Source organism: Nocardioides sp. cx-169 (assembly GCF_021083605.1).
Taxonomy (GTDB): domain Bacteria; phylum Actinomycetota; class Actinomycetes; order Propionibacteriales; family Nocardioidaceae; genus Nocardioides.
Genome location: NZ_JAJNRO010000007.1, coordinates 109689 through 165919, shown reverse-complemented (window position 1 = coordinate 165919; position 56231 = coordinate 109689). Strand labels below are relative to the sequence as shown.

At 72.2% G+C, this 56231-nt stretch carries 55 protein-coding genes and 1 tRNA gene (1 of these 56 only partly in view); 5 read left to right on the top strand and 51 right to left on the bottom strand.

Annotated elements, in window-relative coordinates; translation table 11 throughout:
• The 3 genes from LRP67_RS12010 to LRP67_RS12000 all read right to left on the bottom strand — a co-directional run.
• Positions 1 to 341 carry the 5' portion of a branched-chain amino acid ABC transporter substrate-binding protein gene (locus LRP67_RS12010; RefSeq protein WP_231270399.1) on the bottom strand. 781 nt of this gene lie to the left of the window's left edge, so only the first 341 of its 1122 coding nucleotides appear in the window; its start codon is at positions 339 to 341; the stop codon falls past the left edge of the window.
• Positions 342 to 547: 206 nt separating this feature from the next.
• The gene (locus LRP67_RS12005) at positions 548 to 1162 is read right to left on the bottom strand and encodes a response regulator (protein ID WP_308189738.1); all 615 of its coding nucleotides are present in this window, start codon (positions 1160 to 1162) and stop codon (positions 548 to 550) included.
• Positions 1163 to 1205: 43 nt separating this feature from the next.
• Entirely contained in the window at positions 1206 to 1385 is a 180-nt protein-coding gene (locus LRP67_RS12000; RefSeq protein WP_231270398.1) for a hypothetical protein, read from the bottom strand.
• Between the two features lie 106 nt (positions 1386 to 1491).
• Here LRP67_RS12000 and LRP67_RS11995 point away from each other — a divergent pair.
• Positions 1492 to 1564, top strand: a tRNA-Leu gene (locus tag LRP67_RS11995).
• 16 nt (positions 1565 to 1580) lie between these two features.
• Here the strand turns inward: LRP67_RS11995 and pyk are convergent.
• From pyk to trpC, 8 genes are all read right to left on the bottom strand, one after another.
• On the bottom strand, positions 1581 to 3044 hold the full coding sequence (gene pyk, locus LRP67_RS11990; protein ID WP_231270397.1) for a pyruvate kinase: 1464 nt from the start codon (positions 3042 to 3044) through the stop codon (positions 1581 to 1583).
• 138 nt (positions 3045 to 3182) lie between these two features.
• Positions 3183 to 4652 carry a glutamate synthase subunit beta gene (locus LRP67_RS11985; RefSeq protein ID WP_231270396.1) on the bottom strand — a complete coding sequence of 490 codons (1470 nt, stop codon included), beginning with the start codon at positions 4650 to 4652 and terminating at the stop codon, positions 3183 to 3185.
• Entirely contained in the window at positions 4645 to 9195 is a 4551-nt protein-coding gene (gltB, locus tag LRP67_RS11980) for a glutamate synthase large subunit (RefSeq protein WP_231270395.1), read from the bottom strand. The genes LRP67_RS11985 and gltB overlap by 8 nt, the downstream gene beginning before the upstream one ends.
• Before the next feature lie 121 nt (positions 9196 to 9316).
• Entirely contained in the window at positions 9317 to 10297 is a 981-nt protein-coding gene (lgt, locus tag LRP67_RS11975) for a prolipoprotein diacylglyceryl transferase (protein ID WP_231270438.1), read from the bottom strand.
• 10 nt (positions 10298 to 10307) lie between these two features.
• On the bottom strand, positions 10308 to 10907 hold the full coding sequence (locus LRP67_RS11970) for an SCO family protein (protein ID WP_231270394.1): 600 nt from the start codon (positions 10905 to 10907) through the stop codon (positions 10308 to 10310).
• Positions 10900 to 11697, bottom strand: coding sequence for a tryptophan synthase subunit alpha (gene trpA, locus LRP67_RS11965; protein WP_231270437.1), 798 nt, complete (start codon positions 11695 to 11697; stop codon positions 10900 to 10902). Before trpA ends, LRP67_RS11970 begins: the two co-directional genes overlap by 8 nt.
• 8 nt (positions 11698 to 11705) lie before the next feature.
• Positions 11706 to 12929, bottom strand: coding sequence for a tryptophan synthase subunit beta (trpB, locus tag LRP67_RS11960; protein ID WP_231270393.1), 1224 nt, complete (start codon positions 12927 to 12929; stop codon positions 11706 to 11708).
• Positions 12926 to 13708, bottom strand: a complete 783-nt coding sequence (gene trpC, locus LRP67_RS11955; RefSeq protein WP_231270392.1) for an indole-3-glycerol phosphate synthase TrpC — start codon at positions 13706 to 13708, stop codon at positions 12926 to 12928. Before trpC ends, trpB begins: the two co-directional genes overlap by 4 nt.
• A 167-nt stretch (positions 13709 to 13875) precedes the next feature.
• Between trpC and LRP67_RS11950 the strand changes: the two genes are divergently transcribed.
• Entirely contained in the window at positions 13876 to 14226 is a 351-nt protein-coding gene (locus LRP67_RS11950) for a DUF4190 domain-containing protein (RefSeq protein WP_231270391.1), read from the top strand.
• Between the two features lie 15 nt (positions 14227 to 14241).
• Here the strand turns inward: LRP67_RS11950 and LRP67_RS11945 are convergent, their stop codons facing one another.
• The 6 genes from LRP67_RS11945 to LRP67_RS11920 all read right to left on the bottom strand — a co-directional run bounded on the left by LRP67_RS11945 (position 14242) and on the right by LRP67_RS11920 (position 19511).
• Entirely contained in the window at positions 14242 to 14622 is a 381-nt protein-coding gene (locus tag LRP67_RS11945; RefSeq protein ID WP_231270390.1) for a DUF2752 domain-containing protein, read from the bottom strand.
• A gap of 62 nt (positions 14623 to 14684) precedes the next feature.
• On the bottom strand, positions 14685 to 14885 hold the full coding sequence (locus LRP67_RS11940; protein ID WP_231270389.1) for an HGxxPAAW family protein: 201 nt from the start codon (positions 14883 to 14885) through the stop codon (positions 14685 to 14687).
• A gap of 97 nt (positions 14886 to 14982) precedes the next feature.
• Positions 14983 to 15552, bottom strand: coding sequence for a Trp biosynthesis-associated membrane protein (locus LRP67_RS11935; protein WP_231270388.1), 570 nt, complete (start codon positions 15550 to 15552; stop codon positions 14983 to 14985).
• The gene (gene hisI / locus LRP67_RS11930) at positions 15545 to 15904 is read right to left on the bottom strand and encodes a phosphoribosyl-AMP cyclohydrolase (protein ID WP_231270387.1); all 360 of its coding nucleotides are present in this window, start codon (positions 15902 to 15904) and stop codon (positions 15545 to 15547) included. Before hisI ends, LRP67_RS11935 begins: the two co-directional genes overlap by 8 nt.
• 8 nt (positions 15905 to 15912) lie before the next feature.
• On the bottom strand, positions 15913 to 17733 hold the full coding sequence (locus tag LRP67_RS11925; protein ID WP_231270386.1) for an ABC transporter ATP-binding protein: 1821 nt from the start codon (positions 17731 to 17733) through the stop codon (positions 15913 to 15915).
• Entirely contained in the window at positions 17730 to 19511 is a 1782-nt protein-coding gene (locus LRP67_RS11920) for an ABC transporter ATP-binding protein (protein ID WP_231270385.1), read from the bottom strand. The genes LRP67_RS11925 and LRP67_RS11920 overlap by 4 nt, the downstream gene beginning before the upstream one ends.
• Before the next feature lie 120 nt (positions 19512 to 19631).
• Here LRP67_RS11920 and LRP67_RS11915 point away from each other — a divergent pair, with 120 nt between their 5' ends.
• The gene (locus tag LRP67_RS11915) at positions 19632 to 20267 is read left to right on the top strand and encodes a TIGR03085 family metal-binding protein (protein WP_231270384.1); all 636 of its coding nucleotides are present in this window, start codon (positions 19632 to 19634) and stop codon (positions 20265 to 20267) included.
• A 94-nt stretch (positions 20268 to 20361) separates the two neighbouring features.
• Here the strand turns inward: LRP67_RS11915 and hisF are convergent, their stop codons facing one another.
• Genes hisF through hisD form a run of 7 tightly spaced genes read right to left on the bottom strand, consistent with a single transcriptional unit; the run spans position 20362 to position 25849 of the window.
• Positions 20362 to 21123, bottom strand: a complete 762-nt coding sequence (hisF, locus tag LRP67_RS11910; protein WP_231270383.1) for an imidazole glycerol phosphate synthase subunit HisF — start codon at positions 21121 to 21123, stop codon at positions 20362 to 20364.
• On the bottom strand, positions 21120 to 21854 hold the full coding sequence (gene priA, locus LRP67_RS11905) for a bifunctional 1-(5-phosphoribosyl)-5-((5-phosphoribosylamino)methylideneamino)imidazole-4-carboxamide isomerase/phosphoribosylanthranilate isomerase PriA (protein WP_231270382.1): 735 nt from the start codon (positions 21852 to 21854) through the stop codon (positions 21120 to 21122). Before priA ends, hisF begins: the two co-directional genes overlap by 4 nt.
• 11 nt (positions 21855 to 21865) lie before the next feature.
• Positions 21866 to 22195 carry a hypothetical protein gene (locus LRP67_RS11900; RefSeq protein WP_231270381.1) on the bottom strand — a complete coding sequence of 110 codons (330 nt, stop codon included), beginning with the start codon at positions 22193 to 22195 and terminating at the stop codon, positions 21866 to 21868.
• 18 nt (positions 22196 to 22213) lie between these two features.
• Entirely contained in the window at positions 22214 to 22849 is a 636-nt protein-coding gene (gene hisH, locus LRP67_RS11895; RefSeq protein WP_231270436.1) for an imidazole glycerol phosphate synthase subunit HisH, read from the bottom strand.
• Positions 22846 to 23454, bottom strand: coding sequence for an imidazoleglycerol-phosphate dehydratase HisB (hisB, locus tag LRP67_RS11890; protein WP_231270380.1), 609 nt, complete (start codon positions 23452 to 23454; stop codon positions 22846 to 22848). Before hisB ends, hisH begins: the two co-directional genes overlap by 4 nt.
• Positions 23451 to 24542: a histidinol-phosphate transaminase gene (locus tag LRP67_RS11885; RefSeq protein WP_231270379.1), complete on the bottom strand. Its 1092-nt coding sequence runs from the start codon at positions 24540 to 24542 to the stop codon at positions 23451 to 23453. Before LRP67_RS11885 ends, hisB begins: the two co-directional genes overlap by 4 nt.
• Positions 24543 to 24544: 2 nt before the next feature.
• Positions 24545 to 25849 carry a histidinol dehydrogenase gene (gene hisD, locus LRP67_RS11880; RefSeq protein ID WP_231270378.1) on the bottom strand — a complete coding sequence of 435 codons (1305 nt, stop codon included), beginning with the start codon at positions 25847 to 25849 and terminating at the stop codon, positions 24545 to 24547.
• A 119-nt stretch (positions 25850 to 25968) separates the two neighbouring features.
• Between hisD and LRP67_RS11875 the strand changes: the two genes are divergently transcribed.
• Positions 25969 to 26634, top strand: a complete 666-nt coding sequence (locus tag LRP67_RS11875; protein WP_231270377.1) for an LON peptidase substrate-binding domain-containing protein — start codon at positions 25969 to 25971, stop codon at positions 26632 to 26634.
• 166 nt (positions 26635 to 26800) lie between these two features.
• The gene (ybaK, locus tag LRP67_RS11870) at positions 26801 to 27295 is read left to right on the top strand and encodes a Cys-tRNA(Pro) deacylase (RefSeq protein WP_231270376.1); all 495 of its coding nucleotides are present in this window, start codon (positions 26801 to 26803) and stop codon (positions 27293 to 27295) included.
• A gap of 5 nt (positions 27296 to 27300) precedes the next feature.
• Here ybaK and LRP67_RS11865 read toward each other — a convergent pair whose 3' ends face one another.
• The 27 genes from LRP67_RS11865 to mraZ all read right to left on the bottom strand — a co-directional run bounded on the left by LRP67_RS11865 (position 27301) and on the right by mraZ (position 56218).
• The gene (locus tag LRP67_RS11865; RefSeq protein WP_231270375.1) at positions 27301 to 29184 is read right to left on the bottom strand and encodes a DUF3352 domain-containing protein; all 1884 of its coding nucleotides are present in this window, start codon (positions 29182 to 29184) and stop codon (positions 27301 to 27303) included.
• Positions 29185 to 29353: 169 nt separating this feature from the next.
• Positions 29354 to 29887: a hypothetical protein gene (locus LRP67_RS11860; RefSeq protein ID WP_231270374.1), complete on the bottom strand. Its 534-nt coding sequence runs from the start codon at positions 29885 to 29887 to the stop codon at positions 29354 to 29356.
• Positions 29884 to 33432: a DNA polymerase III subunit alpha gene (gene dnaE, locus LRP67_RS11855; protein WP_231270373.1), complete on the bottom strand. Its 3549-nt coding sequence runs from the start codon at positions 33430 to 33432 to the stop codon at positions 29884 to 29886. Before dnaE ends, LRP67_RS11860 begins: the two co-directional genes overlap by 4 nt.
• Positions 33433 to 33596: 164 nt before the next feature.
• Positions 33597 to 34457 (bottom strand): SMR family transporter, encoded by an 861-nt coding sequence (locus LRP67_RS11850; protein ID WP_231270372.1) that lies wholly within the window; start codon positions 34455 to 34457, stop codon positions 33597 to 33599.
• Entirely contained in the window at positions 34454 to 35017 is a 564-nt protein-coding gene (locus LRP67_RS11845) for a GNAT family N-acetyltransferase (protein ID WP_231270371.1), read from the bottom strand. Before LRP67_RS11845 ends, LRP67_RS11850 begins: the two co-directional genes overlap by 4 nt.
• On the bottom strand, positions 35007 to 35942 hold the full coding sequence (locus LRP67_RS11840; protein WP_308189737.1) for an RluA family pseudouridine synthase: 936 nt from the start codon (positions 35940 to 35942) through the stop codon (positions 35007 to 35009). The genes LRP67_RS11845 and LRP67_RS11840 overlap by 11 nt, the downstream gene beginning before the upstream one ends.
• A complete protein-coding gene (locus LRP67_RS11835; protein ID WP_231270370.1) occupies positions 35939 to 36532 on the bottom strand; it encodes a signal peptidase II in 594 nt (197 codons plus the stop codon). The genes LRP67_RS11840 and LRP67_RS11835 overlap by 4 nt, the downstream gene beginning before the upstream one ends.
• The gene (locus LRP67_RS11830) at positions 36505 to 37302 is read right to left on the bottom strand and encodes a TraR/DksA C4-type zinc finger protein (RefSeq protein WP_231270369.1); all 798 of its coding nucleotides are present in this window, start codon (positions 37300 to 37302) and stop codon (positions 36505 to 36507) included. Before LRP67_RS11830 ends, LRP67_RS11835 begins: the two co-directional genes overlap by 28 nt.
• Positions 37303 to 37459: 157 nt before the next feature.
• The gene (locus LRP67_RS11825) at positions 37460 to 38221 is read right to left on the bottom strand and encodes a DivIVA domain-containing protein (protein ID WP_231270368.1); all 762 of its coding nucleotides are present in this window, start codon (positions 38219 to 38221) and stop codon (positions 37460 to 37462) included.
• An 83-nt stretch (positions 38222 to 38304) separates the two neighbouring features.
• A complete protein-coding gene (locus tag LRP67_RS11820) occupies positions 38305 to 38601 on the bottom strand; it encodes a YggT family protein (RefSeq protein ID WP_231270367.1) in 297 nt (98 codons plus the stop codon).
• A gap of 6 nt (positions 38602 to 38607) precedes the next feature.
• Positions 38608 to 39114: a cell division protein SepF gene (locus LRP67_RS11815; protein WP_231270366.1), complete on the bottom strand. Its 507-nt coding sequence runs from the start codon at positions 39112 to 39114 to the stop codon at positions 38608 to 38610.
• 58 nt (positions 39115 to 39172) lie between these two features.
• A complete protein-coding gene (locus LRP67_RS11810) occupies positions 39173 to 39874 on the bottom strand; it encodes a YggS family pyridoxal phosphate-dependent enzyme (protein WP_231270365.1) in 702 nt (233 codons plus the stop codon).
• Positions 39871 to 40593, bottom strand: coding sequence for a peptidoglycan editing factor PgeF (gene pgeF / locus LRP67_RS11805; RefSeq protein WP_231270364.1), 723 nt, complete (start codon positions 40591 to 40593; stop codon positions 39871 to 39873). Before pgeF ends, LRP67_RS11810 begins: the two co-directional genes overlap by 4 nt.
• Positions 40594 to 40597: 4 nt before the next feature.
• Positions 40598 to 41809 (bottom strand): cell division protein FtsZ, encoded by a 1212-nt coding sequence (ftsZ, locus tag LRP67_RS11800; RefSeq protein ID WP_231270363.1) that lies wholly within the window; start codon positions 41807 to 41809, stop codon positions 40598 to 40600.
• A 197-nt stretch (positions 41810 to 42006) separates the two neighbouring features.
• A complete protein-coding gene (locus tag LRP67_RS11795; protein ID WP_231270362.1) occupies positions 42007 to 42765 on the bottom strand; it encodes a cell division protein FtsQ/DivIB in 759 nt (252 codons plus the stop codon).
• Complete coding sequence (gene murC, locus LRP67_RS11790) at positions 42758 to 44173, bottom strand: UDP-N-acetylmuramate--L-alanine ligase (RefSeq protein ID WP_231270361.1); 1416 nt, start codon at positions 44171 to 44173, stop codon at positions 42758 to 42760. The genes LRP67_RS11795 and murC overlap by 8 nt, the downstream gene beginning before the upstream one ends.
• On the bottom strand, positions 44170 to 45252 hold the full coding sequence (gene murG / locus LRP67_RS11785; protein ID WP_231270360.1) for an undecaprenyldiphospho-muramoylpentapeptide beta-N-acetylglucosaminyltransferase: 1083 nt from the start codon (positions 45250 to 45252) through the stop codon (positions 44170 to 44172). Before murG ends, murC begins: the two co-directional genes overlap by 4 nt.
• Positions 45253 to 45265: 13 nt before the next feature.
• A complete protein-coding gene (gene ftsW / locus LRP67_RS11780; protein WP_231270359.1) occupies positions 45266 to 46507 on the bottom strand; it encodes a putative lipid II flippase FtsW in 1242 nt (413 codons plus the stop codon).
• Between the two features lie 13 nt (positions 46508 to 46520).
• A complete protein-coding gene (gene murD / locus LRP67_RS11775) occupies positions 46521 to 47990 on the bottom strand; it encodes a UDP-N-acetylmuramoyl-L-alanine--D-glutamate ligase (RefSeq protein WP_231270358.1) in 1470 nt (489 codons plus the stop codon).
• Positions 47987 to 49072 carry a phospho-N-acetylmuramoyl-pentapeptide-transferase gene (gene mraY, locus LRP67_RS11770; protein WP_231244056.1) on the bottom strand — a complete coding sequence of 362 codons (1086 nt, stop codon included), beginning with the start codon at positions 49070 to 49072 and terminating at the stop codon, positions 47987 to 47989. Before mraY ends, murD begins: the two co-directional genes overlap by 4 nt.
• Entirely contained in the window at positions 49069 to 50466 is a 1398-nt protein-coding gene (murF, locus tag LRP67_RS11765; protein WP_231270357.1) for a UDP-N-acetylmuramoyl-tripeptide--D-alanyl-D-alanine ligase, read from the bottom strand. The genes mraY and murF overlap by 4 nt, the downstream gene beginning before the upstream one ends.
• A complete protein-coding gene (locus LRP67_RS11760; RefSeq protein ID WP_231270434.1) occupies positions 50463 to 51974 on the bottom strand; it encodes a UDP-N-acetylmuramoyl-L-alanyl-D-glutamate--2,6-diaminopimelate ligase in 1512 nt (503 codons plus the stop codon). Before LRP67_RS11760 ends, murF begins: the two co-directional genes overlap by 4 nt.
• A 20-nt stretch (positions 51975 to 51994) precedes the next feature.
• Complete coding sequence (locus LRP67_RS11755) at positions 51995 to 53854, bottom strand: penicillin-binding protein 2 (protein WP_231270356.1); 1860 nt, start codon at positions 53852 to 53854, stop codon at positions 51995 to 51997.
• 32 nt (positions 53855 to 53886) lie between these two features.
• The gene (locus tag LRP67_RS11750; protein WP_231270355.1) at positions 53887 to 54498 is read right to left on the bottom strand and encodes a hypothetical protein; all 612 of its coding nucleotides are present in this window, start codon (positions 54496 to 54498) and stop codon (positions 53887 to 53889) included.
• A gap of 2 nt (positions 54499 to 54500) precedes the next feature.
• Positions 54501 to 55469, bottom strand: a complete 969-nt coding sequence (gene rsmH, locus LRP67_RS11745) for a 16S rRNA (cytosine(1402)-N(4))-methyltransferase RsmH (protein ID WP_231270354.1) — start codon at positions 55467 to 55469, stop codon at positions 54501 to 54503.
• Entirely contained in the window at positions 55469 to 55606 is a 138-nt protein-coding gene (locus LRP67_RS11740; protein WP_231244051.1) for a hypothetical protein, read from the bottom strand. The genes rsmH and LRP67_RS11740 overlap by 1 nt, the downstream gene beginning before the upstream one ends.
• 186 nt (positions 55607 to 55792) lie before the next feature.
• Positions 55793 to 56218, bottom strand: coding sequence for a division/cell wall cluster transcriptional repressor MraZ (mraZ, locus tag LRP67_RS11735; protein ID WP_231270353.1), 426 nt, complete (start codon positions 56216 to 56218; stop codon positions 55793 to 55795).
• Between the last annotated feature and the right edge of the window lie 13 nt (positions 56219 to 56231).

The following is a 56231-nucleotide window of genomic DNA, read 5'->3' as shown; positions in this document are numbered from 1 at the left end:
ATGCCCTTGGTCGCGCGGGTCTCACCCGAGAACGCGCCGCCGATCACACCGAGGAACTCGGGGTCGTCGGCGATCTGGCTGGCCAGCGGCGTCGCCTTGGTGGCATCGCCCTCGCTGTCGAACGGGACCAGCTCGACCTTGCAGTCGTCGTTCTCCTCGAGGAACTGCGTGAGCGCCAGCTTGGCGCCGTTGACCGAAGGGATGACGATGCTGGAGTTGGGACCGGACAGCGCCCCCATCACGCCGATCTTGCCCGCGCACTCGTCGCCGCCGCCCTCTGCCTCGTCGTTGGTGTCCGCGCTCCCGCACGCCGACAGGACCAGCGCCAGGCTCGCAGCCACAGCCCCCAGCCCGACTACCTTGTTTCGCCTCAAGACCTTCTACCTCTCGTCAGGTCCCCGGCCGACTACCGAAGACGCAGAGTGTCGGGGCAGCGGACCCCACGGTCCCGGTCCCCCGGTGCGGAAACGTACACCGATCGCGAGTGTTGCGTAAGACACTTCACCGATGGCTGCCGAATCATCACTAATCCGTTATGGAGCGGTGTTCAGCCCCGATCGGTCCCGTCGAGCCCCGGACCATGCTCGACGACGCCTTCCGCCACCTGGCGCATCGAGAGGCGAAGATCCATCGCGGTCTTCTGGATCCAGCGGAAGGCTTCCGGCTCGGAGATGCTCAGCTGCTCCTGCAGGATGCCCTTCGCGCGGTCGACGGCCTTGCGCGTCTCGAGTCGCTCCGAGAGGTCGGCGACCTCGGTCTCCAGCTGGCTGAGCTCGGCGAAGCGGCTCACCGCCATCTCGATGGCAGGCACCAGGTCGGACTTGTTGAACGGCTTGACCAGGTAGGCCATGGCACCGGCGTCCCGGGCTCGCTCCACCAGGTCCCGCTGGGAGAACGCCGTCAGGATGACCACCGGCGCGATCCGCCTGCCGGCGATCGTCTCCGCCGCCGCGATCCCGTCGAGCACGGGCATCTTCACGTCGAGGATGACCAGGTCCGGTCGGTGCTCCTCGGCGAGCTCGATCGCGCGCGCTCCGTCGCCGGCCTGGCCGACCACGCAGTAGCCCTCCTCGGTCAGCATCTCCGCGAGGTCCATGCGGATCAGCGTCTCGTCCTCGGCGATCACGACGGTGCGGGCGGGGCTCGTGTCAGGCTCGGTCACCCCGCCAGGCTAGTGGCCCGTCGGCCAGGCCCCACCGGGCGGCTCAGCCTCCGGTCGCGCTGCGCGCGGGGACCTGAGCGCCGTACGACGGGGCGCGGGCGGCGAGGTAGAGCTCGACCTCGACCTGCTCCAGCCGCCGACGACTGCACAGGGTGCTCGCGAGGCGCGCGTTCTGCACCGCGCGGGCGTTGCTGCGCGACCCGATCTCCCAGGGCTTCCACATGTCCGACCTCCGACCGACCGACGAGGCACCCAAGCTATAGTTTGTCGATCGACTTTGTCCAGGGGAAAGGGGGTCGGACCGATCGGCTAGGGTTTCCGCCGGTGAGGCCCCGGTAGTCCAACGGCAGAGACAGTGGTCTCAAACACCATCCAGTGTGGGTTCGAATCCCACCCGGGGCACCTCGTCGCCGTCGAGCTAGCCCTGGCTGTAGTAGGCCGGCGCGACCCGGTTGATCGCGTCACCCATGCGGTGGATGCGCAGCGCGTTGGTGGAGCCGGGGATGCCCGGCGGGGCGCCGGCGATGATGACCACCAGGTCGCCCTCCTCGACCCGGCCGATCCGCAGCAGCTGCTCATCGACCTGGCGCACCATCTCATCGGTATGGGACACCGAGGACGTCTTGAAGGTCTCGATGCCCCACGACAGGGAGAGCTGCGAGCGGACCCGCGCCTCGGGGGTGAACGCCAGGACCGGGATCGGACCGCGCAGCCGCGACATCCGGCGCGCGGAGTCGCCCGACTGCGTGAACGCCACGACGTACTTGGCCTCGACGCGCTCGGCGACCTCCTCGGCCGCCTTGGCGATGACCCCGCCGCGGGTGTGCGGGTCCCACTCGATCTTCTCGAACTGTCCGAACTGCCGCGGCTCGAGCGCGTGCTGCTCGGTCGCGGTGATGATCCGAGCCATCGTCTCCACGACGTGGATGGGGTGCTCCCCCACGCTCGTCTCGCCCGACAGCATCACGGCGTCCGCCCCGTCGAGCACCGCGTTGGCGACATCGCTGGTCTCCGCGCGCGTCGGCGAGGGGCTGGTGATCATGGACTCCAGCATCTGGGTCGCCACGATCACCGGCTTGGCGTTGCGGCGGGCCTTCTCGATGATCTGCTTCTGCAGGAACGGCACGTCCTCGAGCGGACACTCCACGCCCAGGTCGCCACGCGCCACCATGAACCCGTCGAAGGCGGCCACGATCTCGTCGAGGTTGTCGATCGCCTGCGGCTTCTCGATCTTGGCGATGACCGGCAGCCGCACGCCGACCTCGTCCATGACGCGCCGCACGTCCTCGACGTCCGCCGCGCTGCGCACGAAGCTGAGCGCGATGAAGTCGACGCTCAGGCCCAGGGCGAAGCGCAGGTCCTCGATGTCCTTCTCGGACAGCGCCGGCACCGAGACCGCCACCCCGGGCAGGTTGATGCCCTTGTTGTTGCTGACCATGCCGCCCACGAGCACGTCGGTGGTGACGTCGGCGTCGTCGACGCCGGTGACCCGGAGCCGGACCTTGCCGTCGTCGATGAGGATCGGGTCGCCGATGCTCACGTCGCCGGGCAGGCCCTTGTACGTCGTCCCGCAGATCGTCGCGTCACCCGACACGTCGCGGGTGGTGATCGTCCACTGCTGGCCGCGGCGCAGCATGACCGGGCCGTCGGCGAACGTCTCCAGGCGGATCTTGGGACCCTGCAGGTCCGCGAAGATGCCGACCCCGTGCCCGCTGGCGTCGGCCGCCTCGCGCACCAGCCGATAGGCCTCGGCGTGGTCGGCGTGGCTGCCGTGGCTCATGTTCAGCCGGGCGACGTCCATGCCGGCGTAGACGAGCTCGCGGATCCGTCGTTCTGAGTTGGTGGCAGGGCCGAGGGTGCACACGATCTTCGCTCTTCGCACTCCCCCACTCTACCGAGGAATTAGAACGATCCAACCCCCCAGGCACCCAGGACCGCCCTCGCCGCGGCCACCGACCGTCACCAGCTGACCGCACCGACCGCTGACCCGTCAGAAGGTCTCTGACGGGTCAGCGGTGGGTCAGACGACGAGGGGGCGGGCAGTGGGCGGGATCGGGGCCGGGAGGGCCGTCGAGCCGGTGAGGAAGGTGTCGACGGCGGCGGCCGCGGCGCGCCCCTCGGCGATGGCCCACACGATCAGCGACTGGCCGCGACCGGCGTCGCCGGCCACGAAGACCCCCGGCACCGAGCTCATGTAGCTGCCGTCGCGCGCGACGTTGCCGCGGGCGTCGAGGTCGACGCCGAGCTGCTCGACCAGGCCGGGCTTCTCGGGGCCGACGAAGCCCATGGCGAACAGCACCAGCTCCGCCGGGATCTCCCGCTCGGTGCCCTCGATCTCGCTCAGCTTGCCGCCTTCGAAGACCACGTCGACGAGACGCAGCGCGCGCACGTTGCCGTCCTCGTCACCGAGGAACTCCTGCGTGGACACGGCGTAGACCCGCTCCCCCGCCTCCTCGTGGGCCGAGGAGACCCGGAAGGTCATCGGGTACGTCGGCCACGGCTGGCCCTCGGGGCGCTGGTGCGGCGGCTCGGGCATGATCTCGAGCTGCGTGATCGAGGCGGCGCCTTGCCGCGTCGAGGTGCCCAGGCAGTCGGCGCCGGTGTCGCCGCCGCCGATGATGACGACGTGCTTGCCGTCGGCGCGGATCTGGCCCTCCACCTGCTCGCCCAGCGCGACCCGGTTGGCCTGCGGGAGGAACTCCATCGCCTGGTGGATGCCGCCCAGCTCGCGGCCGGGGACCGGCAGATCACGGGCCTCGGTCGCGCCCATCGCCAGGACCACGGCGTCGTAGCGCTCGCGCAGCGAGTCGCCCGTCAGGACGTCCCCACCGACGTCGACGCCGGCCCGGAAGACGGTGCCCTCGCGCTTCATCTGCTCGACGCGCCGGTCGAGGTGCTTCTTCTCCATCTTGAACTCGGGGATGCCGTAGCGCAGCAGCCCGCCGACCTTGTCGGCCCGCTCGTAGACGGCCACGGTGTGGCCGGCCCGGGTCAGCTGCTGGGCGGCCGCGAGGCCGGCGGGTCCGGAGCCGATCACCGCGACCGTGCGGCCCGAGAGCCACTCCGGCGGCTGGGGGCGGACGAAGCCGGACTCCCACGCCTTGTCGATGATCGAGACCTCGACGTTCTTGATCGTCACCGGGTCCTGGTTGATGCCCAGGACGCACGCGGTCTCGCACGGCGCCGGGCACAGGCGCCCGGTGAACTCCGGGAAGTTGTTGGTCGCGTGCAGGCGCTCGATCGCGCCCTCCCAGTCGTCGCGCCAGACCAGGTCGTTCCACTCGGGGATGATGTTGCCGAGCGGGCAGCCCTGGTGGCAGAACGGGATGCCGCAGTCCATGCAGCGGCCGGCCTGCTCGGTGATGATCGGCAGCAGCGCGCGGCCCATCCCGCCGGGGTAGACCTCGTTCCAGTCGTGCACGCGCTCCTCGACCGGGCGGCGCTCCGCGACCTCTCGGCCGTGCTTGAGGAACCCTTTGGGGTCAGCCATGGAGTGCCTCCATCATCTTGTGAGCGGTCTCGTTCTCGTCCAGCCCGTCGGCCTCGGCCTTCGCCTTGGCCTCGAGCACGATGCGGTAGTCGCGGGGCATGATCTCGGTGAACCTCGTCAGCGAGGAGGCCCAGTCGGCCAGCAGCTCCTCGGCCACCGGCGAGCCGGTCTCCTCGAAGTGCCGGCGCACCAGCTGCTCGAGCTCGACCGCGGCCTCACCCGTGACCGGGCCCAGCTCGACCAGCTCGCGGTTGACGCGGAACTCCTTGAGGTCCAGCACCCAGGCGATGCCGCCCGACATGCCGGCCCCGAAGTTGCGACCGGTCTTGCCGAGGACGACCACCCGGCCGCCGGTCATGTACTCACAGCCGTGGTCGCCGACCCCCTCGGTGACCAGGCGCGCGCCGGAGTTGCGGACGGCGAACCGCTCGCCGACCCCGCCGCGCAGGAAGATCTCGCCACTGGTCGCGCCGTAGGCGATGGTGTTGCCGGCGATGATCTGCTCGTTGCTGTGGAACGTCGCCGCGCGGTCCGGCCGGACGACGATCCGCCCGCCCGAGAGCCCCTTGCCGACGTAGTCGTTGGCGTCACCCTCGAGCCGGAGCGTGATGCCCGGCGGCACGAAGGCGCCGAAGGACTGGCCGGCCGATCCCACGAAGGTCAGGTCGATGGTGCCGTCGGGAAGCCCCTGGCCGCCGTACTTCTTGGTGACCTCGTGGCCGAGGATCGTGCCGACGGTGCGGTGGACGTTGCGGATCGCCACCTGGGCCCGCACCGGCTCGCCGTGCTGGATCGCCGGCTGCGCCAGCGGCACCAGCTCGGTGACGTCCAGCGACCGGTCCAGGCCGTGGTCCTGGGCCTTGGTGTGGCGCAGGTCCTGGTCGGGGAAGGCGCTGGTGTCAGGCGCGTGCAGGATCGGGCTCAGATCGAGACCCGATGCCTTCCAGTGCTCGACCGCCTGGACCGTGTCGAGAGCCCCGACCTGGCCGATCGCCTCCTCTACGCTGCGGAAGCCGAGCTCGGCGAGGAGCTCGCGGACCTCCTCGGCGATGTAGGTGAAGAAGTTGACGACGTACTCGGCCTTGCCGGAGAAGCGCTCGCGCAGGACGGGGTTCTGCGTGGCCACGCCCACCGGGCAGGTGTCGAGGTGGCAGACCCGCATGAGGATGCAGCCCGACACCACGAGCGGCGCGGTGGCGAAGCCGAACTCCTCGGCGCCCAGGAGCGCGGCCACGACGACGTCGCGACCGGTCTTGAGCTGGCCGTCGGTCTGGACGACGATCCGGTCGCGCAGCCCGTTGAGCAGCAGCGTCTGCTGGGTCTCCGCGAGGCCGAGCTCCCAAGGGCCGCCCGCGTGCTTCAGGGAGGTCAGCGGGGACGCGCCGGTGCCGCCGTCGTGACCGGAGATCAAAACGACGTCCGCGTGCGCCTTGGAGACGCCGGCCGCGACCGTGCCGACGCCGACCTCGGAGACCAGCTTCACGTGGACCCGCGCCGCCGGGTTGGCGTTCTTGAGGTCGTGGATCAGCTGGGCGAGGTCCTCGATCGAGTAGATGTCGTGGTGCGGCGGCGGGCTGATCAGGCCGACGCCGGGCGTGGAGTGCCGGGTCCGGGCCACCCAGGGGTAGACCTTGTTGCCGGGCAGCTGGCCGCCCTCGCCGGGCTTGGCGCCCTGCGCCATCTTGATCTGGATGTCGTCGGCGTTGGTGAGGTACTCCGAGGTGACGCCGAAGCGGCCGGAGGCGACCTGCTTGATCGAGCTGCGCCGCTCCGGGTCGTAGAGACGGTCGGGGTCCTCGCCGCCCTCACCGGTGTTGGACTTGCCGCCCAGCCGGTTCATGGCGATCGCGAGGGTCTCGTGCGCCTCCTTGCTGATCGACCCGTAGGACATCGCCCCGGTCGAGAAGCGCTTGACGATCTCCGAGACCGGCTCGACCTCGTCGATCGGGACCGGCGTACGGCCGATGCTCGCGGCGTCCTTGAAGCGGAACAGCCCGCGCAGCGTCATCAGCCGGCTCGACTGGTCGTCGACCGCGGCGGTGTACTGCTTGAAGATGTCGTAGCGGCCGGTGCGGGTCGCGTGCTGGAGCCGGAAGACGGTCTCGGGGTCGAAGAGATGCGGCTCGCCGTCGCGGCGCCACTGGTACTCGCCGCCGGTCTCGAGCTCGCGGTGGCCCGGCAGGATCCCCCCGCGCGGGTAGGCGCGGGCGTGGCGGCGCGCGACCTCCTCCGCGACGGTGTCGAGCCCGATGCCGCCCAGCTTGCTGGTGGTCCCGGTGAAGTACCGCTCGACGAGGTCCTGCGACAGGCCGACGGCCTCGAAGATCTGCGCCCCCGTGTAGGACGCGACGGTGGAGACGCCCATCTTGGACATCACCTTGAGCACGCCCTTGCCCAGGGCCTTGATCAGGTGGGCCACGGCCTGCTCGGGCTCGACCTTGACGTAGTAGCCCTCGCGGGCGAGGTCCTCGACGGACTCCATGGCGAGGTAGGGGTTGACGGCGGCCGCGCCGTAGCCGACCAGGAGCGCGACGTGGTGGACCTCGCGGACGTCGCCGGCCTCGACCAGCAGCCCGACCTGGGTGCGGGTCTTCTCGCGCACCAGGTGGTGGTGCACGGCGGAGGTGAGCAGCAGCGACGGGATCGGCGCCAGCTCGGCGGTGGAGTGCCGGTCGGAGAGCACGATGATGCGCGCGCCCTCGGCGATCGCCGCGGACACCTCGGCGCAGATCTCCGCGATCCGGTGTGCCAGCGCGCCGCCGCCGCCCTCGACCTCGTAGAGCCCGCGCGACACATGGGTGATGAAGCCCGGCATGTCGCCGTCACGGTTGATGTGGCGGATCTTGGCCAGGTCGTCGTTGGAGATGACCGGGAACGGCAGCACCACCTGGCGACACGACGCGGGAGTCGGGTCCAGGAGGTTGGCCTCGGGGCCGATGGTGCCGTTGAGCGAGGTGACGAGCTCCTCGCGGATGGCGTCCAGCGGAGGGTTCGTGACCTGCGCGAAGAGCTGGCTGAAGTAGTCGAACAGCAGCCGGGGCTTGTCGCTCAGCGCGGCGATCGGGGTGTCGGTGCCCATGGAGCCGAGCGGCTCGCCGCCGGTGTTGGCCATGGGGGTCAGCAGGATGCGCAGCTCCTCCTCGGTGTAGCCGAAGATCTGCTGGCGGCGCGTCACCGACGCGTGCGTGTGGATGATGTGCTCGCGCTCGGGGATGTCGTTGAGGTGGATCAGGCCCGCGTGCAGCCACTCGCCGTAGGGGTGCTCGGAGGCGAGCTCGGCCTTGATCTCCTCGTCCTCGATGATCCGGTGCTCATCGGTGTCGACGAGGAACATCCGGCCCGGCTGGAGCCGGCCCTTGCGCACGATGCTGGCCGGGTCCAGGTCCAGGACGCCGACCTCGGAGGCCAGCACGACCAGGCCGTCGTCGGTGACCCAGTAGCGCGAGGGGCGCAGCCCGTTGCGGTCCAGGACGGCGCCGATCTGCGCGCCGTCGGTGAACACGACGCACGCGGGGCCGTCCCAGGGCTCCATGAGGGCGGAGTGGAATGAGTAGAAGTCGCGCCGCTTGGCGTCCATCTCGGTGTGGTTCTCCCACGCCTCGGGGATCATCATCAGCACCGAGTGCGGCAGCGACCGCCCGCCCATGTGCAGCAGCTCGAGGACCTCGTCGAAGGAGGCCGAGTCGGACGCCCCGGTGGTCACGATCGGGAAGATCCGCTCGAGGTCGCCGGGGATCAGGTCCGAGGACAGCAGCGCCTCGCGGGCGCGCATCCAGTTGCGGTTGCCCATGACCGTGTTGATCTCGCCGTTGTGCGCGATGAACCGGAAGGGGTGCGACAGCGGCCAGCTCGGGAAGGTGTTGGTGGAGAAGCGCGAGTGCACGACCGCGAGGGCCGAGGCGACCCGCTCGTCGAGCAGGTCCGGGTAGAAGCCGTCGAGCTGCTCGGTGGTGAGCATGCCCTTGTAGGCCAGCGTCCGCGAGGACAGCGAGGGGAAGTAGACATCGGCGTCACGCTCGGCGCGCTTGCGCAGGCAGTAGGCCATGCGCTCCAGCGACATGCCCGTGACCCGCTGGCGGGCGCCGGCGACGAACAGCTGCTGGAACGACGGCATGACGCCCAGCGCGGTGGCGCCGAGGATCGAGGGGTCGGTCGGGACGTCGCGCCAGCCGAGGACCGCGAGGCCCTCCTCCTCGGCGAGCGCCTCGATGCGGGCGCGGGTCTCGGCCACGTGCGCGTCGTCGCCCTGCAGGAACGCCGTGCCGACGGCGTAGGCGTTGGCCGGCGGGAGCTCGAAGTCGACGACGGCGCGCAGGAACGCGTCGGGCACCTGCATGAGGATGCCGGCGCCGTCGCCGGAGTTGGGCTCGGCACCCGCGGCACCGCGGTGCTCGAGGTTGCGAAGGGCGGTCAGTGCCTTCGCCACGATGTCGTGGCTGGCCTCCCCGGTGAGGGTCGCCACGAACGCGACGCCGCAGGCGTCCTTCTCGTGGCGAGGGTCGTAGAGACCCTGGGGCGGCGGGAACGCGTGCGAGTAGGGCACTGGGTTCTCCCGTCGTCGTGTGCAGGGGTGACCCTGGAGTACCACTGCACTGCTGGGCGCTAGGGACGACGTTGGCCCACGCGGCGGAGTCGTCAGATTACCACCCGGTTACGTGGTGGCGTCAGTCACCGGGGGTCACACGAGACGGTCCGGTGGTGGCGTCCTCGGAGGCCTCGGGGGCCTCGGAGGTCTCCCCCACACCTGCGTCGGCGTCGTCGACGTCGCCGGGTGCCTCGGGCGTCTCACCGCTCGGACCGCGCCCGTCTCGCCAGACGCTCTCCTCGCGCCCGGGCCAGCGGCGCAGGCTGATGACGAAGTAGACCGCCGCGGCCACGAACAGCACGATCGAGACCCAGACGTTGAAGCGCAGGCCGCCCACGTCGTTCAGCTCGACGGTGTCGATCCGGAGGTACTCGATCCAGCCGCGACCGGCGGTGTAGGCCATCACGTACAGCGCCAGGACCCGGCCGTGGCCGAGGCGGAAGCGGCGGTCGGCCCAGATCACCAGCGCGAAGGCAGCGAGGTTCCAGGCGAACTCGTAGAGGAACGTCGGGTGGAAGGTCGTGCCCGGCGCGAAGGCGAGGCCGGAGGGCCAGTTGGCCGGGTCGATCTCCAGGCCCCACGGCAGGTCGGTGGGTCGACCGTAGAGCTCCTGGTTGAACCAGTTGCCCCACCGGCCGATCGCCTGCGCCACGAGGACGCCCGGGGCCATGGCGTCGAGCACCGGCAGCAGCCGGATGCCCTTGCGCCGGGCGCCGATGACGACCCCGAGCGCGCCCATGGCCACGCCGCCCCAGATGCCGAGACCGCCGCGCCAGATGTACAGCGCGCTGACCGGGTTCTCCCCGTCGCCGAAGTACAGGCCGCTGTCGGTCGCGACGTGGTACAGCCGGGCCCCGACGAGGCCGAACGGCACCGCCCAGATCGCCAGGTCCTGAACGTCGCCCGGCCGGCCGCCGCGCGCGACCCAGCGCCGCTCGCCGATCCAGATGGCGACCACGATGCCGAGGATGATCGACAAGGCGTAGCCACGGATCGGGAGCCACCCGAGGTGCCACACCCCGGAGTCCGGGCTGGGGATCGAGAGCGCGGTGACCGCCATGAACGACACGTCAGTCCTCCTTGGCGAGCAGGGTGTGGATGTCGGCGGCGAACTCCGCCTGGCTGGTCTCCTGGTCCCAGTAGACCGGAGCCTCGTCGTCGCTGTCGAGGCCGATGACCTGGGTGCTGTGCCCGCCGAGATCGTAGCCTCCGCTGGGCAGCTCCTTGCCGTTGCTGACGTAGACGGCGAGGGGCTTGCCGGCCTCGACGATGGTCTCGATGTCACCGCTCAGGCCGATGAACGAGGGGTCCAGGCGGTCCAGGTAGCTGCGCAGCGCCGCCGGGGTGTCGCGCGCCGGGTCGGTGGTGACGAAGACGACGTCGACCTGCTCGCGGTCCTCGTCGTCGAGCCGGTTCATGGCGCCGGCCAACGCGCCCATGACCTGCTGGCAGATGTCGGGGCAGTGGGAGTAGCCGAAGAAGACCAGCGTCAGCCGCTTGTCGGTGTCGGCGGCCAGGGAGTACGGCTGCCCGTCGGTGTCGGTCAACGCGACGTCCGGCGCCTGGTAGGGCCGCTCCAAGGTGGTGCCCGAGAACGCCGGCGGCTCGTCGTCGCTGCAGCCGGACAGCACGAGCACGAGCACGACCAGCGGCAGCAGCAGCCTACGCACGCCTCACTCCGGCGGCGAGGTCCTCGGTGAGGGCCGCGAGCGCACGCAGGCCGGTCGACCGGTCGTCGTGGTCGAGCAGGGTGCGGACGAAGGCGGAGCCGACGATGACCCCGTCGGCGTACGACGCGACCTCGGCGGCCTGGTCGCCGTTGCTGACCCCGAGCCCCACCCCGATCGGCAGGTCGGTCGTGCTCCTCGTGCGGGTCACGAGCGGGCCGGCGAGGTCGCTGGTGGTGGTGCGGGTGCCGGTGACGCCCATGACCGCGGTGGCGTAGACGAAGCCGCGGCACGCGGCGGTGGTCATGGCGATGCGGGCGTCGGTGGAGGACGGCGCGACCAGGAACACCTTGTCGAGACCGTGCTCGTCGGCAGCCGCGATCCACTCCGGCGCGCTGTCGGGGGTCAGGTCGGGGGTGATCAGGCCCGCGCCCCCGGCGCCGGCCAGGTCGGCGGCGAAGCGCGGGACGCCGTAGCGCTCGACGGGGTTCCAGTAGGTCATCACGAGCGTGGGTACGCCGGTCGCGGCCACGGCCTCCACCGTGCGCAGCACGTCGCGGGTGCGGACCCCGCCCTCGAGCGCCCGCTGCGCGGCCGCCTGGATCGTCGGACCGTCCATCACCGGGTCGCTGTAGGGCAGGCCGATCTCGATCACGTCGCAGCCGGAGTCGACCAGGCAGCGCAGCGAGTCGATGCCGCCCTGGACGTCGGGGAAGCCGGCCGGCAGGTAGCCCACCAGGGCGGCGCGGCCGTCGGCGCGTGCCTTCTCGAAGGCGGTCGCGCTGCTGTTCATCGGGGTGCTCACAGGTCGAACCACTCCATCGCGGTCTCCATGTCCTTGTCCCCGCGGCCGCTGAGGTTCACCAGGATGGTGGCCTCCGGCCCCTTCTCGGCGCCGAGCCGCTTGGCGACCCCCAAAGCCCCGGCGAGGGCGTGGGCCGACTCGATGGCCGGGATGATGCCCTCGGTGCGGCTGAGGAGGGCCAGCGCGTCCATCGCCTCCGCGTCGGTGACCGGCAGGTACGTCGCCCGGCCCACCTTGGCGAGGTGGGCGTGCTGCGGGCCGACGCCCGGGTAGTCGAGGCCCGCGGAGATCGAGTGGGACTCGATGGTCTGCCCGTCCTCGTCCTGGAGCACGTAGGTGCGCGCGCCGTGGAGGACGCCGCTGTCGGCGGCGTGGATGGTCGCCGCGTGGCGGCCGGTCTCGACGCCGTCGCCGCCCGGCTCGAAGCCGTAGATCGCCACGTCCTCGTCGTCGAGGAACGCCTGGAACAGCCCGATCGCGTTGGAGCCGCCGCCCACGCAGGCGGCGACGGCGTCGGGCAGGACGCCGTACTGCTCGAGGCACTGGGCCCGCGCCTCGTCGCCGATGCCGCGGGCGAAGTCGCGCACCATGCTGGGGAACGGGTGCGGCCCGGCGGCGGTGCCGAAGAGGTAGGCCGTGTGGTCGACGCTGGAGACCCAGTCGCGCAGCGCCTCGTTGATCGCGTCCTTGAGCGTGGCGCTGCCGCCGTCGACGGGCACGACCTTGGCGCCGAGCAGGTTCATCCGGGCGACGTTGAGCGCCTGGCGCTTCACGTCGACCGCGCCCATGTAGACGGTGCACTCCATGCCGAAGTACGCCGCCGCGGTCGCGCTGGCCACGCCGTGCTGGCCGGCACCGGTCTCGGCGATGACCCGCTTCTTGCCCATCCGCTGGGTGAGCAGCGCCTGGCCGAGGACGTTGCGGATCTTGTGGGCCCCGGTGTGGTTGAGGTCCTCGCGCTTGAGCAGGATCCGGGCGCCGACCTTGTCGGAGAGCCGGCGGGCCTCGTAGAGCCGGCTGGGGGTGCCGGCGTAGTCGCGGCAGATCGCCTCGAACGAGGCGACGAACGCGGGGTCGGCCATGGCGCCCTGCCAGGCCTCGGTCAGCTCGTCGAGCGCGGCGACCAGCGCCTCCGGCATGAAGCGGCCGCCGAAGTCGCCGAACCAGCCGCGGTCGTCGGCGTCGTACCTGGAGGCGGGCTGGGATGCGGGCTGGGTCATGCCTCGACTCCTGTCATCGCGGCGACCGCCTCGCGCGGCGCCCCGTCCTTGACCAGCGCCTCGCCGACGAGGACCACGCGCGCGCCCTCGCCCACGAAGCGCGTGACGTCCTGGGGACCCGAGATGCCGGACTCCGCCACGAGCACCCGGTCGTCCGGGACCAGCGGTGCCAGCCGGGAGAAGGTGTCGTTGTCGACCGCCAGGGTCTTCAGGTTGCGGGCGTTGACCCCGACCAGCTCGGCGCCCAGCGCCACCGCCCGCTCGGTCTCGGCCTCGTCGTGCACCTCGACCAGCACGGTGAGCCCGAGCTCGCGCGCCTCGTCGTGGAGGCGGCGCAAGGTGTCGTCGTCCAGGGCGGCGACGATCAGGAGCACGAGGTCAGCGCCGGCCGCGCGGGCCTCGACGACCTGGTAGCTGGTCACGACGAAGTCCTTGCGCAGCACCGGGACGTCCACGGCGGCGCGTACGGCGCGCAGGTCGGCGAGGCTGCCGCCGAAGCGGCGCTGCTCGGTCAGCACGCTGATCGCCGCGGCTCCCCCGGCGGCGTACTCGGCCGCGAGCGAGGCGGGGTCGGGGATGTCGGCCAGCTCTCCCTTGCTGGGGCTGCGGCGCTTGACCTCGGCGATCACGCTCGAGCCGGGCGCCCGGAAGTGCGGCATCGGGTCGCGCACAGGGGCGGCGTCGGCGAGCGCGGCGCGCAGGTCGGCGAGGGGAAGCCCCGCCTCGCGCTCCGCGAGGTCGATCCGCACACCGGCGACGATGTCGTCGAGCACGGACATGACTTCCTCCAGGATTCGGGCAGGCTTTGGGGCGGCACCGGGACCCGGTTCAGCCCCAGCACACCGGGCGCTCAAGGGCGATGCGCTCCCCCGAGTCTGACACGCGACGTCATAGGGTCCTGACATCGGTCAGACTCCTGGACCGGTCATCCAACGAAGGGAATGCCATGAGCTACGGACAGCCGCCCCCGCCCCCGCCGCCCGAGGGTCCCCAGTACGGCGGACCTCCCCCGGGCTACGGCGCCCAGCCGCAGAAGACCTCGGGGATGGCGATCACCAGCCTGGTGCTGGGCATCATCGGCGTCTTCCCCTGCTGCAGCTGGTTCGTCTTCGGGATCGGCGCCGTGGTGTTCGGGCTGCTGGGGAAGAAGGACATCCGGGAGTCCAACGGCGCGAAGAAGGGCGCCGGCCTGGCCCAGTGGGGCTTCATCCTGGGCATCGTCGGGATCGCGCTCGGCATCCTGTTCTGGATCCTGGTGGCGACCGGCCAGGTCGAGATCGACACCTACACGAGCTGACCGGCGGGAGGCGGGCTAGGGCGCGAGCCAGGAGCCCGAGAGGTTGCGCAGCACCGTGAAGACCACGAGCAGCGCGACCGCGGCGAACGCGGTCCACGCGACCGCGTTCGCCGGCACCGCCCGCCGACGGCCGCGCCAGCGGTCGGCCGTCCACAGCGCCAGTGCGGCCAGGGCGAACGGCAGCGCGACGACGAGCGCCAGGTTGCTCGAGGCAGCGTCGACCAGCTGCAGGTTGGTGAGGTCGTTGACCGCCCGCAGGCCACCGCAGCCCGGGCACCAGAACCCCATCAGCGCGCTCGGGCACAGGCCCCAGCTCGCGTGGACGTGCGGGTCACGCAGGTGCAGGGCGAGGGTGAGGGCCCCCAGGGCCCCGATCGTCGTCAGGGGCGCGGCCATCCGCTGCCACCGCGACGGCGGTGGCGCGAGAACTGGCGCGCTGGGCGCGATCGGGTCGTGGGTCAATGCGAGGAACCGTGCAGCCCCATCTTGGCCATGATGACGAACAGCACGCCACTGGCCAGCGTGATCGCCACGCCCACCCAGAAGATGGTGTAGTTGATCGGGTCGAGCATCAGCCCGATCGCTCCCACGACGAAGCCCAGCAGTCCGACGACCACGGCCGTCCAGGCTGCCGGTGTGTTGCCGTGGTTGTCAGACATGCGGTGCTCCTCGCGATGCGGATCAGTGGTGGCTCAGTGGTCGATCAGTAGCGCATCGCTACGTCCCGCGCGATGCGGCGCCAGTCTATTCAGGTGCTCATCTGGTGGGGTCGTCACCCTCGTCGAGGGCCTTCCAGAGGTCCAGGTTGGACGGCTCCGCCGCGGGCTCGTGGCGGGCCTGATCGCCGGGGGCGTCGTAGCGGGTGCCCATCTCCGGCCAGCGCGGCACCAGCCGCACGGCCAGCACCGCCGCCACCGCAGAGACCAGGGCGCAGGCCAGCCCGAACCAGAACCACCTGGTGTGGTCTACGTCGACGCCGGTGAGGCCCACCCCCGCGAGGTCGTCCTCCAGGTCCCGCGCGGCCGCGAAGAACCCCACGACGTACGCCGCGAGCGTGCCCACGGCGGCGAGGGCGCCGAGGGCCGCCACCGCGCGGCGCGGGCGGCCGCGCGAGACCAGCACGACCCCCCAGCAGGCCAGCACGACCAGGCCGAGCGCGGTCGCGAGCGGGACGCTGGGACTCTCGGACAGGCCGGAGGCCATGCCCCAGGAGTCCTGCTGCTCGTCGGCGTCGAAGGTGACCCAGAGCTGGTTGCCGCCGACCGCGGCTCCGACCCCGGAGGCGAGCCCGAGCACGACCAGCGGCGCGAACCCGCTCCTACTCACCCGGCCGGCCGTCCACGCAGGCGAGCAGAGCGGCGTCGAAGCAGGTGCGGTCGCCGGTGTGACAGGCGGCGCCCACCTGGTCCACCTTGACCAGCAGGGTGTCGCCGTCGCAGTCGAGGCGCACCTCCTTGACCCACTGCACGTGCCCGGAGGTGTCGCCCTTGACCCAGTACTCGCGGCGCGACCGGCTCCAGTACGTCGCCCGGCCGGTCGTCAGCGTGCGCTGCAGCGCCTCGTCGTCCATCCAGCCCAGCATCAGCACCTCGCCGGTGTCGTGCTGCTGCACCACGGCCGGCACCAGGCCCTCGGCGGAGCGCTTGAGCCGGTCGGCGATCGCGGGGTCGAGGGGCATGGGAGCCATTATCGCGCGGACCCACCGCCGGTGCTCGAGGAGGTGGCAGGGCCCTGTTGCGACACCCAGCTGCGGTGCAGCCCGGCGTAGACGCTGCCGGCCTCGGCGGCGAGGGCCGCGTGGGGTCCGCGCTGGACGATGCGGCCCTGGTCGACGACGACGACCTCGTCGGCGGACTCGGCGGTGGAGAGCCGGTGGGCGATGGTGACCGACGTCCGGCCGCTCATCAGGCGCTCGAGGGCACGGCCGATGCGCATCTCCAGCTGCGGGTCCACCGCGCTGGTGGCCTCGTCGAGGACGAGCAGGTCGGGGTCGGCGAGATGGGCGCGCAGCAGCGCGACGAGCTGCCGCTCGCCGGTCGAGAGCGACTCACCGCGCTGGCCGACCTGGGTGTCCAGGCCGCGAGGCAGGCCGTCGAGCCAGTCGGAGAGGCCCAGCTCGTCGGCACTGGCCCGGATCTCGGCGTCGGTGGCGTCCAGCCGGCCGTAGCGGACGTTCGCGCGCAACGTGTCGTCGAAGAGGAATCCCTCCTGCGGCACCAGCACCACGCTGCGGCGCAGCGAGGCCTCGCCGATCTCGCGCACGTCGACGCCGTCCAGCAGGACCGCGCCGCGCGAGGGGTCCATCAGCCGGGTCAGCAGCTTGGCGAAGGTCGACTTGCCGGAGCCGGTCTCGCCCACGATCGCGACCCTGCGGCCGGCGTCGATGTGGAGGGTGATGTCGCGCAGCACCGGCGGTCCGCCCGGGTAGGCGAACTCCACGTCCTCGAAGCGCACGTCGATCGGCCCGCGCGGCAGCACCTGCCCGTCGGGGCCGGGGTCGACCAGGTCGGCCGGGGTGTCGAGGATGCCGATGACGCGGCGCCAGCCGGCAATGGCGTTCTGCGCGTCGGTGAGGATCTGGGTGCCCATCTGGACCGGCCCGACGAACAGGGTGACCAGGAACGCGAAGGCCACCACCTCACCGGCGGTGATCTCGCCGGCGAAGCCCAGCCAGATGCCGACGATGAGGACCCCGGCGTTGGCCAGACCGGCGGAGATCCCACCCAGCGAGAACGAGAACGCGGTGAAGCCCTGGGCGCGGGTGCTGGCCCTCTGGTGGCGGGTGATCGCCTGGTCGATGCGCTCCTGGGTGCGGGCCTCCACGGCGTACGAGCGGACGACCGCGGCACCGACCACCGGCTCGGAGATCGCCGAGAGCATGACCCCGACCTGGCGGCGGACGGTGCCGTAGGCGTCGGACAGCTTGCGCTGGAAGAACCGCAGCGAGACGAACAGCGGCGCGAAGCACAGCCACACGACGAGGGCGAGCTGCCAGCTGTAGACCACCATCACGATGGTCGCGATGAGGACCTGCCCGATGCTCACCACGAACAGCAGCCCGCCGAACACCAGGAACTGGCTGACCTGGTCGACGTCGCTGGTGACGCGGGAGACGAGGGCGCCGCGGCGCTCGGTGTTCTGCGTGAGGAGCGGCAGGTCGTGCACGTGGCGGAACGCCCTGATCCGCAGCATCGCCAGGCCGCGCTCGGAGGTGGTGAACAGTCGGCGGGTCATCGCGTAGGAGGCGTAGCTCGTGACCAGGAGCGCGGCGCCGGCGGCCAGCCCCATCCAGACCGTGAACGACACGTCGGGGCCACCCGAGCGCCCGAGGCCGCGGTCGAGGGTCTGCTGGACGGCGATCGGCACGATCACCTGCCCCACCGAGGCGAGTACCGCCAGGGCGAGAGTGCCCCAGACGCCCTCCTTCAGCTCGGGCGAGAAGTGCAGCCCGCGCCGGATGGTGGCGATCGCGCCGATGTCCTCACCGGAGTCCATCACCGTGCTCATGTGGCCACCTCCTCCTGCTCGTAGGCGTTGACCAGGCGCGCGTAAGACGGGCTGCGGGTGAGCAGCTCGGCGTGCGTGCCGCGGTCGACGACGCGCCCATGCTCGAGATGGAGCACCTCGTCGGCGAGGCCGATCGTGGCCTTGCGGTAGGCGACCACGACCAGCGTGGAGCCGGCGCCGCTCTCGCGCAGACCGGCGAGGATGCGCGCCTCCACCTCGGGGTCGACGGCCGAGGTGGCGTCGTCGAGGATCAGCAGCCGCGGGCGGCGTACGAGCGCGCGAGCCAGCGAGATGCGCTGGCGCTGGCCGCCGGACAGCGACGTGCCGCGCTCGCCGAGCTGGGTGTCGAGGCCCTCGGGGAGCGCGGCGACGAAGCCGTCGGCCTGCGCGGTGCGCAGCGCGGCCCAGACGTCGGCGTCGCTGACGTCCGCGCCCAGCGTGATGTTGCCGCGCACGGTGTCGTCGAAGAGGAACGCGGTCTGCGGCACGATCGACACCGCGGAGGCCAGCTCGCCGGGCGCCAGCTCGCGCAGGTCCAGGCCGTCGAGTGAGATGCGGCCGCGGTCGGGGTCGACCAGCCGCGTGAGCAGGGTCGTGAGCGTGCTCTTGCCGGACGCCGTGGCCCCCACCAGCGCGACCGTGCGGCCGGGCTCGACCGAGAACGTGAGGCCTTCGAGCAATGGCTGCTCGGGCTCGTAGCGGTAGGTGACCGACTCGACGTCCAGCCGCGCCCCGCCGGGCCCCTGGACGGCCGCCTGGTCGCCGTGCGGCATCTCGCCGGCGGCGCGCAGGACCGACGTCACCCGGCGGTAGCCCACGACGCTGCGCGGGAACTCGCCGAGCACCCAGCCGATCGAGCGGATGGGGAAGGACACGATCGTGAGGAGGTAGGCGACGGTGACGACGTCGCCGGGGTCGGTGGCGCCGCTGAGCACACGCGAGACGCCGACGGCGAGGACGAACAGGACCCCGAGGCCGGGCAGGGCCGCCAGCGCAGGGTCGAACGCGGCCCGGATGCGGCCGACGCGGATGTTGACGTCGCGCAGCTCCTCGGCCTTGGCGGCGAAGCGCGCCGTCTCCTCGGGCTCGCGGCCGAGCGTCTTGACGACCATCGCGCCGTCGAAGGACTCGTGGGCGATCTCGCTGACCTCGCCGCGCAGCTGCTGGGCGCGGGTCATCCAGCCCTGGGCACGACGCTGGTAGATCACGTTGACGGCGATCACCGCGGGGAAGACCAGCAGCCCGACCACGGCGAGCACCAGGTCGGCCGCGAGCATCTGCGCGACCGCGATCACCATCATCGCGACGGTGCCGACCGCCATCGGGAGGGGCGCGATCGGGGCCCAGGCCGCCTCAACATCGGAGTTGGCGTTGGAGAGCAGCTCACCGGTGGGGTGACGCTGGTGCCACTCCATGGGCAGGGAGAGGTACTGGCGGGTGACGGCGCGGCGGGTGTGGGCCTGCATGCGGTACTGCATGATGCCCGCGCCGAGCCGGCGCGCGACGATGCCCACCGCGCGCAGGATCGCGACACCGAGGAAGAGGGCCAGGATGGCCACCAGCGAGCCGGTGCCGACCTCGCCGCTCTCGAAGGCCGGCAGCACGACGTGGTCGGTGGACCATCCCAGCACCCAGGCGTCGGCGACGGTCAGCGCGCCGAAGAGGACGCTGCCGAGCGTGGAGAGGGTGAAGACCCAGGGCTCACGCTTGATGGCCACCAGGAGTACGGCGAACCCGGCTCCGGTCGATCCCCGTCCGTCTGCTCGTTCGTCGCTCATGTCTCCCTGACCGCTGCTCCTCGTCCCGAAACCGGCGAGGCACGCAGGCTATTCCCGGCCGCGGACATCACCCAATCCGGTGCCCGCTCCCCCAGACGGACGCGTGGCAGGCTGGGCCCCATGCCCACCCCCTCCTTCGCCCGGCGCGAGCGCCACGACCTCTGCGACCTCGCGCTGGTGCTCGGCGCCGACGCGCCGACTCTCTGCGCGGGATGGACGGCGAGGGAGCTGGTCGCGCACCTGCTGGTGCGCGAGACCCGGCCCCTCGGTGCCGCGGGCCTGGTGGTGCCCGCGCTGTCCGGGCTCACCGACCGGGCCATGGCACGCATGGGGCGCCAGGACTTCGCGGTCCTGGTCGAGCGGCTGCGCGACCCCGGCCTCACGCCGTACGCGCTGCCGCCGGTGGAGCGGGTGGCCAACACGATGGAGTACTTCGTGCACCACGAGGACCTGCGCCGCGGGCAGCCCGGCTGGGAGCCCCGAGCGCTGTCGCCCGAGGACGAGGAGCGCATCTGGCGAGCGGTGCGCCTGGCCGGCCGCGTGCTGGTCCGTCCCGCCGGGGTGCCCGTCCGCGTCCGGCGCACCGGGAGCGACGAGGCGCTCACCCTGCGCGGCGGAGACGACCCGGTGACGGTGACGGGTCCGACCAGCGAGGTGGCGCTGTTCCTCTTCGGCCGCGGCGCGGTGCGCGACCTGACCTTCGACGGCCCACCCGAGCGGGTCGACCTGCTGCGCGGCGCGGACCTGGGCCTCTAGGGGCCGGCCTCGCCGACGAAGCGCACGACGCGGGTCTGAAGTGGAGGGTCGACACCGCGCCGCGCACGATGGTCGTCAGAGAGTGTGTGACGGGTCAGCGGGTGAGGTGGCCGGCGTCGGCCAGGGCGGCCTTGACGTCGGCGATGCGCAGGGTGCCGAAGTGGAAGACGGTGGCCGCCAGGACCGCGTCGGCGCCGGCGTCGACGGCCGGGGGGAAGTGCTCGGTCGCGCCCGCGCCGCCGGAGGCGATGACAGGGATGGTGACCTCACGGCGTACGGCGCGGATCAGCTCGAGGTCGAAGCCGTCCTGGGTGCCGTCGGCGTCCATGGCGTTGAGCAGGATCTCCCCCGCGCCCAGCTCGGCCGCGCGGACCGCCCAGGCCACCGCGTCCAGGCCGGCCGACTTCCGGCCGCCGTGGGTGGTGACCTCGAAGCCGGAGTCGGTGCGCGCCGCCCGGCGGGCGTCGACGGAGAGCACCAGCACCTGGTTGCCGTAGCGGTCGGCCACCTCGGCCACGAGCTCCGGGCGGTGGATGGCGGCGGTGTTCATCGCGACCTTGTCGGCTCCCGCCCGCAGCAGCCGGTCGACGTCCTCCACCGAGGACACGCCGCCGCCGACGGTCAGCGGGATGAAGACCTGCTCGGCGGTGCGCGAGACGATCTCCATCGTGGTCGCCCGTCCCTCGTGGGAGGCCGAGATGTCGAGGAAGGTCAGCTCGTCGGCGCCCTCGGCGTCGTACACCTTCGCGAGCTCGACGGGGTCGCCGGCGTCGCGCAGCTGCTGGAAGTTGATGCCCTTGACCACCCGTCCGCCGTCGACGTCCAGGCACGGGATCACACGTACGGCGAGGCTCACGCCCGGGCGCCCTTCGTCAGGGCGAGCGCGTCCTCGAGGGTGAAGCGGCCCTCGTAGAGCGCGGTACCGGCGATCGCGCCCTCGACGCCGCTGTCGACCAGGCCCATCAGCGCCTCGATGTCGGCCAGCGTCGACACCCCGCCGGAGGCGATGACCGGCCGGTCGGTGCGGGCGCAGACGTCCTCGAGCAGCTGCAGGTTGGGCCCGGCGAGCATGCCGTCCTTGTTGACGTCGGTGACGACGTAGCGCGCGCAGCCCTCGGCGTCGAGGCGCGCCAGCGTCTCGTAGAGGTCGCCGCCGTCCTTGGTCCAGCCGCGGGCCGCCAGGGTGGTGCCGCGCACGTCGAGGCCGATCGCGATCCGGTCGCCGTGCTCGGCGATGATCCGCGCGCACCACTCGGGCTGCTCCAGCGCGGCCGTGCCGATGTTGACCCGGCGGCAGCCGGTGGCCAGCGCCGCCTCGAGCGACTCGTCGTCGCGGATGCCGCCGCTCATCTCGACCTGGATGTCGAGCGCGCCCACGATCTCGGCCTGGAGCTCGCGGTTGTGGCCGCGCCCGAACGCCGCGTCCAGGTCGACCAGGTGCAGCCACTCGGCGCCGGCCTCCTGCCAGCGGCGGGCTGCGGCCACCGGGTCGCCGTACACGCGCTCGGAGCCGGCCACGCCCTGGGCGAGCTGGACGGCGCGGCCCTCGGTGATGTCGACGGCGGGAAGGAGCTGGAGGTAGGACATGGGATCTCTCTCTAGGTGCGACGGAAGAGCAGCGTGTGCAGGACGGGGGCGGCGAGCACGCTCACGATGATCACGAGCAGCCGCGCCGCCCAGTGCTCGAGGAACGCGAACGACACGACGTTGACCAGCACCACCAGGGCGAGCGTGGCCAGGGTCTGGTTGCGCCGCCGACGAGCCAGTACGCCGGTCGCCTGCGGGCGGGGCCGCGGCAGCACCGAGGCGACCCGCCGCCGGCGGGCGGCACGGCGCTCCGCGCGCTCCTCGGTCGCGGCCCGCGCGGCGGCGCGGACGGCCGCCTCGCGCTCGCGCTCCTCGCGGCGGCGGGCGCGTTCCCGGCTCACCGTGGGCTCATCGGAGGCTCACAAGGAGCCCACCCAGTTGCGCAGGAGCGCGGCGCCGGCGTCGCCGGACTTCTCGGGGTGGAACTGGGTGGCGGTGAGCGGGCCGTTCTCGACGGCGGCCACGAATCGGTCGCCGCCGTGCTCGGCCCAGGTCACCAGGGGCGCGCGGGTGCGGTCGTTGGTGCGCAGAGCCCACTCGCGCACGCCGTAGGAGTGCACGAAGTAGAAGCGCTCGTCCTCGATGCCGGAGAACAGCGTCGAGCCCTCGGCGACGTCGACGGTGTTCCAGCCCATGTGCGGCACGACCGGAGCCTGCAGGCGCTCGACCACGCCGGGCCACTCCTCACAGCCCGCGGTCTCGACGCCGTGCTCGACGCCGCGCGCGAAGAGGATCTGCATGCCGACGCAGATGCCCAGCACCGGCCGGCCGCCGGCCAGACGGCGCCCGATCATCCGCTCGCCCTTGACCTCGCGCAACCCGGCCATGCAGGAGGCGAACGCGCCGACTCCGGGCACCACGAGCCCGTCGGCCTCCAGTGCGCGGTCGAAGTCCCCGGTCAGCTCCACCCGCGCGCCGGCGCGCTCGAGGGCGCGCACGGCCGAGCGGAGGTTGCCCGACCCGTAGTCGAGGACGACGACGTCGTGGGTGCTCAGAGCGCCCCCTTGGTCGAGGGGACTCCGGTCTCGCGCGGGTCGAGCGCGATCGCGTCGCGCAGCGCCCGGGCGAACGCCTTGAACTGGGTCTCCACGATGTGGTGCGGCTCGCGGCCGGCCAGCACCCGCACGTGCAGCGCGAAGTGGGCGTGGAACGCGATCGACTCGAAGACGTGCTGGGTCAGGGAGCCCAGGTAGGCGGGGGTGCTGCCGCCGAGCTGGACGTACTGCTGACCCTCCGGCTCGCCGGTGTGGACGCAGTAGGGCCGTCCGGACACGTCGACGACGGCCTGCACCAGCGCCTCGTCGAGCGGGACGGTGGCGTCGCCGAAGCGACGGATGCCCACCTTGTCCCCCAGCGCCTGACGCAGCGCCTGGCCGAGCGCGATCGCGGTGTCCTCGGTGGTGTGGTGCGCGTCGATCCAGTGGTCGCCCTCGGAGTGCACCGTGAGGTCGATCAGGCTGTGCCGCGAGAGCGCAGTGAGCATGTGGTCGTAGAAGCCGATGCCGGTGGAGATGTCGTGCCGGCCGGTGCCGTCGAGGTCGACCTCGACGAGCACCTTCGACTCGCTCGTCTGGCGTTCGATGCGTGCGGTCCTGCTCATCTCTGCTCCTCCGTGACCTCGGTCAAGGCCTGCTTGAACGTCTTCATCTCGTCGGCGGTGCCGATCGACACCCGCAGCCAGCCCTCCGGGCCGACCTCGCGGATCAGCACCCCCCGGTCCAGGAGGCCCTGCCACACAGCATGCCGGTCCGCGAAGGTCCCGAACAATGCGAAGTTGGCGTCGCTGTCGGCGACCCGGTGTCCCTGCTCGCGCAGCCAGGTCACGGTCGCGTCCCGCTCGGCGCGCAGCTCGTCGACCTTCCCGAGCAGCTCGGGGGCATGCCGCAGAGCGGCGAGCGCGGCCGCCTGGGTGAGCGCGGAGAGGTGGTACGGCAGCCGGACCAGTCGGAGCGCGTCGCAGATCGCCGGGTCGGCGGCCAGGTAGCCCAGCCGCAGGCCGGCCGCCGCGAAGGCCTTGCTCATGGTGCGGGTGACGACCAGGTTGCGGTGGGTCGGCAGCAGCTCCAGCGCGCTCGGCACGCCGGTGCGGCGGAACTCGCCGTACGCCTCGTCGACGACGACCAAGCCCTCCCCCGCCGCCGCACACAGGGCTCCGACGGCCTCCGGCGGCAGCGCGGTACCGGTCGGGTTGTTCGGGCTCGGCAGCAGCACGACCGCGGGCCGCCGCTCGCGGATCAGCGCGGCCGCGGCGTCGAGGTCGATCGAGAAGTCGTCCTCGCGCCGGGCCTGCACCCACGCGGTGCTGGAGTCGCGGGCGTACTCGGGATACATCGAGTACGTCGGCGCGAAGCTCATCGCGCTGCGGCCCGGGCCACCGAAGGCCTGCAGCAGCTGCAGCATCACCTCGTTGGAGCCGTTGGCCGCCCACACCTGCTCCGCGACGATGCCGTGCGGCGTGTCCCGGGAGAGGTAGGCCGCCAGAGCGCCGCGGAGCTCGACGAACTCGCGCTCGGGGTAGCGGTTGAGCGTGGCCGCGGCGTGCGCGACCGCAGTCGCGATGTCGGCCACACAGGCCGGCGAGGGCCCGTAGGGGTTCTCGTTGACGTTGAGCTGGACCGGGACGTCCAGCTGGGGGGCACCGTACGGCTCGAGGCCGCGCAGCTCCTCCCGCAGCGGCGGAAAGGTCATGGCTACTGCCCGAACCGCACGCGGACCGCGGCGCCGTGGCCCGGCAGGTCCTCCGCCTCCGCGAGGGTGACGACGTGACCGGCCACCTCGGCGAGCGCGTCGCGGCTGTAGTCGACGACGTGCACCGACTTGGTGAACGCCCGCACCGAGAGCCCCGAGGAGTGGCACGAGCAGCCGCCGGTGGGCAGCACGTGGTTGGAGCCGGCGCAGTAGTCACCCAGCGACACCGGTGCGTGCGGGCCGACGAAGATCGCGCCGGCGTTCTGCACCCGGGCGGCGTAGGACGCTGCGTCTGCGGTCTGGATCTCCAGGTGCTCGGCGCCGTAGGCGTTGACCACGTCGAGACCCTGCTCGAGGTCGTCGACCAGGACCGTCGCCGACTGGGCGCCGCCCAGGGCGGTGCGGATGCGCTCGGTGTGCTTGGTCGCGAAGACCTGCTTCTCGAGCTCGGCGTCGACGTCGTCGGCGAGTCGCTCGGACGTGGTGACCAGGACGGCGGCGGCGAGCGGGTCGTGCTCGGCCTGGCTCACCAGGTCGGCCGCCACGAACGCCGCCTCGGCGGTGTCGTCGGCCAGGATGGCGATCTCGGTCGGGCCGGCCTCGGAGTCGATGCCGACCTGGCCCTTGAGCAGCCGCTTGGCGGTGACCGTCCAGATGCTGCCGGGGCCGGTGACCAGATCGACGCGGGCGCACGGGCCGACCCCGTAGGCGAACATCGCGATCGCCTGGGCGCCACCGACGGCGTACACCTCGTGGACGCCGAGCAGCTCGCAGGCGGCCAGGATCGTCGGGTGCGGCAGGCCGCCGAAGTCCTTCTGGGGCGTCGAGCTGAGCGCGATCGATCGGACGCCCGCGACCTGGGCGGGCACCACGTTCATGAGCACGCTCGAGACCAGGGGCGCGAGGCCGCCGGGCACGTAGAGGCCGACCCGGCCGACCGGCACCTTGCGGTGGGTCACGCGGGCTCCCTCGCCCAGGTCGGTAGCCACGTCGTGCTCCAGCTCGGCCTCGCACGTCGCCCGCAGCCGGCGCACCGACTCCTCGAGCCCGGCCCGGATGTCGGGGTCGAGCGCGGCGAGGGCGTCGGTGAGCGCCTGGCGCGGCACCCGGATGTCGTCCTGGGTCACGCCGTCGTACTGCTGCGACATCTCGAGGATCGCCTCGACCCCGCGGACGCGGACCGCCTCGCAGATGTCATGCACGGCGGGGATCGCTGCCTCGACGTCGAAGTCCGCGCGCGGCACGGCGGCGCGGTAGTCCACGGGGCCGGCGTCGGCCGCCCCGCGCAGGTCGATGCGGCGGATCATGGGTCGATTCTACGAAGGACGCGACGCCGACCCCACATCGACGGCCCACCGTGGACAGCACGCGGCACACCCGGCGAGGACGTCGTCGGGACGGCCGGGACACCCGTTACGGTGGCGTGGTGACCGACACGCTGCCGATGTTCCCCCTGAACGCGGTCCTGTTCCCCGGGGTCAGCGTGCCGCTGCGGGTGTTCGAGGACCGCTACCGCGCGCTCGTCCACCACCTGCTGCGGGTCTCCGACCCGGCCGACCGGGTGTTCGGCTCCGTGGGCATCCGCGAGGGCTACGAGGTCGGCGACCACGGCGCCCAGTCGCTCTACCGGGTCGGCTGCCGGGTGCACCTCAGCGAGGTCGAGAGCAACGACGACGGCAGCTTCGACATCGTCGCGGTGGGGCTGGACCGGATCAAGCTGGACCGCCTCGACACGACCGGGCTGTTCCCCGTCGGCCACGTGGTCGACCTCCCCGAGCCCGACGCCGGCGTCGACGAGGCCGTGCTGGAGCGGGCCCGGGCCACGTTCACGGCCTACCGCACGGCCCTGGCCGACATCCGCGCCGACCCCTACGAGGGCAGCCTGCCCCGCGACCCGGGCTACCTGTCGTGGACTCTCGCGGCGTGCGCTCCCCTGCCGATGCCGGAGCGCCAATCGCTGCTGGAGGCCGACGACGCCACGGAGCGCCTCCTCCTGGTCACCGACCTCCTGCGCGCCGAGCTGCGCGCCATGAACGTCATCCCGTCCCTGCCCGCCACCGAGGTCGCCAGAACCCGGTGGTCGCCGAACTAGGCACGGTGCGAGGCACGAGCACAGTCCCGTGTGAGGGGAGATCGAGCAAGCCCTCCGGCTGAGCTCGCGAAGCCGGAACGGGCGCGTCGAGATCCAGTGAGAGGCGCGGAGCACCGACCACACCATCTCGACGCGGGCTCGCCGCCCGACCCACGAGAATGGCGACATGGCCAAGAAGAGCCCCGGCGGCACCCGGGCGACCGTCGCGCTGAGCGACGCCGGCGTCGAGTTCACGCTGCACGCCTACGACCACGACCCGCGCGCGGAGTCCTTCGGGCTCGAGGCCGCCGAGGCGTTGGGGCTGGCACCGGAGCGGGTGCTCAAGACGCTGATCGCCAGCGTGGACGGACGGCTCACGGTGGCGGTCGTGCCGGTCTCGGGCCAGCTCGACCTCAAGGCGCTGGCCCGCGTCGTCGGGGGAAGCAGGGCGCAGCTGGCCGACCGCGGCGACGCGGAGCGCGCCACCGGGTACGTCGCCGGCGGGATGTCCCCGCTCGGGCAGCGACGCCGGCTCGCCACCGTGGTCGACGAGTCGGCGCTGGCTCACCCGACGGTCTACGTCTCCGCCGGCCGGCGGGGGCTCGACCTCGAGCTCGCCCCCGCCGACCTGGTGCGACTGACCGACGCGTCGACCGCCCGGATCGGACGCCCCGCCGGCTGACCCGGTCAGTTGGTGGTCAGGCGGAACACCGAGTGGTCGACGTCGTCCTCCTGCCAGACGCTGATCCCCAGGCCCTCGAGGGGCTCGAGGTTGGCGACGAGCTCGTCCTCGTCGCCCATGCCGTTGACCGCGTTGACCAGCCAGCCGTCGCCGGCGTCGAAGTTGACGAACACGACCGACCCTGACTTGTCCGCCTCGCGGACGACGTCCTGGAAGGTGTCGGTGTCGCCGAGCCCGCCCTCGTCGAGCATCCGGGCGCGGTAGTCGGCGCTGGGCCCGAGGACGAGGTACTCCTCGTTGCTGTCGGTCTCGAGCACCTCGCCGGCCTCCGGCTCGCTGCTGGACAGCGAGGCCGTGAGGTCGTTCAGCACGCCCTCGATCGCCTCGGGGTCGCCCTTGATCTTGATGCCCACCGGCAGGTCGCTGGCGTCGCCGGAATCGAAGAGGGCCTCGAGGTCGACGTCACTGCCGATCGCGACCGTGGCCGACTCGCCGGCGAGCGTCTCGGCGTCCTCGGGCAGCGTCAGCCCGGTCTCCTGTTCGGCCTGCTCGATCAGCTGCTCCAGGTCCAGCTCCTCGCCGGCGTACCGAGCGAGGTACTCGATCAGCTCGTCGGCCCAGCCCTCCTCGAAGCCGACGCCGAACGCGGCGGCGGTGTCCTCGGGCAGGCTCGAGATCGCGACGCCGCCCTGGTCGCTGCCGTAGAGCGCGTCAATGCCGAGGAACCCGGTGTCGGTGGCGGACTCGATCTCCAGCGAGCCGTCGTCGAACCGCACGGTCAGCGCCGCGCCCTCGAACTCCTCGAACATCGCCTGCAGCTCGTCGGTCGCCTCGTCGGTCGCCTCGGGCTGCAGGGCGTCCTCGCACTCGGAGTCGGTGTCGTAGTCGTAGTCGTCGTAGTCGGGCAGGTCGGTCGAGCTCGGGTCGTAGGGCTCGACCGGCTGGATGGGGCTCGCCTCACAGGCCACCGAAGCGCCGAGCGCGCCGAGCCCGTTCGCGGAGTCGGCGAGCACCTTGCCGGCCTCCGGAGCGGCGTACGCCGTCAGGATGCCCGGGTCACCGGCCTCGCCGGTCCAGCGCTGGAAGTCCTCGTCGTCGGCCAGGCTGCTCTCGGCGGCGTCGTCGGCGACCTGCTCGGCGATCTCGGTCGTCTCCGCGACGACGGCCCAGTCGCCGTCGATGGACCAGCCGCCGATCTGCTCGGTCTCCTCGCCCTCCTCGGAGGAGCCCTCGGCACTGTCGCCCGTGGCGCAGTCACGGAGCTTGGCGAGCCCGTCCTCGGCGGCGTCGGGGTCGTTGACCTGCACCACCAGGACCGGGGTGGGGGTGGCCTCGTCGTCGTCGCCCTTGCCGGTGTCGACGGCGGCGATCGCCACGCGGTCGCCGAGCCAGGGCTCGATGTCCTCGCCGTAGTCGATGTCGGGGCAGACCTCGTCGTCCTGCATCTGCTCGAAGAGCTTCTTGCGCAGGTCGTCGTCGGTGTCGAGACCGACCGTGTCCTTGAACGCGGGGAACTTGCGCAGCGTGCGCATGGCCTCGATCTTCTGCCCACCACTCGGGTCCAGGTCGATGCTGACGTAGCCGATCGTGCCCGCGGGGAGCGCCTCGGCGGGCTGTGCGCCGGTGCTGAAGAACGACAGGGCGGCCCAGGCGCCCACGCCCACCGCGCCGAGGGCGACGACGCCGACCCCGCCGAGGATGTACTTCTTCCTGCTGCCACCCGACCGGGGCTGCGGCGGCAGCGGGTAGCCGCCACCGGCCTCGAGGTACTCGGGGGGCGGCGGCGGCCCGGCCGGCGGGCCGCTGGGCGGTCCGGCCGGTGGCCCGCTGGGCTGGCCGGCGGGCGGGGTGTAGGGCGGGGGCGGGGGCGAGTACGGCGGGGGCTGCATGCTCGGGGGCTGTCCCCACGGGGGGCCGGACGGCGGGCCGGCGGGCGGAAGGTTGTCGGACACGGGGACCCCCAGGGTGGAATCGGACAGGCAGTGGGCACGCGGCGAGGGCCCGAACGGGCCCCCCGGCCGTGTGGTTCGGCGGGAGCCTACCCTCGGCGCCGGCCGCTCAACCGCGCTCGCCGCGGCGTTTCGGCAGGCCCACGTAGATGACCACCAGGGCAGCCAGGGATGCCAGCGGCAGGACCAGGAACGGGCTGGAGCCAGACACCTCGATGCGCGAGGGGACCCGGTCGCCGTCGGCGGCCGTGCGCGCCACCTCCTCGGGGTCGGCCGGGCTCAGGGCCAGCCCGACGCGCCACATCAGGTACGTCGCCAGCACCGCGCCCGCGAGGACCGCGACCAGCGTCGCGAGCTCGGAGCGGTCGATCAGCCAGGCGCAGGCCGCGCCGAGGACCAGCCCCACGACCGCCGACACCAGCACGAACCAGCCGGTGCTGGTGAACTCGCCGCGCAGCCCGGCCGAGTCGCGGTACCACGTGCCGTCGTAGACGACGCCGCTCACCGGGTCCCAGAGCCGGAACCAGACCCACCCGGCCACGGCGCCCACGACGGCGTACAGCACCACCACCAGGCCGACCTGCCGGGCGACCGGTCGCCAGGCGGCACGGTCGTGACCGGCCGGGGCGGGCGGGTGGCTCACCCCGCGAGGCATCCGGGCCCGAGCAGCTGCTTGAGGTCGGCGAAGAGCGCCGGGCTCGGGGAGACCCGGTGGTGGTCGCCGATGCGCATCACCAGCGTCTTCTCGCGCATCAGCACCTTCAGGTGGACCTCGGTGACCCCGGGGTGGGTGCGAAGCACGTCCTTGAGCCGGTCGACGGTGTCGCCGTTGACCCGGGTCTGCGGCAGCTTGATCACGACCGGGCCCGAGGGGCCGTCGGACAGGTCCGGGACGCTCACCTCCTGCCCGTGCAGCTCGGGCTGGTCCTTGCTGCGGCTGAGCCGGCCCTTGACCGTGAGGATGGCGTCCTCGACGAGGTAGGGGCTGGCGAGCTGGTAGGAGCTGGGGAACAGCAGCACGTCGATCGCGCCCTCGAGGTCCTCCAGGCTGACCATCGCCCAGGCGTCGCCGCGCTTGGTGATCTTGCGCTGCACGGAGGTGACCAGGCCGCTCACGGTGACCGTGGACCCGTCGGCTCGGTCCTCGTCGAGGACCAGTTGGCCGATCGTGCAGTCGGTGCCGTTGGAGAGCACGTGCTCGAGGCCGAGCAGCGGGTGGTCGGAGACGTAGAGCCCGAGCATGTCGCGCTCGTGGCCGAGCAGGGTCGTCTTGTCCCACTCGTCGATGTCCGGGATCGCGACCGTCATCGCGAAGCCTCCCCCGACCTCGTCCTCCATGCCGCCGAAGAGCGAGTCCTGGCCGATCGCCTCGTTCTTCTTGATGTCGATGTACTGGTCGATCGCGTTCTCGTGGATCGCGACCAGGGCGCGCCGGCGGTGCTTGAGCTCGTCGAAGGCGCCGGCCTTGATCAGCGACTCGATCACCCGCTTGTTGCACACGACCGCCGGCACCTTGCTCAAGAAGTCGTCGAAGGACTCGTAGCGCCCGTGCTCGGCGCGGGCGGCGACGATCCCGTCGACGACGTTGGCGCCGACGTTGCGGATGGCGGTCAGGCCGAACCGGATGTCGTGACCGACAGGCGTGAAGTCGCTCGCGGACTCGTTGACGTCGGGCGGCAGCACCTGGATCTTCATCCGGCGGCACTCGTTGAGGTAGATCGCCGACTTGTCCTTGTCGTCCTTGGTGGACGTGAGCAGCGCCGCCATGTACTCGGCGGGGTAGTTGGCCTTCAGGTAGGCCGTCCAGTAGGACACCAGCCCGTAGGCCGCCGAGTGCGCCTTGTTGAAGGCGTAGTCGGAGAACGGCAGCAGGGTGTCCCACAGGGCCTTGATGGCGTGGGCCGAGAATCCCCGCTCCTGCATGCCGGCGGAGAAGCCGGCGAACTGCTTGTCCAGTTCCTCCTTCTTCTTCTTGCCCATCGCGCGGCGCAGGATGTCGGCCTGTCCCAGCGTGTAGCCCGCGAGCTGCTGGGCGATCGCCATGACCTGCTCCTGGTACACGATCAGGCCGTAGGTCTCACCGAGGATGTCCTGGAGCGCCTCGGCCAGCTCGGGGTGCAGCGGGTCGACGGGCTCGCGACCGGTCTTGCGACGGGCGTACTTGTTGTGCGAGTCGGCACCCATGGGGCCGGGGCGGTAGAGCGCGCCCACGGCCGAGATGTCCTCGAAGCTGTCGGGCTTCATCGAGCGCAGCAGCGCCCGCATCGGCCCGCCGTCGAGCTGGAAGACCCCGAGCGTGTCGCCGCGCTGGAGCAGGCCGTAGGTCGCCTCGTCGGTCAGCGGGAGGTCCTCGAGCACGACCCTCTCGCCGCGGTTGGCCTGGATGTTCTTGATGGCGTCGTCGAGGACCGTGAGGTTGCGCAGCCCCAGGAAGTCCATCTTGATCAGCCCGAGCGCCTCGCACGTCGGGTAGTCGAACTGGGTGATCATCGCCCCGTCGGCGGGGCGCTTGAGCATCGGGATGATGTCGATCAGCGGCTCGCTGGACATGATCACGCCGGCGGCGTGGACGCCCCACTGGCGCTTGAGCCCCTCGATCCCGATCGCGGTGTCGACGACCTTCTTCACGTCGGGGTCACCGTCGTAGAGGCTGCGGAACTCCCCTCCCTCGCCGTAGCGCTTGTGGGCGGGGTCGAAGATCTCCTTGAGCGGCACGTCCTTGCCCATCACCGAGGCCGGCATGGCCTTGGTGATGCGGTCGCCCATGGCGAAGGGGTAGCCGAGGATCCGGCTGGAGTCCTTGACCGCCTGCTTGGCCTTGATCGTGCCGTAGGTGACGATCATCGAGACCCGGTCGTCGCCGTACTTGTCGGAGACGTAGCGGATGACCTCGCCGCGCCGGCGCTCGTCGAAGTCGATGTCGAAGTCGGGCATGGAGACCCGGTCGGGGTTGAGGAAGCGCTCGAAGATCAGGCCGTGCTCAAGGGGGTCCAGGTCGGTGATGCGCATCGCGTAGGCGACCATCGAGCCGGCGCCGGAGCCACGGCCCGGCCCGACCCGGATGCCGTTGTCCTTGGCCCAGTTGATGAAGTCGGCGACCACGAGGAAGTAGCCCGGGAAGCCCATCTGGGTGATGACGCCGACCTCGAAGTCGGCCTGCTTGCGGACCTTGTCGGGGATGCCGCCGGGGTAGCGGAAGCGCAGCCCCTTCTCGACCTCCTTGACCAGCCAGGAGTCCTCGTTCTCCCCCGGCGGGCAGGGGAAGCGCGGCATGAAGGTGCCGTTGCCCTCGGTGAACTGCACGTCGCAGCGCTCCGCGATGAGCAGGGTGTTGTCGCAGGCCTCGGGGAAGTCGCGCCAGGTGTCGCGCATCTCGGCGGCGGACTTGAGGTAGTAGCCGTCCCCGCTGAATGCGAACCGCTGGCCCGGGCCGTCACCGGCCGGGATGTCCATCGTCGAGCCGGAGTTGATGCAGAGCAGGTGCTCCTGGCTCTTGGCGTCCTCCCGCATCACGTAGTGGGAGTCGTTGGTGGCCAACAGCGGGATCGAGAGATCCTTGGCGAGGCGCAGCAGGCCGTCCTTGACCCGAGTCTCGATGTCGAGCCCGTGGTCCATCAGCTCGAGGAAGTAGTTCTCGCGTCCCAGGATGTCCTGGAACTCCCCGGCGACGGTGCGGGCGGCGTCGTAATTGCCGTGGCGCAGGTGGACCTGGACCTCTCCCGAGGGGCAGCCGGTGGTGCCGATGATGCCCTTGCCGTGCTGCGAGAGCAGCTCGCGGTCCATGCGCGGGTGCTTGAAGAAGCCGTCGCGCCAGGCGCCGGTCGAGAGCCGGAACAGGTTGTGCATGCCCTCGGTCGACTCCGAGAGCAGCGTCATGTGCGTGTAGGCGCCGCGGGCAGAGACGTCGTCGGGTCCGCCGCCGTAGAAGTTGACGCCCTTGCGCTCGAAGCGCGAGATGTTGGGGGTGAAGTAGGCCTCGATGCCGATGATCGGCTTGACGCCGGCCTTCTTCGCCTTGGAGTAGAACTCGTAGGCGCCGAACACGTTGCCGTGGTCGGTCATCGCCACGGCCGGCATCCCGAGCTCCGCCGCCCGCTCCGTCAGCGCACCCAGCCGTGCCGCCCCGTCGAGCATGGAGTACTCGGTGTGGACGTGGAGGTGGACGAAGGAGTCGGAGCCGGTGGTCATGGTCTGCGGGGCGCTCCTCGCCGGTCGAGATCGGGCATGCGACAGCGGCCTCGGCATCCCGGCACCATCGCTGGCACCAGGCTCCGGTCGTCTCGCTGGGGGAAGACCGTCAGCCTACGCGAACCGCTTCGAGCATGGTGGCACCCCGCACCGACATCGCGGGCTCAGCCGAGCACCAGCGCCGCGACCCCGGCGGTGACCACCACGGCACCCACCAGTCGGCGTGCGCCGTGGGCCTCGCCGAGCCACCACCAGGCCAGCAGGCTGCCGATGACGATGCTGGTGCTGCGCAGCGGCGCGACCACCGAGACCGGGGCCATCGTCAGCGCCACGAGCACCAGGACGTAGGCCAGCGGCGACAGCACGGCCACCGCTGCGCCCGTGCGCCAGTGCCGCCGGGCGACCTCGCCGGCCAGGCGCAGCCGGGCGCCGCTCGAGAGCGTGAGCACCGCGCACATCCACACCCCGCCGACGGCGTAGTACAGGACCGGGTCCACGCCGAGCCCGGCGACGGCGTGCGCGTCCCAGAGCGTGTAGGTGGCGATCGCGCAGGCGATCAGGACGCCCCACCGCACGCCGGCCGCCCGCCTCGCCTGCAGGTGGGCCGGCGCCGCGCCGGTCGAGACCACGCCCACGCCCGCGGTGATCAGGGCTATCCCGACCCACCCGACCGGGCTCAGCCGCTCCTGCAGCACCAGGACGGCGAAGGCCGAGGCCAGCACTGGGCCGAGCCCACGCGCCACCGGGTAGGTGACGTTGAGGTCGCTGCGCGAGTACGCCGCCTGCAGCGACACCGCGTAGGCGGTGTGGAAGACGGCGCTCAGCGCGCTCGCGGCGACCAGGGTCCACGAGAGGTCCGCGCCGCGGGCCAGCGCCACGGCGGCGGCCGGGGCCAGGGCCACCAGCGAGAACATCGAGTAGACCCACACGAACACCCGGGCGTCCTCGGCGTGCGCCCGGCTCGCGAGCAGGTTCCACGCCGCGTGCGCGACGGAGCCGAGCAGCGTCAGGACGACCGCCGTCAACACGGGCCCGTGGCGGCTCGCAGCGCCCGGGCCAGCGCGGCACGGCGCGCGAGCAGGCCCTCCAGCTGCTCCTCGACCTCGTCGGCGAGGCCGCGGAGGAAGGCCACCGGGTCCTCACCCGGCCAGGCCAGCCGCAGGTCGGGGGCCTTCTCCTCGTTGGCCGAGCCGTCCGTGCGCTCCAGCTCCACGAGCCCGTGGCGGGCGTAGAACGCCCGCGCCGGGGCGTTGGACTCGAAGACCCACAGGCAGAAGCCTGCGGGCCGGCGCGACTTCACCAGGTCGAGCAGCGCCGAGCCGACGCCGCGGCGCGCGTCGCCCGGCGCGACGTACAGGTCGTCCAGCCAGGCGTCGCTCAGCCGTGCGTAGCCGGCGACCCGACCGGCGTACTCGGCGACCCAGACCTCGTCGGTGGTGAGGCGTGCGGAGAGCCAGGCCCGGACCTCGCTCTCCGGATGCACCGAGGGCGGCATCGGCGCCGAGGCGCGGGCCTCGAGCTGCACCAGGGCCAGAGCGGCCGCGTCGCTCGCGTCGCCCGGTCGCAGGACCAGCTCAGTCGGCATTCCGGATGACCTCGAGCGCGCGCGAGAGGTCGTCGGGATAGGTGGACTCGTACGCCACGTAGGCGCCGCTGTCGGGGTGCTCGAAGCCCAGTCGCACGGCGTGCAGCCACTGACGCTCGAGGCCGACCCGACGCGACAGCGAGGGGTCGGCGCCGTAGGTGATGTCGCCGACGCAGGGGTGCTTCAGCGCCGCCATGTGCACCCGGATCTGGTGCGTGCGGCCGGTCTCGAGGTGCACCTCGAGCAGGCTGGCGAAGCGGTGCGCCTCGAGCGTCGAATAGTGGGTGACACTGGCTCGGCCGTCGGCCATGACGGCGAACTTGTAGTCGGCCTTGGGGTGCCGGCCGATCGGGGCGTCGATCGTGCCCTCGTGCGGGTCGGGGTGGCCCTGGACGAGCGCGTGGTAGGTCTTGTCGACGGTGCGCCGGCGGAACGCGTTCTTGAGCAGCGAGTACGCGTGCTCGGACTTGGTGATGACCATGACTCCCGACGTCCCCACATCCAGACGCTGCACGATCCCCTGGCGCTCGGGCGCACCGCTGGTCGCGATCCGGAACCCGGCGCCGGCCAGGTGCCCGACGACCGTCGGGCCGGACCAGCCCGGGGAGGGGTGGACCGCGACGCCCACGGGCTTGTCGATCACGACGATGGAGTCGTCGTCGTGGATGATCTTGATGCCCTCGACGATCTCGGGCACGACCGCGAGGGCGTCGCGCTCGTGCGGGATCGTCACGTCCAGCAGCGCGCCGGGCAGCACCCGGTCGCTCTTGGCCACCAGGCCCCCGTCGACGGTGACCAGGCCCTGCGAGATGAGGTCGGCGGCGCGGGTGCGCGACAGCCCGAACATCTGCGCGATCGCGGCGTCCACACGCTCACCGGCCAGCCCGTCGGGAACCTGCAGGCTGCGGTGATCGGTCTGGCTCACTCGGTGGGCTCCTGGGTTTCGGGGTCGTCGTGCTCTCGGGACTCGCGGGTGCCGTCGACGCGCACCCCGCGGAACGCCTGGATGAGGATCACCCCGGCGGCGACGTTGATGCACATGTCGGCGATGTTGAAGACCGGCCAGTTGGGCAGCATCAGGAAGTCGATGACGTGTCCGCGCAGCGGGCCCGGCTCGCGCAGCAGGCGGTCGGTCAGGTTGCCGGCGACCCCGGCCAGGAGCAGCCCCAGGCCGAACGCCCAGCCGGCGCTGCCGAGGCGGCGGCTGAGCCAGAGCACGATGCCGACCGCCGCGATCGCGATGCAGCTGAGCACCTCGGTGAACTCGGTGCCGGTGCTGAACGCCGCTCCGGGGTTGCGGGTCAGGTGCAGGACCAGGAGGTCACCGACGACCGGGATGTCCTCACGGCCGGTGAGCCGGTCCACGGCCACGATCTTGCTGACGACGTCGATGGCATAGAACACCAGGGCGACGGCGGCGAACCGGGCCCAGAGGCGCCGTCGACGCCGGGGGTCCTGGTGGGCTGGCTGGGACGTGGTGTCGTCGCTCAGCGACGTTCCTCGCGCTGCTTGCATGGCATGCACAGTGTCGCACGGGGGAATGCCATGAGACGCATCTTGCCGATGGGGCTCCCACACGACTCGCAGACGCCGTAGGTGCCGTCGTCGATGCGCCCCACGGCTCGCTCGATCTGCGCGAGCTTGTCGCGCTCGTTGTTGAGCACGGTGAGCTCGTGGTCGCGCTCGAAGCTGGTCGCGCCCATGTCGGCCTGGTCCTGGCCGGCGCCGTCACCGGCGTTGCGCAGCAGGTCGGAGAGCTCCTCCTCCTGGGTCGCGACGATCGCGGTGCTGTGGGTGCGCTGGGCATGCAGCTCGTCGAGCACCTCCTTCAGCTCCGCCTTGGTCCAGGCGCCCTCGCCCTCCTTGACCACCAGGGCGGCGGCCCTCTTGGCGGGCGCGGCCTTCTTCGCGGCGGGCGCGGCCTTCTTCGCGGGTACCGTCTTCTTCGCGGCGGGCGCGGCCTTCTTCGCGGGCGCCGTCTTCTTCGCGGCGGGCGCGGCCTTCTTCGCGGGCGCCATCTTCTTCGCGGCGGGCGCGGCCTTCTTCGCGGCGGGCGCGGCCTTCTTCGCGGCGGGCGCGGCCTTCTTCGCCGGCGCCGCCTTCTTCGCGGCGGGCGCGGCCTTCTTCGCCGGCGCCGTCTTCTTCGCGGCGGGCGCCGCCTTCTTCGCCGGCGCCGCCTTCTTCGCGGGGGGCGCGGTGGCGGCCTTGGCGGGCCGCCGCGAGATCACTTTGCGGGCCGCCGAAGCGGCCTGCCCGGCCAGGGACTTCCTGGTGCTGCGAGCCATGGGATGCCGCCTCCTCTGACCGGTACGCCGTGATCTACGCCACGGGCTGCACGGAGGGTAGCCGCTGCGTGCAGGCCGCTCAAACCGCCCCGCCGCAAATGCGAGAGAACGGCCGGCCCCCCGGGGGCCGGCCGTTCTCGTCACGCTGGGAGGAGCCTCAGCCCTCGTCCTCGCCCAGGATCGAGCGCAGGCGCTTGGGGGCCGGCGGCTGGTCGCCCGAGGGGGCGGCCGAGTCGGAGCCGCCCTGGAGCGCCTCGAGCTGCTGGGTGAAGTAGCTCTTGAGCCGCGAGCGGTACTCGCGCTCGAAGGAGCGCAGGTTCTCCACGTCCAGGCTGAGCTTGTCGCGCTCCTTCTCGAGGTCGCCGAAGAGCTGCTGGCGGCGCTCCGCGGTCTCGGCGTCGAGCATCTGCGAGCGGGTGCGGGCGTCGGCCTCGAGGCGGTCGGCCTTGCTCTTCGACTCGTGCTCGAGGCGCTCGGCCTTGGTGCGAGCCTCGCCGACGATCTTGTCGGCCTGGTTCTTGGCGTCCTCGACGAGCTCGTCGGCGTTGCGCGTGGCGATCTCCAGCAGCCGGGCGGCGGCGTTGGAGGCCTGCGGGACGGTCTCGATCCGGATGGTCTCCGGGGCGGGAGCCGCGGCGGCCGGTGCGGGAGCCGGCGCCTCGCGGACGGGCTCGGGCTCGGGCGCCTTCTCGACCACGACCGGCTGCGGAGCGGTCTCGGCCGGAGCCGAGGCACCGCTCGACGACCCGCTCTGGGCCGAGGCGAGCTTGGCGCGCAGGTCGTCGTTCTCCTTGGTGAGACGCGCGAGCTCGGCCTCCACCTCGTCGAGGAACTGGTCGACCTCGCCCATGTCGTAGCCCTCACGGAGCCGGACAGGCGTGAATCGCTTGTTGCTCACGTCCTCAGGCGTCAGCGGCATGACCTCACCCAATTCTTGTTCGGTTCGAGCAGTATGTGTCCGTCGAAACAATAGCGCCTGCGTGGGACTGGTGTGACGTGGCGTCACGGCTGCAGGAACACCACCGCGTTGAGATACCTCAGAAGGTAGGCGCCGATCATCACGATCAGGAAACTGAGGTCGAGCGCGAAGCTCCCGATCCGCAGCGGGGGGATCACCCGACGCAGCGCCTGGATGGGCGGGTCCGTGATGGAGTAGACGACCTCGAGCACCACCAGGACCGGCCCGCGAGGCGACCACGAGCGTGCGAATACCTGCACCCAGTCCACGACGAAGCGGACCCAGAGCATGCCGATGAAGATCCAGAGGACGACATCGATGACCCGTCCGACAGTTTCCACGAATACCTAGCTCTGGTTGAAGAAGCCACCCTCGGCGATCCGCTGCTTGTCCTCGGCGGCGACCGTGACGTTGGGCGGGGAGAGCAGGAACACCTTGCTGGTGACGCGCTCGATGGTGCCACGCGTCGCAAACACGAGCCCGGCGGCGAAGTCCACCAGGCGCTTGGCGTCGGCGTCGTCCATCTCCGAGAGGTTCATGATCACAGGCACGCCCTCGCGGAAGTTCTCCCCGACCGTGCGCGCCTCGTTGTAGGTGCGCGGGTGCAGGGTCGTGATCCGCGACAGCTCGGCCACCACGCCGGAGACGCCCGAGGGGCCGGGCGCGTGACGGCGACGCTCGGAGAGGTCGGCGACGGGGGCGGGACGGGTCTCCTTGAGGCGCTGCGTGCGGGGCGCGGCCGCGACCGGCGCCGTGTGCTGCGTGTCGTAGTCGTCGCCGTCGTACTCGTCGTACCGCCCGGTGTCCTCGAGCAGGCCGAGGTACTCACCGATCCTGCGCATCGCACCGCTCATGACGTTTGCCTCCGAAGCTCGGGCGCCCCGTCGGGACGCGCCATCTCTGATCTGGACACTACTTGAACTGCGGCCTGGTTCCGAGCACCGCGGAGCCTATGCGCACGTGTGTCGCGCCGGCCGCGACGGCCTGCTCGAGGTCGCCGCTCATGCCCGCCGACAGCCACGTGGCGGAGGGGTGGCGCACGAGCACGTCGGCGCGCACCTCCGCCAGCCGCGCGAACGCCTCCGCCGGGTCGGCGCCGAGTGGCGCGACGGCCATCAGCCCCTTCAGCGACAGGTGATCGGCAGCCTCGACGGCGTCGGCCAAGTCCTCCAGCGCGGCCGGATCGGCGCCCGCGCGGTGGGCGGTGCCGGGCGGGTCCAGGCTCACCTGCAGGAGCACGTCGACGTCGCGGCCGTGCTCCCCCGCGCCGCGGTCGAGGCCGGCGACGAGCTTGGGCCGGTCCACCGACTCCACGACGTCGGCGTAGCGCGCGACAGCGGCGGCCTTGTTGCTCTGCAGCCCGCCAATGAAATGCCAGCGCAGGTCGAGGTCGGCGCACTCCTCGGCCTTCGCCTCCGCCTCCTGGTGGCGGTTCTCGCCGACGTCCGTGACGCCCAGCTCGGCCAGCAACCGGACGTCGGAGGCTCCGAAGAACTTGGTCACGACCGTGAGTCGTACCTCGGAGGCGTCGCGGCCCGCGTTGGCGCAGGCGTCGGCGATGCGACCCCGCACCACGGCCAGGTTGGCGGCGAGCTGGTCGCGGCGGGCGCTCATGGGCGCAGCCTGACCAGGCCGGCCTGACGCCCGGCCCTCCGGCCGTCACGGCGGTAGGAGTAGAGGTCCGCGCTCTCGCGGGTGCACCGCGCGGCGTCGACGACCGTGACCCCGCCGGCCTCGAGCTGGGCGCGGACCCCGGCCCCGAGGTCGAGCGACGGCGTGCCCCACGACGTGGTGGAGACCGCCTCGGGGACCACGGTGCCTACCTCGTCGCGCATCTCGGCCGGTACCTCGTAGCAGGCGCCGCACACGTGCGGGCCCACCCAGGCGGTGACGCCGCGGGCCCCCAGCTCGCGCATCCGCGCGAGCGTGGCCGAGACGACGCCGGCGGCCAGGCCGGGGCGCCCGGCGTGGGCGGCACCGACGACGCCGGCGACCGGGTCTGCCAGGAGCACCGGCACGCAGTCGGCGGCGCGCACCATCAGGGTCACGCCGGGGGCGTCGGTGACGATGCCATCGGCGTCGGGGCGCTCGCCCTCGCCGGCCCCCTCATCGGGGGTCGCCACCTCGCAGCCGTGGACCTGGTGCAGGTCGGCGAGCCGGTCGTCGGGCGCGAAGTCGTCGAGCACGATCCGCAGGTTTCGCGCACACGCCTGCGGGTCGTCGTCCCCCTCGAGGGCCAGGTTGAGCGAGTCGAACGGGGCGGCGCTGACCCCGCCGAGCCGGTCGGTGAACGACAGCTCGACGGGGCCGAAGGCAGTGCGGAAGGCGTACAAGCGGCTACTTCAGGAAGTCCGGGATGTCGAGGTCGTCGTCGTCGTAGACCACCGGGGCCGGCGCCGCCTTGGGCGCCGGGGTGGTCGCCTCGGCCGGGGTGGTGCGCGCACTGGCGAGCACCCGCTCGGTCTCCTGCGGCCGGTCGGCCTCGACGGGCTCGTCCTTGCGGCGGGTGGCGACCGCGGCGGCCGCGGCGCGGGTCTCGGCCTGCGTCTGCTGCGGCTTGGCGTCGCGGCGCAGGACGTTGCCCTCCTCCTTGCGCTTGGGCGTGCCGCCGTCGAAGCCCGCGGCGATCACGGTGACGCGGACCTCGTCGCCGAGCGCGTCGTCGATCGTGGCGCCGAAGATGATGTTGGCCTCGGGGTGGACGGCGTCGGCGACGAGGGCCGCCGCGGTGTTGATCTCGAAGAGGCCGAGGTCGGAGCCGCCGGCGATGGAGAGCAGCACGCCGTGGGCGCCGTCGATGGACGCCTCGAGCAGCGGGCTGGACACGGCCATCTCCGCGGCGGCGACCGCACGGTCCTCGCCGCGAGCCGAGCCGATGCCCATGAGGGCGGAGCCGGCGTTGGCCATGACCGACTTGACGTCGGCGAAGTCGAGGTTGATCAGGCCCGGGGTGGTGATCAGGTCGGTGATGCCCGAGACGCCCTGGAGCAGGACCTGGTCGGCCTGCTTGAACGCGTCGAGCACCGACACGTTGCGGTCGCTGATCGAGAGCAGCCGGTCATTGGGGATGACGATGAGGGTGTCGACCTCCTCGCGCAGCTGCGCGATGCCCTCGTCGGCCGAGCCGGCGCGGCGGCGCCCCTCGAACGCGAACGGGCGGGTGACCACGCCGATGGTCAGCGCGCCCAGCGAGCGCGCGATGCGGGCCACGACGGGCGCCCCACCGGTGCCGGTGCCGCCACCCTCGCCGGCGGTCACGAAGACCATGTCGGCGCCCTTGATGACCTCTTCGATCTCGTCGGCGTGGTCCTCGGCGGCGCGGGCGCCCACGTCGGGGTTGGCGCCGGCGCCGAGACCGCGGGTCAGCTCGCGGCCGATGTCGAGCTTGACGTCGGCGTCGCTCATCAGCAGCGCCTGGGCGTCGGTGTTGATCGCGATGAACTCGACGCCCTTCAGGCCGACCTCGATCATCCGGTTGACGGCGTTGACACCGCCCCCACCGATGCCCACGACCTTGATGATGGCCAGGTAGTTCTGTGCAGCTGCCACGGCGGCTTCACCTCTCGGAAGTACGTGCTCTGTGTGTGCTCTTGGGTGGGACGGGTCCGGCTCGGGGAAGTCGGCGGGTCGAGAACCCTGACCCTCAGCCTGAGGGTTATAGTTATGTCAACCTCGTCGTGAAGAAGACACTAGGCACCGAGGCGGCGGGCGCGGCGCAGACACGCCGCGCCGGAGATGGACTTGCGCTACTTCAGGGTCGGGGTGCCGGGAACCGAGACGTCGTAGTACTCCTCGGCCTCCTGGCCCAGGAGCTGCTCGAGCACGCGCGCCTTCTCCTCGGACTGGGCCGAGCTCCCCCAACGCACCTCGCGACCGCCCTGGAGCTGCAGGGTGATGCTGTCCACGGTGCGCACCTCGACGTGGTCGACCCGCCCGGCCAGGCCTTCGGGGAGGGCGGCGACGACCAGGGCGGCCTCACGCAGCGCCTCCCCGCTGGTCTCGGCCGACGTCTGCACCCGCGGCAGGCCGGCGGGGGCCTTGGCGAGGGTGCCGAAGACCACGCCGTCTCGGTCGAGGCCGCGCAGCGACCCGGCGATCTCCACCACGGCGACGGCGGTGCGCTCCTCGATCGCGATCAGTACCTCGTGCGGCCACTGCCGTGACACCTCGACCGAGCGGACGACGGCCAGGCCCGCCAGCCGGGCCCGGATCGCGTCCAGGTCGACGCGCGCGAGCGGCTCGCCCATCGGCACGCGCGCCACGGCGCGCACGTCGTCGTCGCTCAGCGTCGTCTCCCCGGTGACCTCGACGCCGTCGACCGCGAGGGCGTCGGAGAGGTAGACGGTGTAGAGCCCGCCGCCGAGCAGGAGCACGAGCGCGAGCCCGCTGACGACGTACTTCCACACCAGCCAGCGGCGGCGCCACTGGCGGCGCACGAAGCGACGACGGGTCTGCTGGGCGATGCGGTCCTCGTCGTCGGGACCGGCGCCGCCGCCCCTAGCCATCCGTGCCCTCGAGAAGCGCCAGGATGCGGGGCCCGAGCTCGGTCACGGTGCCGGCGCCGAGGGTGAGCACGAGGTCGCCCGGCCGCGCGCGGTGCACGACCTCGGCGGGAGCCTCGTCCAGGTCCGCCACGAACGCGACGCGCTCCGGGGGCAGTGGGACGGCGTCGGCCACCAGCGCCCCGGTGACGTCCGGGTCGGCCTCCTCGCGCGCAAGGTAGACGTCCAGGACGACGACCTCGTCGGCCGCACCGAGAGCCTGGCCCATCGCGACCCCGAAGATCCGGGTGCGGGAGACCAGGTGCGGCTGGTAGGCCACGACGACGCGGCCCTCCCCCGCGACCGCGCGGGCGGCGGCCAGGTCGCCGGCGATCTCGGCGGGGTGGTGGGCGTAGCTGTCGTAGACCCGCACTCCCCGGGCCTCGCCCTTGGCCTCCATACGGCGGCGCGTGCCGCCGAAGCCCTCCAGACCCCGGCGAAGGTCGTCGAAGCCGTAGCCCAGGCGCAGCCCGGCCGCCAGCGCAGCGGCGGCGTCCAGGACGTAGTGACGACCCGGGATGCGCAGCGTGACGCGGCCCAGCTCACGCCCTTCATCCACCACGGTGAACGCCGAGGTGGTGCCCTCGAAGACCAGGTCGGTCACCTGCAGGTCCCCGGCGCCCTCACCGACGCCGACCACGCGCAGGCCGCCCGCTCGCGCGAGGTCCGCGAGCCGCGCGGCGCCCGGGTCGTCGACGATGCAGACCAGGAACCCGTCGCGGTCGACCCGCCCGGCGAACTCGTCGAAGGCGGCGCGATAGGCCTCCTCGGTCCCCCACTGGTCGAGGTGGTCGGCCTCCACGTTGGTGACGACCGCGGCGTACGGCTCGTAGACCAGGAAGGCGCCGTCGCTCTCGTCGGCCTCCGCGACGAACAGGTCGCCGCCACCCTCGGCCGCGTTGGTGCCGGTCTGGGACAGGTCGCCGCCGATCGCGTACGTCGGGTCCGCCCCGGCGGCCTGGAGCGCCACGGTCAGCAGCGAGGTGGTGGTCGTCTTGCCGTGCGTGCCGGCGACGGCCACCACGCGCCGCCCGGCCATGACCGCGGCCACCGCCGCCGAGCGCGGCAGCACCGGGAGCCCGCGCCGCACGGCCTCGACGTACTCGGGGTTGTCCTCGCGCACCGCGGTCGAGACCACGACGGTGTCGGCGTCCGCGACGTGGGCGGCGTCATGGCCGAGCCAGACCCGGGCCCCGAGCCCACGCAGGGCCTCGAGCGTCGGTGAGTCGGTGCCGTCGCTGCCGCTGACGGTCATCTCGCGCGCGAGCATGATCCGGGCGATGCCCGACAGGCCTGCGCCGCCGATGCCGACGAAGTGGACGCGGCCGAGCCGCTCCGCGGGGGTGATGACGTCGGGGACGGGGACCTTCACGAGCCGGCCGCCTCGAGCACGATCGCGGCCAGCCTCTCGTCGGCGTCGCGTGGGACGAGCGCGGTCGCCGCCGCGCTCATGGCGGCGAGCCGCGCTGGGTCGGTGGCCAGGGCGGGCACGTGCCCGGCCACCCACTCAGGCGTCAGGTCGGCGTCGGCGACCAGCAGCGCTCCCCCGGCGTCGACCACCGGCTGGGCGTTGCGCACCTGCTCGCCGTTGCCGATCGGCAGCGGGACGAAGATGGCGGGCACGCCGGTGGCGGCGGCCTCGACGACACTGGACGCGCCTGCCCGGCACACCATGACATCGGCCGCGGCCAGGGCGAGGTCCATGCGGTCCACGAACCCCACCACGACGTACGGCGCTCCCGTCGAGGCCGGCGCCGCCGGGGTGGCCTCGCCCTTCGGCCCGACGACGTGCAGGACCTGGACCCCGGCGTCGCGGAGGGCGCAGGCGGCGCCGGAGACGGCCTGGTTGAGCCGGCGCGCGCCCTGCGACCCGCCGGTGACCACGAGCGTCGGCCGGTCCGGGTCCAGGCCGAAGAACGCGCGGGCCTCGGCGCGCAGCGCGGCCCGGTCGAGCTGGGAGATCATCCGGCGGATCGGCAGCCCGACGTACTCGGCGCGGGGCAGCGGCGTGTCCGGGAAGCTGACCGCGACCCGCGTGGCGACCCGTGCGCCCGCCTTGTTGGCCAGGCCCGGGACGGTGTTCTGCTCGTGGACGACCAGCGGCAGCCTCCGCCGGCGGGCGGCGAGGTAGGCGGGCATCGACACGTAGCCGCCGTAGCCGACGACCACGTCGGGTCGGACCCGGTCGAAGACCGCGAGGGTCTCCTTCACCGCGCCGCGCAGCCGCCCGGGCACGCGCAGGAGGGCGGCGTTGGGGCGCCGTGGCAGCGGGACCGGGGGGATCAGCTCGAGGGGGTAGCCGGCAGCCGGGACCACCGTGCTCTCCAGGCCGCGGGGCGTGCCGAGGCAGGTGATCTCCACGCTCGGGTCGAGCCGCCGCAGGGCGTCGGCGGTGGCGAGCAGGGGTGAGGTGTGGCCGGCGGTTCCACCGCCGGCGAGCAGGACGCGCATCAGCCGAATCGTCTCATCGCGCGGAGAGGCCGGCGGAGCGGACCCTCTTGCGCTGGGCCAGGGCCCGGGCGGCCTCCGGCTCCCGGCGGGCGAACCCGACGAGCAGACCGAGGGCGACCAGGGTGGGCAACAGGCTGGAGCCGCCGTAGGACACGAGCGGGAGCGGGATGCCGATGACCGGCAGCAGCGCGAGCACCATGCCGACGTTGATGATCATCTGGCCGATCAGCCACACCACGATCCCGAAGCTGCAGTAGCGCACGAACGGGTCGACGGTCTCGCGCGCGATCCGCAGCGCGGCGTAGGCGATGGTGAGGAACAGCCCGACGACCAGGAGGGTGCCGACCAGGCCCAGCTCCTCGCCGAGCACGGCGAAGATGAAGTCGGTGTGGGCCTCGGGCAGGTCCCCCCACTTCTGCTGGCTGGCGCCGATGCCCTGTCCGAAGGTGCCACCGCTCGAGAGGGCGTAGAGGCCGTGGGCAGGCTGCCAGCCCGTGCCGTGGAAGTCCTTGAACGGGTCGATGAACGTGGTGATGCGGGCGAACCGTTCGGGGTTGGTCGACGCCATCGCGAACACGCCGACGCCCACGATGAGCGTCGACATGATGAAGAAGCGGGCCGGCGCGCCCACCACCCAGAGCATCCCGAGCAGGATCGCGAACAGGATCAGCGCCGTGCCGAGGTCACGACCGAAGATCACCAGGCCGGTCGCGAGCAGCATGCCCGGCACCACCGGCACCAGGATCTGGTGGAAGCTCGCGAGGCGGCGCTCCTTGTTGGCATAGATGTGGGCGGCCCAGATGACCAGGGCGAGCTTGGCGATCTCCGAGGGCTGGATGACCAGCGGGCCGAGGGGCAGCCAGTTGGTGTTGCCGTTGCGCTCGACGCCGAACTTCGCGGTCAGCGCGAGCAGCAGCAGCGAGACGGAGAAGCCGACGTAGGCGAGCCGGCGCACCCAGCGGTGCGGCAGCCGGCTGACGACGTACGCCGCCGGCAGCCCGAGGATCACCCACATCAGCTGGCGGCGCACGATCGTGAAGGAGTCGCCGGTGGCGCGGAAGGAGAAGACGCTGGAGGCGCTCAGCACCATGATCAGCCCGATGGTCAGCAGCAGCGCGGCCGCGCCCATCAGCAGGTAGTACGACGTCAGCGGTCGCGCGAGGGCGTCGCTCACGGCACGACGCCAGGTGCCGACGGCGGAGGGCCACGGGCTGCGCCGCAGACGGGAGGAGCGCTCCGGGTTCGCGGTGGTCATGTGCCACCTCCTCCTAGCGCTGGTCGTCGAGCCGGTCCCGGACTGCCGCGGCGAAGGCGTCGCCTCTCGCCGCATAGCTCGTGAACTGGTCCATCGAGGCGCATCCCGGCGCGAGGAGCACCGTGTCCCCGGCTTCGGCCAGGCCGGCCGCCGCGTCCACGACACGCCCCATCAGGGCCCGTCCATCGTCCTGCGCCCCAGTCTCGCCGCCGTCCACGGTCAAGACCGGCACATCGGGTGCGTGTCGCGAAAGCGCCTCTGCGATGACCTGGCGGTCCCGGCCGATGAGCACGACCCCCCGGAGCCGCTCGCGCACGGCCACCACGAGGTCGTCGAAGCGGGCGCCCTTGGCCAGCCCACCGGCGACCCACACGACGCGGTCGTAGGCCTGCAGCGAGGACTGCGCGGCGTGCGGGTTGGTGGCCTTGGAGTCGTCGACCCAGGCCACCTCGTCGGCCTCGGCGACGAGCGCGATCCGGTGACCGTCGGGGCGGAAGTCCCGCAGCCCGTCGCGTACGGCGGCCTGGCTCACACCGTGGGCGCGAGCGAGCGCGGCCGCGGCCAGCGCGTTCTGCACGAAGTGGGGCGCGTCGGAGGCCAGGTCTCCCACCGTGCACAGCTCCGCGGCGCTGCTGTCGCGCTGCGCGACGAACGCCCGGTCGGCGAGGATGTCCTCGACCAGGCCGAGCATGCCCACCGCGGGCGTGCCCAGCGTGAACCCGACTGCGCGGGCACCCTCGACGACGTCCGCCTCGCGCACCAGCTGCTCGGTGACCGGGTCGGCCACGTTGTAGACGCACGCGAGCTGGGTGCGCTGGTAGATGCGTCCCTTGTCGGCGACGTAGTCCTCCATCGACTCGTACCAGTCGAGGTGGTCCTCCGCGACGTTGAGCACGGCGGCGGCCTGGGGGCTCATCGTGTAGGTGTAGTGAAGCTGGAAGCTGGACAGCTCGACGGCGAGCACGTCGTAGGGCTCGGGGTCCATCACGGCCTCGACGATCGGGGTGCCGACGTTGCCGACGGCGCGGCTGCGCAGGCCGGCGGCGCGCAGGATCGCGTCGAGCATCTGGACGGTCGTGGTCTTGCCGTTGGTGCCGGTGACGCACAACCACGGCGTGTCGTGGGCCGGGTCGCGCAGACGCCAGGCCAGCTCGACCTCGCCCCAGACCGGGACGCCGCGCTCCTGTGCCTGCACGAGCAGCGGGGCGTCGGGACGGAAGCCTGGCGAGGTCACGACCAGGTCGACGTCGGCAGGCAGGGTCGCGGTCGCGCCCTCATGGAGCAGGACCGTCGCGCCGAGGATCTCCAGCAGCTCCGCCTTCTCCAGCTCCTCGGCGTTGCGCGCGCCCTCGGCGAGCGCGGTGACGCTGGCACCCAGGTGCGTGAGGTTGTCGGCCGCTGCGAAGCCGGACACCCCGAAGCCGGCGACGACGGCGCGGACCCCCTCCCAGGAGTCCAGCCGACCGAGGCGGTCCACGTTCACAGCCGCGCCACCCACTCGGCGTAGAACACGCCCAGGCCGGTGGCCACGAACAGGCCGGTGATGATCCAGAACCGGATCACGACGGTGACCTGGTCCCAGCCCATCATCTCGAAGTGGTGATGGATCGGGGCGATCCGGAAGATCCGTCTCCCGGTGCCGGTGAGCCGCTTCGTGGTCTTGAACCACGTCACCTGCATCATCACCGAGAGGGTCTCGAGCACGAAGATGCCGCCGAGGATGACCAGCAGCAGCTCGGTGCGGGTCAGGATCGCGAAGCCGGCCAGGGCGCCGCCCAGCGCGAGGGAGCCGGTGTCGCCCATGAAGATCGCCGCGGGCGCGGCGTTCCACCACAGGAAGCCGAAGCAGGCCCCGGTGATGGCGGCCGCGATGACCGCCAGGTCCAACGGGTCGCGGACGTTGTAGCACTGCCCGCTCGGGTCCTCCTGGCAGAACTGGTTGTTCTGCCAGATGTTGACCAGCATGTAGGCGCCGAAGACCATCACGCTCGCGCCGGTGGCCAGGCCGTCGAGGCCGTCGGTGAGGTTGACCCCGTTGCTGGTCGCGGTGACGATCAGCCAGATCACGGCGATGGCCACGATCATCGGCAGGGCCAGCCAGTCGATCTCGCGCAGGAACGACACCTTCTCCGACGCCGGCGTCCGCCCGTTGGCGTCCTCGAGCCACGGCGAGAGCGCCAGCACCCCGAAGACCACGGCGATCACCGTCTGCCCGGCCATCTTGGCCTTGCTGCGCAGCCCCAGGCTGCGCTGGCGCGAGATCTTGATGTAGTCGTCGACGAAGCCCACGAGGCCCATCCCGACGAAGAGGAAGAGCAGCAGCAGAGCGGACGCCGACGGCGCGCTCATCGTGATCAGCTTCGCGGCGAAGTAGGCGAGCACCGTGGCGAGGATGATGACCACCCCGCCCATCGTGGGCGTGCCGCGCTTGGTGTGGTGGCTGGTCGGCCCGTCGTCGCGGATCTCCTGGCCGTAGCCCCAGCGGGTGAAGTAGGTGATCGCCACGCGGGTGCCGAGCAGGGAGATCAGCAGGGACAGTCCGCCGCCGAGCAGGATCGCTCTCATGGTGTGGCCCCTCCCTCCGCTGTCTCCGCTGCGCCGGCCGCGGTGGCCAGCAGTCCGTCGGCCACCACCTCGAGCGCGGCCCCGCGAGAGGCCTTGACCAGGACGGCATCCCGGGCGTCCACATTCTCGCGCAACCAGGCCAGGGCCTCGGTCCGCCCCGCCGTGACGACGACGTCACCCTGCCAGCCCGCCGACTGACGAGCACCCTCGGCAATGCCGGAGGCCGCCTCGCCGATGACGAGGATCACGTCGAGCCCGGCGGCGGCGGCGGCCAGCCCCACCTCGCGGTGCGCGGCCTGGGCGTCCGGACCGAGCTCGCGCATCTCCCCCAGCACCGCGACGGTACGGCGCTCGGCGCGCGCGCCGATGGCGGCGAGAGCCTCGATCGCCGCGACCATCGAGGCCGGGTTGGCGTTGTAGGCGTCGTTGACCACCAGCAGCCCGTCGGCGCGCTCGTGCAGCTCCATCCGCCAGCGCGAGGCCGACCGGGCCGAGCCCAGCGCGCCGGCCGCCTCCGCGAACGGCATGCCCACGGCCACGGCCATGGCGACCGCCGCGGCCGCGTTGGCCACCTGGTGCGCCCCGGTCTGTGCCAGCGTCACCGGCAGCCAGGCGCCGTCGTAGCCCAGCTCGAAGCGGGGCCGGCCGAGCTCGTCGAGCTCGACCGCCCGCCACGCGACGTCGCCGGACACCCCGAAGGTCAGGGTGGCGGCGCGGGTGCGTGCGGCCATGGCGGCGGTGAGCGCGTCGTCGGCGTTGAGCACCGCGGTGCCGTCGGGCGACAGGGCCTCGACCAGCTCGCCCTTGGCCTGCGCGATGGCCTCGCGGCTGCCGAACTCGCCGATGTGGGCAGTGCCGACGTTGAGCACCGCGGCCACGGTCGGCGGCGCGATGTCGCAGAGGTAGGCGATGTGGCCCAGCCCGCGGGCCCCCATCTCGACGACGAGGTAGGCGGTCTCGGGCCCGGCCCGCAGGACCGTGAGCGGGACCCCCAGCTCGTTGTTGTTGTTCGCGGCCGTGGCGACCGTCGGCCCCACTGCCGCGAGCACGTGCGCGAGGTAGTCCTTCGTGCCGGTCTTGCCCTGCGAGCCGGTGAGTGCGAGCACCGGTGTGCCGAGCGTGTCGACGACGTGGCGGGCGAGCCGCCCGAGCGCCACCACCGGGTCCGGCACGACCACGGTCGGAGCGGCGGTGGGCCGGCTGCCGAGCACGGCATGAGCCCGCTCGGCGTAGTCGTGGCCGTCGACCCGCTCCCCCACCACCGCGACGAACAGCCCTCCGGGCACCGCCTCGCGGGTGTCGACGTACGCCGGTCCGGTGACGACGAGGGCTGGATCGCCGTGGACCTCGCCCCCCACGACGGCCGCGAGCTCGGCGAGCGTGAGCGGGATCATCGGCGCGCCGCCAGCGCCTCGCGGACCACGACCCGGTCGTCGAAGGGATGCACCACGTGCTGGATCTCCTGACCCGTCTCGTGCCCCTTGCCGGCGACCAGCACGATGTCGCCGGGCCGGGCCCGGAGCACGGCCTCGTGGATCGCGGCCCGGCGGTCCCCGACCTCGAGCACCTCCGCACCCCCGGCCTCGACACCGGAGAGCATCGCGGCGCGGATGGCGGCGGGGTCCTCGGTGCGCGGGTTGTCGTCGGTGACGACGAGCACGTCGGCCAGGCGGGCGGCGATGCCGGCCATGATCGGTCGCTTGCCGGGGTCGCGGTCGCCGCCGGCGCCGAGCACCACGATCACCCGGCCCTCGGTCAGCGGCCGCAGCGTGGTGATCGCGGCCCGGACGGCGTCCGGCTTGTGGGCGTAGTCGACCACCACCACGAAGTCCTGTCCTTCGTCCACCCGCTCGAAGCGGCCCGGGACCCCCGCGCCGGCACGGATGCCGTCGGCGACGGTGGCCGGGTCCAGCCCGGCCTCAGCGCAGGACGCCACGGCCGCGAGCGTGTTGGCGACGTTGAAGTCCCCGGGCACGGGGCAACCCGCGGCGAGCCGGAGCCCGCCCGGTCCCGTGACCGTGAACGACGAGCCGTCGGCGCGCAGGGACACGTCCACCGCCCGCCAGTCGGCCTCGCGACCGGTCGAGGACATGGTGCGGACCGGGACGCCGGCCTCGCCGGCCAGCCGGCGGCCGTGCTCGTCGTCGACGTTGACCAGCGCGAGCCGGGCGTGGTCCGGCGTGAACAGGGAGGCCTTCGCCGCGTAGTAGTCCTCCACGTCGGCGTGGAAGTCGAGGTGGTCGCGGCCCAGGTTGAGGAAGACGGCCACGTCGAAGACGACGCCGTCCACACGCCCCAGCACGAGGGCGTGGCTGGAGACCTCCATGGCGCAGGCCTCGACGCCCCGCTCGCGCATGAGGGCGAACAGCCCGTGCAGGTCCGGCGCCTCCGGGGTCGTGAGATCGGTCTGAACGTCGACCCCGTCGATGCGGGTGCCGACGGTGCCGACCACGGCGGCCCGCACCCCCGACCGCTCCAGGCCGTCGACGGCCAGCCGGGTCGTGGTGGTCTTGCCCTGGGTGCCGGTGACCCCGATCATCCGCAGGGCGGCGGCGGGCTCGCCGTACACGAACGCGGCCAGCCGGCCCAGCACCTCGCGCGGCTGCGCGACGACCACCACCGGCACGCCGACGTCCGCGGCGGCCGCCCCGCCGGCGTCGGTGAACACCGCGACGGCTCCGGACTCGACCGCCGCCGTCGCGAACGCGATGCCGTGGGCGCGGGCCCCCGGAAGGGCGGCGTACAGGTCGCCGGGGCAGACCCGTTGCGAGCTCAGCGAGACTCCCGTGACCTCGACGTCGCTCAGGTCGCCGACGACCTCGACCCGGTGGGTCCGGCTCAGCCAGCCGACGACCTCGGCGAGGGCGACGACGTGGGGATGCTCGGGTCGGCTCGAGGACATGGCCACCTGACGATCATGGCTCATCGCCACGTGACGGGCAGCCGGGAGGGCTCGCTGCCGGTGGGGGGCACGGCGTAGCGGCGCAGCGCGAAGCTCATCAGCTTGGCGAACGCCGGACCGCCGACCGAGCCGCCGCCACCCGTCTTGGGGTTCTGGACGACTACATAGATGGTGAAACGGGGGTCGTCGGCCGGGGCGAAGCCGGCAAAGGAGACCGTGGTGCCGCGGTAGCACTTGCACTCGGGGTCCACGCGCTGCGCGGTGCCGGTCTTGCCGGCGACCCGGTAGCCGGGCACGGCCGCGGACGGCGCGACCCCCTCGTCGGGGTCGAGGACGCGCTCCATCATCAGCATCGTCTGGTGGGCGGCGTCCTCGCTGATGACCCGGCGGGTCGTCGTGTGGTCGGTGCCGACCTCGGTGCCCACCTCCGTCGAGGCCGAGCCCTTGACCAGGCTCGGGTCGACCCGCACCCCGCCGTTGGCGATGGTGTTGACCGCCGCCGCCATCTGCACCGCGTTGACCGACAGCGACTGTCCGAACGCGATCCGGTCCTCGGTCTGGCTGGTCCACATGCTGCCGTCGGGCAGCAGGCCCGCGGTCTCGCCGCCGACGCCGACGTCGGTGCGCTCGCCGATGCCGAAGCGGGTGAGGTAGTCGCGCAGCTGGCCGTCCTCGAACCGGTCGGCGGCCAGCACCGTGCCGATGTTGGAGGACTTGGCGACGACGCCGGCCAGGGTCAGCTTGATCAGGCCGTGGTCGAACCAGTCGCCGATCGGCCGGTCCTGGCGCCGCAGCACGCCGGGCACCTTCAGCTTCGTGCGGGCGGTGACCTTGCCCGCATCGATCAGCGCGCCCATCGTGAGCACCTTCTGCACCGAGCCGGGCTCGTAGACGTCGCTCATGGCGCGCGACTTGAAGTCGTCCTTGTCGGCCTGCAGCGGCTCGCTGGCGTCGTACGTCGGGTCGTCGGCCAGCGCGAGGACGTCACCGGTGCGGCTGTCCATGACCACCGCGATGGCCGACTCGCCGCCGGAGCTCAGCCGGGTCTGGTGCAGGACCCGCTGGGTGTACCACTGCAGGTCCCGGTCGATCGTGGTGCGCAGGTCGTGTCCGTCCACGGCCTCGGTGACGGTGTTGTCGCCGAGCGGGATCTTGTGACCGGCGCCCACCTGGTAGCGCGCCTCGCCGTCCTTCCCGGCCAGGTAGCCGTTGAACATCGCCTCGAAGCCGGCCGAGGGCTTGGCGGTGCCGTCGGGGTTGGGGGTGCCGAGGAAGCCCACCAGGTTGGCCGCGATGTCGCGACCCGGGTAGACCCGCACGGGGTCGCGGCGCGTCGCCAGACCGCCGTACGCGTCGGCGATGGCCTCGTACTCGTCGAGCGCCTCGCGGTCTCCGTCCTCCTTCGCCTGCTCGGCGTCCTCCTTGGCGGCCGCGGCGCGGCGCTTGGCCTCGTCCAGCACATCGGAGGCGATGCGGGCCGGGACCTGGCGGGCGATGTACTGGAAGCGGCTGTCCGCCACGCGGAGCCGCTCGAGCGTCGAGAAGTAGTCGACGGCCAGGCGGGTGGAGAGGAACTTGGCGAGCTCGGGGGCCAGCCCCGCGGTCACCGCCGGGTCGGCCACCACCATGAGGCCGTCCGCGGAGTTGGCGAGCGGCTCGCCGTTGCGGTCGAGGATGTCGCCACGCTCGGCCGGCAGGATCACCCGGACGGTGCCGTCCGCGGCCGCCATCTCCGCGTACTGGTCGGGGTCCAGCCCCTGCAGCTGCACCAGGCGGGCACCGAAGAAGGACAGCACCATGGCGATCACCACGAACCCGACGCGCATGCGGAACTCCGAGGAGCCGCGTGAGCGGAGGCGCTGCGGTCGGGGCGAGGTCACCGGTGAGGCTCCTGGGTCAGTTGGGGCTGATGTTAAGGCTGGTTCTCAGTTCTACCGGCCGTGGTCGCATTCGCGCCGTTGCCGCGGGCCGTGTCGCGGCCCGCGTTCTGGCCCTGGCCGAGGGAGACGACGGGGCGGCCGCCGTCGGTGGAGCCGGCGCCCGGGGCGAGCCTGGCCGGCGGGTCGAAGAAGTCGGGTCGCGTGGGCCCCTGCTTCTCCAGCGGCAGCCGGGCGCCGTCACAGGGCTTGGCCTCGCCGCGCACGCGACCGGTGGACAGGTCGAGGAACACCGGAGGGCAACCCTGGACCATGCCGGCGCGCTGGGCGCGCTCCCCGAGGCGCTGGGGGTCACGCAGCTTCTCCAGCTCCATCTCCAGCGCCTGCTCGCGCGCGGCGAGCGTGGTGGCCTGCTGCTCCAGGGCCGTGGTGGTGAACGCCGCCTGCTGCATCGAGGTGTTGAAGAGCAGCAGGCCCACGACGCCGGCGAGCAGCAGCAGGCTGACCAGCGTCACGAACGGCACCCGAGGGGCGCGCGTGCGGCGGCGCGGGACGACGCTCAAGCGGGCCCGCTGGACCGCGGCCTCGGCGAGGCCGCGCGCGGGGGACGAGAGTCGGCTTCGGACCGAGGCGGTGGGGCTGCTCATGGCTATGCGGCTCCTTTGCCGGTGCGGGGAAGGACACGTTCGACGGCGCGCAGCCGGACGGAGGCGGCTCGGGGGTTGGCGGCGATCTCGGCGGCGTCGGCCCGCTCGGCGCGGCGGGTCACCAGCCGCAGCTCCGGCTCGTGGCCCTCGGGGACGAACGGCATGTCGACCGGGACGTGCGACCTGGTCGCGGCGGTGAAGGCCTGCTTGACCAGCCGGTCCTCCAGGGAGTGGTAGGACTCGACGACGACACGCCCGCCGACCGCGAGTGCGTCGATGGCCGCCGGGATCGCCCTGCGGAGGACCGCGAGCTCGTCGTTGACCTCCATGCGCAGGGCCTGGAAGGTGCGCTTGGCCGGGTGTCCCCCGGTGCGACGAGCCGGCGCGGGGATCTCGGCGTAGAGCAGCTCCACGAGCCGGGCCGACGTGGTGAACGGCTGGGCCTCGCGCTGGCGCACGACGGCGGCGGCGATCTTGCGCGCGAACTTCTCCTCGCCGTAGTCGCGCAGCACCCGGGCCAGGTCGGCGGCGCTGTAGGTGTTGAGGACGTCGGCCGCCGTGGGGCCGGTGGTGCCGTCCATGCGCATGTCGAGCGGCGCGTCGCTCGCGTAGGCGAAGCCGCGTTCGCGCACGTCCAGCTGCATGGAGGAGACACCCAGGTCGAACAGGACGCCGTCGACCTCGCTCAGCTCGAGGTCGGCGAGCACGTCGGGGATCTCGTCGTAGACGGCGTGGACCCCGGTGAACCGCTCGCCGTACGGCGCGAGGCGGCGCCCGGCCAGCTCGAGGGCCGCCGGGTCGCGGTCGATGCCCACCACGCGGGCCAGCGAGCAGCTGGCGAGCACCGCCTCGGTGTGACCGCCGAGGCCGAGCGTGGCGTCGACCAGGACCGCACCCTCGTGGTCCAGGGCCGGGGCCAGCAGAGCGACGACCCGGTCGACGAGGACGGGGTCGTGGGTGGGCGACGGCATCAGCGCCCCAGGTGGGCGAGCAGCAGGAACACCGTCGCGAACGCCACCGAGGTGAGTGCCGAGAACGTCATCACGGCGGCGGCGTCGCGCGCCTGGTGGCGAACCCGCCTGACCGGTGTGACAGGTGTGACGCTCATCGGTTTCGACCCCGCTAGGAAAGAAGCGCGTGTGGTGCAGAGGAAGTGGTGATCCGCAGGACCAGGTCCCTGCCCGCTTCCCGAGGGAAGTGCCGCGTTCTGGTGCCGGGGAAGGTGCCCAGAATTCGGCGAGTACAGGAAGCGGGCCCGAGACCTCGTCCTGCGGATCGTGTGAAGTTGGTGGAGCTACTCGTCGTCGTCCTCGTCGAGGTCGGCGAACTTGAGGACCTCGGCCTCCTGGTACTCCCGCCACCTGGCGGGGTTCCAGATCTCGAGCCGGTCCCGGACGCCGATCACGACGACGTCCTTCTCGAGCTCGGCGTACTCGCGCAGGGGCGCGGGGATGCCGATGCGGCCCTGCTTGTCGGGGACGACCTCGTCGCCGCCGCTGAAGAACATGCGCTGGTAGCCACGAGCAGCCTTGCTGGTCATCGGTCGCTCGGCGGCACGGTCGGCCTCGCGGTCGAAGACCTCCGGCGGCCACACGACGAGGCAGTTCTCCTGACCTTGCGTCACGACAACCCCCTCCGCCAGTCGGTCCCGGAACTTTGCAGGGAGGAACAGCCGACCCTTCTCGTCGAGCTTCGGCGTGAAGGTGCCCATGAACCGCATGGAGCACCTCCTA

Excerpts from the sequence above, each read along its gene's own strand:
- LRP67_RS12000 (WP_231270398.1), bottom strand. The coding sequence starts at position 1,385 with ATGTGGAAGCCCTGGGAGATCGGGTCGCGCAGCAACGCCCGCGCGGTG.
- LRP67_RS11985 (WP_231270396.1), bottom strand. The coding sequence starts at position 4,652 with ATGGCTGACCCCAAAGGGTTCCTCAAGCACGGCCGAGAGGTCGCGGAG.
- lgt (WP_231270438.1), bottom strand. The coding sequence starts at position 10,297 with ATGGCGGTCACCGCGCTCTCGATCCCCAGCCCGGACTCCGGGGTGTGG.
- trpA (WP_231270437.1), bottom strand. The coding sequence starts at position 11,697 with ATGAACAGCAGCGCGACCGCCTTCGAGAAGGCACGCGCCGACGGCCGC.
- trpB (WP_231270393.1), bottom strand. The coding sequence starts at position 12,929 with ATGACCCAGCCCGCATCCCAGCCCGCCTCCAGGTACGACGCCGACGAC.
- trpC (WP_231270392.1), bottom strand. The coding sequence starts at position 13,708 with ATGTCCGTGCTCGACGACATCGTCGCCGGTGTGCGGATCGACCTCGCG.
- LRP67_RS11950 (WP_231270391.1), top strand. The coding sequence starts at position 13,876 with ATGAGCTACGGACAGCCGCCCCCGCCCCCGCCGCCCGAGGGTCCCCAG.
- LRP67_RS11945 (WP_231270390.1), bottom strand. The coding sequence starts at position 14,622 with ATGGCCGCGCCCCTGACGACGATCGGGGCCCTGGGGGCCCTCACCCTC.
- LRP67_RS11940 (WP_231270389.1), bottom strand. The coding sequence starts at position 14,885 with ATGTCTGACAACCACGGCAACACACCGGCAGCCTGGACGGCCGTGGTC.
- hisI (WP_231270387.1), bottom strand. The coding sequence starts at position 15,904 with ATGCCCCTCGACCCCGCGATCGCCGACCGGCTCAAGCGCTCCGCCGAG.
- LRP67_RS11925 (WP_231270386.1), bottom strand. The coding sequence starts at position 17,733 with ATGAGCACGGTGATGGACTCCGGTGAGGACATCGGCGCGATCGCCACC.
- LRP67_RS11920 (WP_231270385.1), bottom strand. The coding sequence starts at position 19,511 with ATGAGCGACGAACGAGCAGACGGACGGGGATCGACCGGAGCCGGGTTC.
- LRP67_RS11915 (WP_231270384.1), top strand. The coding sequence starts at position 19,632 with ATGCCCACCCCCTCCTTCGCCCGGCGCGAGCGCCACGACCTCTGCGAC.
- priA (WP_231270382.1), bottom strand. The coding sequence starts at position 21,854 with ATGTCCTACCTCCAGCTCCTTCCCGCCGTCGACATCACCGAGGGCCGC.
- hisB (WP_231270380.1), bottom strand. The coding sequence starts at position 23,454 with ATGAGCAGGACCGCACGCATCGAACGCCAGACGAGCGAGTCGAAGGTG.
- LRP67_RS11885 (WP_231270379.1), bottom strand. The coding sequence starts at position 24,542 with ATGACCTTTCCGCCGCTGCGGGAGGAGCTGCGCGGCCTCGAGCCGTAC.
- hisD (WP_231270378.1), bottom strand. The coding sequence starts at position 25,849 with ATGATCCGCCGCATCGACCTGCGCGGGGCGGCCGACGCCGGCCCCGTG.
- ybaK (WP_231270376.1), top strand. The coding sequence starts at position 26,801 with ATGGCCAAGAAGAGCCCCGGCGGCACCCGGGCGACCGTCGCGCTGAGC.
- LRP67_RS11865 (WP_231270375.1), bottom strand. The coding sequence starts at position 29,184 with ATGCAGCCCCCGCCGTACTCGCCCCCGCCCCCGCCCTACACCCCGCCC.
- dnaE (WP_231270373.1), bottom strand. The coding sequence starts at position 33,432 with ATGACCACCGGCTCCGACTCCTTCGTCCACCTCCACGTCCACACCGAG.
- LRP67_RS11845 (WP_231270371.1), bottom strand. The coding sequence starts at position 35,017 with ATGCCGACTGAGCTGGTCCTGCGACCGGGCGACGCGAGCGACGCGGCC.
- LRP67_RS11835 (WP_231270370.1), bottom strand. The coding sequence starts at position 36,532 with ATGCAAGCAGCGCGAGGAACGTCGCTGAGCGACGACACCACGTCCCAG.
- LRP67_RS11830 (WP_231270369.1), bottom strand. The coding sequence starts at position 37,302 with ATGGCTCGCAGCACCAGGAAGTCCCTGGCCGGGCAGGCCGCTTCGGCG.
- LRP67_RS11825 (WP_231270368.1), bottom strand. The coding sequence starts at position 38,221 with ATGCCGCTGACGCCTGAGGACGTGAGCAACAAGCGATTCACGCCTGTC.
- LRP67_RS11815 (WP_231270366.1), bottom strand. The coding sequence starts at position 39,114 with ATGAGCGGTGCGATGCGCAGGATCGGTGAGTACCTCGGCCTGCTCGAG.
- LRP67_RS11810 (WP_231270365.1), bottom strand. The coding sequence starts at position 39,874 with ATGAGCGCCCGCCGCGACCAGCTCGCCGCCAACCTGGCCGTGGTGCGG.
- LRP67_RS11795 (WP_231270362.1), bottom strand. The coding sequence starts at position 42,765 with ATGGCTAGGGGCGGCGGCGCCGGTCCCGACGACGAGGACCGCATCGCC.
- murG (WP_231270360.1), bottom strand. The coding sequence starts at position 45,252 with ATGCGCGTCCTGCTCGCCGGCGGTGGAACCGCCGGCCACACCTCACCC.
- ftsW (WP_231270359.1), bottom strand. The coding sequence starts at position 46,507 with ATGACCACCGCGAACCCGGAGCGCTCCTCCCGTCTGCGGCGCAGCCCG.
- mraY (WP_231244056.1), bottom strand. The coding sequence starts at position 49,072 with ATGAGAGCGATCCTGCTCGGCGGCGGACTGTCCCTGCTGATCTCCCTG.
- murF (WP_231270357.1), bottom strand. The coding sequence starts at position 50,466 with ATGATCCCGCTCACGCTCGCCGAGCTCGCGGCCGTCGTGGGGGGCGAG.
- LRP67_RS11760 (WP_231270434.1), bottom strand. The coding sequence starts at position 51,974 with ATGTCCTCGAGCCGACCCGAGCATCCCCACGTCGTCGCCCTCGCCGAG.
- LRP67_RS11750 (WP_231270355.1), bottom strand. The coding sequence starts at position 54,498 with ATGAGCAGCCCCACCGCCTCGGTCCGAAGCCGACTCTCGTCCCCCGCG.
- rsmH (WP_231270354.1), bottom strand. The coding sequence starts at position 55,469 with ATGCCGTCGCCCACCCACGACCCCGTCCTCGTCGACCGGGTCGTCGCT.
- LRP67_RS11740 (WP_231244051.1), bottom strand. The coding sequence starts at position 55,606 with ATGAGCGTCACACCTGTCACACCGGTCAGGCGGGTTCGCCACCAGGCG.
- mraZ (WP_231270353.1), bottom strand. The coding sequence starts at position 56,218 with ATGCGGTTCATGGGCACCTTCACGCCGAAGCTCGACGAGAAGGGTCGG.